At 44.4% G+C, this 40,860-nt stretch carries 34 protein-coding genes, 1 tRNA gene and 1 pseudogene; 16 read left to right on the top strand and 20 right to left on the bottom strand.

The window, feature by feature from the left end; genetic code table 11:
• The 5 genes from F6K57_RS07565 to ileS all read left to right on the top strand — a co-directional run.
• A partial coding sequence (locus tag F6K57_RS07565) for a hypothetical protein (protein WP_293066238.1) occupies positions 1 to 266 on the top strand: 266 nt, incomplete at its 5' end.
• A gap of 566 nt (positions 267 to 832) precedes the next feature.
• Positions 833 to 2,137 (top strand): MFS transporter, encoded by a 1,305-nt coding sequence (locus tag F6K57_RS07560; RefSeq protein ID WP_293066236.1) that lies wholly within the window; start codon positions 833 to 835, stop codon positions 2,135 to 2,137.
• Between the two features lie 88 nt (positions 2,138 to 2,225).
• Positions 2,226 to 3,110: an oxidoreductase gene (locus tag F6K57_RS07555; RefSeq protein ID WP_293066234.1), complete on the top strand. Its 885-nt coding sequence runs from the start codon at positions 2,226 to 2,228 to the stop codon at positions 3,108 to 3,110.
• The gene (locus F6K57_RS07550; RefSeq protein WP_364301765.1) at positions 2,998 to 3,573 is read left to right on the top strand and encodes a hypothetical protein; all 576 of its coding nucleotides are present in this window, start codon (positions 2,998 to 3,000) and stop codon (positions 3,571 to 3,573) included. The genes F6K57_RS07555 and F6K57_RS07550 overlap by 113 nt, the downstream gene beginning before the upstream one ends.
• A gap of 323 nt (positions 3,574 to 3,896) precedes the next feature.
• On the top strand, positions 3,897 to 6,776 hold the full coding sequence (gene ileS, locus F6K57_RS07545) for an isoleucine--tRNA ligase (protein WP_293066228.1): 2,880 nt from the start codon (positions 3,897 to 3,899) through the stop codon (positions 6,774 to 6,776).
• A 107-nt stretch (positions 6,777 to 6,883) separates the two neighbouring features.
• Here the strand turns inward: ileS and F6K57_RS07540 are convergent, their stop codons facing one another.
• The 8 genes and pseudogenes from F6K57_RS07540 to F6K57_RS07505 all read right to left on the bottom strand — a co-directional run bounded on the left by F6K57_RS07540 (position 6,884) and on the right by F6K57_RS07505 (position 17,225).
• Positions 6,884 to 7,801 (bottom strand): ParA family protein, encoded by a 918-nt coding sequence (locus F6K57_RS07540; protein WP_293019158.1) that lies wholly within the window; start codon positions 7,799 to 7,801, stop codon positions 6,884 to 6,886.
• A gap of 408 nt (positions 7,802 to 8,209) precedes the next feature.
• On the bottom strand, positions 8,210 to 9,931 hold the full coding sequence (locus tag F6K57_RS07535; protein WP_293019157.1) for a vanadium-dependent haloperoxidase: 1,722 nt from the start codon (positions 9,929 to 9,931) through the stop codon (positions 8,210 to 8,212).
• Between the two features lie 1,146 nt (positions 9,932 to 11,077).
• A complete protein-coding gene (locus F6K57_RS07530) occupies positions 11,078 to 12,592 on the bottom strand; it encodes a 2Fe-2S iron-sulfur cluster-binding protein (protein WP_293019156.1) in 1,515 nt (504 codons plus the stop codon).
• Positions 12,593 to 12,699: 107 nt separating this feature from the next.
• A pseudogene (locus F6K57_RS07525) lies at positions 12,700 to 13,387 on the bottom strand (RNA-guided endonuclease TnpB family protein); the annotation flags it as partial.
• A gap of 34 nt (positions 13,388 to 13,421) precedes the next feature.
• On the bottom strand, positions 13,422 to 14,009 hold the full coding sequence (locus F6K57_RS07520; RefSeq protein ID WP_293066223.1) for an IS607 family transposase: 588 nt from the start codon (positions 14,007 to 14,009) through the stop codon (positions 13,422 to 13,424).
• A 236-nt stretch (positions 14,010 to 14,245) separates the two neighbouring features.
• Positions 14,246 to 16,030, bottom strand: coding sequence for a 4Fe-4S binding protein (locus F6K57_RS07515; protein WP_293019153.1), 1,785 nt, complete (start codon positions 16,028 to 16,030; stop codon positions 14,246 to 14,248).
• 361 nt (positions 16,031 to 16,391) lie between these two features.
• Positions 16,392 to 16,520, bottom strand: a complete 129-nt coding sequence (locus F6K57_RS07510; RefSeq protein ID WP_293019151.1) for a hypothetical protein — start codon at positions 16,518 to 16,520, stop codon at positions 16,392 to 16,394.
• Positions 16,521 to 17,024: 504 nt separating this feature from the next.
• Positions 17,025 to 17,225, bottom strand: coding sequence for a hypothetical protein (locus F6K57_RS07505; protein WP_293019149.1), 201 nt, complete (start codon positions 17,223 to 17,225; stop codon positions 17,025 to 17,027).
• Positions 17,226 to 17,266: 41 nt separating this feature from the next.
• Here F6K57_RS07505 and F6K57_RS07500 point away from each other — a divergent pair, with 41 nt between their 5' ends.
• Positions 17,267 to 17,392 carry a hypothetical protein gene (locus F6K57_RS07500; RefSeq protein ID WP_293019147.1) on the top strand — a complete coding sequence of 42 codons (126 nt, stop codon included), beginning with the start codon at positions 17,267 to 17,269 and terminating at the stop codon, positions 17,390 to 17,392.
• A gap of 15 nt (positions 17,393 to 17,407) precedes the next feature.
• Here the strand turns inward: F6K57_RS07500 and petJ are convergent, their stop codons facing one another.
• Positions 17,408 to 17,884 carry a cytochrome c6 PetJ gene (petJ, locus tag F6K57_RS07495; protein WP_364301753.1) on the bottom strand — a complete coding sequence of 159 codons (477 nt, stop codon included), beginning with the start codon at positions 17,882 to 17,884 and terminating at the stop codon, positions 17,408 to 17,410.
• A gap of 236 nt (positions 17,885 to 18,120) precedes the next feature.
• Here petJ and F6K57_RS07490 point away from each other — a divergent pair, with 236 nt between their 5' ends.
• The 6 genes from F6K57_RS07490 to F6K57_RS07465 all read left to right on the top strand — a co-directional run bounded on the left by F6K57_RS07490 (position 18,121) and on the right by F6K57_RS07465 (position 22,908).
• Positions 18,121 to 18,543 (top strand): BlaI/MecI/CopY family transcriptional regulator, encoded by a 423-nt coding sequence (locus tag F6K57_RS07490; protein ID WP_293019145.1) that lies wholly within the window; start codon positions 18,121 to 18,123, stop codon positions 18,541 to 18,543.
• A complete protein-coding gene (locus F6K57_RS07485) occupies positions 18,543 to 19,481 on the top strand; it encodes a M56 family metallopeptidase (protein WP_293019143.1) in 939 nt (312 codons plus the stop codon). The genes F6K57_RS07490 and F6K57_RS07485 overlap by 1 nt, the downstream gene beginning before the upstream one ends.
• A gap of 320 nt (positions 19,482 to 19,801) precedes the next feature.
• Positions 19,802 to 20,245 carry a hypothetical protein gene (locus F6K57_RS07480; RefSeq protein ID WP_293019141.1) on the top strand — a complete coding sequence of 148 codons (444 nt, stop codon included), beginning with the start codon at positions 19,802 to 19,804 and terminating at the stop codon, positions 20,243 to 20,245.
• A 319-nt stretch (positions 20,246 to 20,564) separates the two neighbouring features.
• Entirely contained in the window at positions 20,565 to 21,215 is a 651-nt protein-coding gene (locus tag F6K57_RS07475; RefSeq protein WP_293019139.1) for a hypothetical protein, read from the top strand.
• 274 nt (positions 21,216 to 21,489) lie between these two features.
• Positions 21,490 to 21,858, top strand: a complete 369-nt coding sequence (locus F6K57_RS07470; protein ID WP_293019137.1) for a hypothetical protein — start codon at positions 21,490 to 21,492, stop codon at positions 21,856 to 21,858.
• A gap of 822 nt (positions 21,859 to 22,680) precedes the next feature.
• On the top strand, positions 22,681 to 22,908 hold the full coding sequence (locus F6K57_RS07465; RefSeq protein WP_293019135.1) for a hypothetical protein: 228 nt from the start codon (positions 22,681 to 22,683) through the stop codon (positions 22,906 to 22,908).
• Between the two features lie 205 nt (positions 22,909 to 23,113).
• Here F6K57_RS07465 and F6K57_RS07460 read toward each other — a convergent pair whose 3' ends face one another.
• A complete protein-coding gene (locus F6K57_RS07460; protein ID WP_293019133.1) occupies positions 23,114 to 23,320 on the bottom strand; it encodes a hypothetical protein in 207 nt (68 codons plus the stop codon).
• Between the two features lie 170 nt (positions 23,321 to 23,490).
• Between F6K57_RS07460 and F6K57_RS07455 the strand changes: the two genes are divergently transcribed.
• Both F6K57_RS07455 and F6K57_RS07450 read left to right on the top strand, forming a co-directional pair.
• The gene (locus tag F6K57_RS07455; RefSeq protein ID WP_293019131.1) at positions 23,491 to 24,093 is read left to right on the top strand and encodes a DUF1517 domain-containing protein; all 603 of its coding nucleotides are present in this window, start codon (positions 23,491 to 23,493) and stop codon (positions 24,091 to 24,093) included.
• A gap of 219 nt (positions 24,094 to 24,312) precedes the next feature.
• Positions 24,313 to 25,197, top strand: coding sequence for a hypothetical protein (locus tag F6K57_RS07450; protein WP_293019129.1), 885 nt, complete (start codon positions 24,313 to 24,315; stop codon positions 25,195 to 25,197).
• Between the two features lie 123 nt (positions 25,198 to 25,320).
• Here the strand turns inward: F6K57_RS07450 and F6K57_RS07445 are convergent.
• From F6K57_RS07445 to F6K57_RS07415, 7 genes are all read right to left on the bottom strand, one after another.
• Positions 25,321 to 25,392 (bottom strand) — tRNA-Gln (locus F6K57_RS07445).
• Positions 25,393 to 25,582: 190 nt separating this feature from the next.
• The gene (locus F6K57_RS07440; RefSeq protein ID WP_293019128.1) at positions 25,583 to 27,526 is read right to left on the bottom strand and encodes a R3H domain-containing nucleic acid-binding protein; all 1,944 of its coding nucleotides are present in this window, start codon (positions 27,524 to 27,526) and stop codon (positions 25,583 to 25,585) included.
• A 166-nt stretch (positions 27,527 to 27,692) separates the two neighbouring features.
• Positions 27,693 to 28,898: a circadian clock protein LdpA gene (ldpA, locus tag F6K57_RS07435; protein WP_293066213.1), complete on the bottom strand. Its 1,206-nt coding sequence runs from the start codon at positions 28,896 to 28,898 to the stop codon at positions 27,693 to 27,695.
• 325 nt (positions 28,899 to 29,223) lie between these two features.
• Positions 29,224 to 29,844, bottom strand: coding sequence for a VWA domain-containing protein (locus F6K57_RS07430; protein WP_293019126.1), 621 nt, complete (start codon positions 29,842 to 29,844; stop codon positions 29,224 to 29,226).
• Between the two features lie 333 nt (positions 29,845 to 30,177).
• Positions 30,178 to 30,630, bottom strand: a complete 453-nt coding sequence (locus tag F6K57_RS07425; protein WP_293019125.1) for a hypothetical protein — start codon at positions 30,628 to 30,630, stop codon at positions 30,178 to 30,180.
• 119 nt (positions 30,631 to 30,749) lie between these two features.
• Positions 30,750 to 31,355: a VWA domain-containing protein gene (locus F6K57_RS07420; protein WP_293066209.1), complete on the bottom strand. Its 606-nt coding sequence runs from the start codon at positions 31,353 to 31,355 to the stop codon at positions 30,750 to 30,752.
• A 257-nt stretch (positions 31,356 to 31,612) separates the two neighbouring features.
• Positions 31,613 to 32,107 carry an NAD(P)H-quinone oxidoreductase subunit N gene (locus F6K57_RS07415; RefSeq protein WP_075904547.1) on the bottom strand — a complete coding sequence of 165 codons (495 nt, stop codon included), beginning with the start codon at positions 32,105 to 32,107 and terminating at the stop codon, positions 31,613 to 31,615.
• A 373-nt stretch (positions 32,108 to 32,480) separates the two neighbouring features.
• On the opposite strand from F6K57_RS07415, the gene F6K57_RS07410 reads away from it, so the two are divergent.
• Positions 32,481 to 33,836: a hypothetical protein gene (locus F6K57_RS07410; protein WP_293066206.1), complete on the top strand. Its 1,356-nt coding sequence runs from the start codon at positions 32,481 to 32,483 to the stop codon at positions 33,834 to 33,836.
• 125 nt (positions 33,837 to 33,961) lie between these two features.
• Here the strand turns inward: F6K57_RS07410 and F6K57_RS07405 are convergent, their stop codons facing one another.
• The 3 genes from F6K57_RS07405 to F6K57_RS07395 form a co-directional block, all read right to left on the bottom strand.
• Positions 33,962 to 35,182 carry an endonuclease/exonuclease/phosphatase family protein gene (locus F6K57_RS07405; protein ID WP_293066203.1) on the bottom strand — a complete coding sequence of 407 codons (1,221 nt, stop codon included), beginning with the start codon at positions 35,180 to 35,182 and terminating at the stop codon, positions 33,962 to 33,964.
• 409 nt (positions 35,183 to 35,591) lie between these two features.
• Positions 35,592 to 36,707 (bottom strand): SpoIID/LytB domain-containing protein, encoded by a 1,116-nt coding sequence (locus tag F6K57_RS07400; RefSeq protein ID WP_293066200.1) that lies wholly within the window; start codon positions 36,705 to 36,707, stop codon positions 35,592 to 35,594.
• 273 nt (positions 36,708 to 36,980) lie between these two features.
• The gene (locus F6K57_RS07395; RefSeq protein WP_293066197.1) at positions 36,981 to 37,955 is read right to left on the bottom strand and encodes a phosphorylase; all 975 of its coding nucleotides are present in this window, start codon (positions 37,953 to 37,955) and stop codon (positions 36,981 to 36,983) included.
• Between the two features lie 60 nt (positions 37,956 to 38,015).
• On the opposite strand from F6K57_RS07395, the gene F6K57_RS07390 reads away from it, so the two are divergent.
• Complete coding sequence (locus tag F6K57_RS07390) at positions 38,016 to 40,760, top strand: tetratricopeptide repeat protein (protein WP_293066194.1); 2,745 nt, start codon at positions 38,016 to 38,018, stop codon at positions 40,758 to 40,760.
• Positions 40,761 to 40,860 lie beyond the last annotated feature (100 nt).

Here is a 40,860-nt window from a genome sequence, read left to right as displayed (position 1 = left end):
CGAAGATGTCGCGGTTAAAAGTATCAGACACTCCGATGTCTCTGCTGCTGCACTTTGATTGTCAGGATTCTTCTCTGGCCGGTGGTATTGTTGTTGACTTGGCTCGTTTTATGACCGTCTCTCTAGCCCGTAAAGAAAGCGGCTTGCAGCCTCAGTATGGACTATTTTTTAAGTCTCCGCAGCTTCCCAATGGTGAACCTGATCATGATCTCTTCAACCAAGCTGCTTATTTTGAAGCTTGGGTCTGTCAAGATGCAAACCAATAAACCTCTCCGGAAATTATCCCTCTTCTGTCAGACTCCGAAAAATGGGGGTCAAACCCTAATTCTCTCGTTAGGTGTCGTTGGCTGTAATGACGCAATTTCGTCAGAATTTCGGAAAGTGACAGAAGACGGATAAGTTTTCACCTAGACATGATATAGCAATCCTAAATAGATTTTAACTCACATCTTGCACCATCTAAATAGAATTGCTATAAAGGTTTAAGATTCTTTTTCATAGCGCTTTTCATTTGGATGGACACAATTATTCAGTCTGATAGGAGTGTAAGCGAAACAGATTAGAGCTACCCATTTGAAAACCGCTATCAGAGAGGTCTAATAATCTTGGCTCTTCCGTACTTGTTATGCTAAATCAACACTTTGGCAAAGGGAGCTGAGGCCGTGGGCCACGCTACGCGAACGGAGCAGGGGGAAGAGGCAGTATTCAGAAAACTTTATTATTTAAATAGCCTCATAACCCTTACACAGTAAGCTGTCTGAGTTTTGTTAACTGGAAATTTAGCATAGCAGGTACTGAAGAACCATAATCTTTAAAGGAACAAATTTCCATTATGGCTGTTCAAGAACCATCTCAAGTTTCAGGAGATAATCAAATTAGTCAAAGTAACACTCTAAATATTGATTCATACCCTGGTACTTCAAGTCAGAGTATACTTGAACATAACGATCCGAAATCTCGCATCAAAATCAGTCTTTTACTTCTAGGATTTCTGCTGATTGGTCTATATGAGTCTAGTATCAGTGTCTTAATTCTAAATCTACAAATTTATTATCAGGTTGACAAAGCAACCGTCGCCTTCCTCCTTCTAGGAGGAACACTCGGTCATTTCATTGCGGCATTAACTATTGGCTTCATTGAAAATTGGCTTGGACGCTTATCACTTTTACTTATTGGTATCAATTCATTTGTTATTGCCACATTAGCTTGTAGCTTATGCCCACCATTTAAAATTTTTATTCTATTACCTATTCTCATTGGTTTTGGTTTGGCAATTATAGAAACTTGGTTTAATGCTTACCTGGTCATGCAGCCAAACAGTAAGATTTGGCTTAATTATTTACATGCACTCTGGGGAGTTGGAGCCTTGTTAGGTCCAATAATTGCCGCTAGCATCATTGCCAGCAATCAGGGTTGGTATAATATTTATCGATTATGGGCATTACTGGGGTTTCTGTTGGCGATCGCATTATATTTGGCATTTTCAGATCAAGCTGATACAACGTTAAACTATGATGACTCGCAAGGGTCACAACCCAGTGTTTTGCAGGCTGCTCTAACGTCCCCTATTATCTGGTTCACCAGTGGATTTGTTATTTTCTGTGTTGGAACAGAACATAGCTTAGGGGATTGGGCTTACAGTTTTCTGTGTAGTATTCAGCATGAATCTCACTTCATGGCTAGCTTAAGCATCAGTACTTATTGGTTAGGCATGACTCTTGCCCGTTTAGGCATTAGTATTTTATTTCGCTGGTTTGAGATTAATCAATTACTCTATCTTTGCATGTTCAGCATCTTGATTAATATGATGCTGATCTGGTTTTGGCCATCGGTCATCATGTCTACAGTCGGCCTAGGGATTGCTGGTCTAAGCTTGGGACCGTTGTATCCCACAATACTTGCTGTTGTAGCTAAACAAATACAACCAAGGCTTGTTATAAGTGCGATCGCAATCATAAGTGGGCTTGGTAAGTTAGGAACTTCAATTGTGCCGTGGCTAATGGGACTGATTGCCCAAAAATTCAGTCTATGGTCGCTATTCCCTTACATCATGCTGTTAGCAATGATTATGGTTATACTTTGGACAGCGATGAATTTTCTGTATTATCGGCCTGAACAAATTTCGATTAATGGCTAAGGTTGTAGTACCAGAAGTAAAGACTAATCAGTGCACTAATTGCGACTAAAACCCCATTCCATCACCTCCGTTGTTTAGGGATAACACTATGCACATCAGCCCAGAACTCATAGACCTAAAGCAAATTAAGCCAACCTTTGGATGTTTGAAAGACAAAGTCGTAGTCGTTACCGGGTCAACCCAGGGTTTAGGTGCTGCGATCGCCCGTCAAGTGGCTTGTTCGGGTGCAGCAGGAGTAGTTATTTGTGGCCGCCAACAGGATTGCGGCAAAGCAGTTGCTGATGATATTCAAAACGAATTTAATGTGAAAACCTGTTTCCAGCGAACGGATTTAAGGCAAGTTGAGGACTGTCAAAACTTAGTTGCTACCTCCTGCAAAACCTTTGGACGCATTGATGCCTTAGTCAATGCTGCGGGGCTGAGTACACGTGGTTCTATTGAAAACACTAGTCCTGAGCTATTTGATGAGTTAATTTCAGTTAATTTACGCGCACCATTCTTCACAATTCAAGCTGCTGTACTTGCAATGCAAAAGCAAAACTCAGCTGGGAGTATTGTTAATATCATTTCAATTTCTAGTTATGGCGGACAATCATATTTAGCTCCCTATGTTGCAGCAAAAGCAGGACTTATAGCATTAACTCGCAACGTCGCTTATAGTCAGCGTTGGCGACAAATTCGATGCAATGCTCTCAATATAGGATGGACAGAAACTCCTAATGAGCATAAAGTGCAACTAGCCATGGGAAAGTCCGAAAATTGGCTTGAACAGGTACAGCAATCCTTGCCAGCTAAAAGCTTACTCCAGCCGCACCAAATTGTTATGGATTTGTGCTGGACGCATTACTGGCGGCGTCTTAATCGGTCAAATAGCGGGTGTATCGTTGGTAGGCTGGTTGGGTTGGCAAACCTTGACCTTGCGACGAGCCTTGATACCGACCGACCAACAAACCCCTATCCCAAGTCAAGCTGAATTTATCACCAAGATTCAAGAAATACTGCCACTTGAGTCATTAAAAGGGCTACTAGCTAAAATAACTGGCTTTTTTGGCAATCTTTTGGGCAAACGCCAAGACTCAGGCCGAACTCCTGCTGTACCGGCAGATACCACCATGGCGTCGCCCACCCAGGAAACTAATCCTAAAACTGCCCAACCAAGCCCTGCAGCGGATCAAGCAACTACGGTACCATCCACTACCCAAGAAGCGGTTTTAGAAACAGATGACACTAAAACCTCAGATTCCGCTGAAACGACTCCCCCTAAGACAGAAACCCCCCAACCAGTAGCAGTGGCTAAGGAAGACTCACCCCCCCCACAGCCAGAGTCAAGTCAGGAGCCAGACCAGAAACCAGAAGCGATCGCACCAGAAGCAAAAGCACCAGAAGCGATCGCACCAGAAGCAAAAGCACCACCACCTCCTAATCCCAAGGTATAAAAAAAGTCGAGCGCAACACAAAAGCCGTCACCAGCCCCAACTCCGAAAAAACCGATTGCTAAAAAATCCAACAATCCTTCCAAGGAAAGTTGAAGGTTGGGGAGATTGTTGCTCATAATAATAAGAGATATATATAGACATATATCCTTTGTTGACATCCTTTGTTAACATCCTTTGTTGACCGTTGATTGTTTAATATTGCTGTAAGGTTGAATCTAACTACTCAGCAATACACAGTCAGCGGTCAGCAGGTTAAAGTGGGTTAGATGGCTCTAATCAACTCTTAATAAACGGCTCTACTAGTATAATTTCGCCTTGAAACTGTGACAGCATCCAAAAGCTATAAAGATACGGTCAATCTGCCCAAAACCGAGTTTAATATGCGGGCAAACGCTATCAAGCGAGAACCAGAACTCCAACAGTTTTGGGCAGAGCAAACTATTTACGAGCGCCTGTCACAAACTAATCCTGGCGAGATTTTCGTGTTGCATGATGGCCCCCCCTACGCCAACGGCTCTCTGCACATGGGTCACGCCCTTAATAAAGTTCTCAAGGACATCATTAATAAGTACCAACTGCTGCAAGGTCGCAAAGTTCGTTATGTACCTGGTTGGGATTGTCATGGCTTGCCGATTGAGCTGAAAGTCTTGCAAGCCATGAAGCTAGAGGAGCGTCAACAGCTCACTCCGATCAAACTGCGCCGGAAAGCGAAGAAATTTGCCCTGAAAACAGTAGAGCAACAAAGCAAAGGTTTCCAGCGGTATGGAGTATGGGGCGACTGGGAACATCCTTACCTGACTCTAAACCCAGAGTACGAAGCGGCTCAAATTGGGGTCTTTGGTCAGATGGTATTGAAGGGCTACATCTACAGGGGACTGAAGCCAGTTCACTGGAGTCCCAGTTCTAAAACAGCCCTAGCGGAAGCGGAGTTAGAATATCCGGAAGGTCATACCTCCCCAAGTATCTATGCTGCTTTCCCAATGACTAAGGCAGCGCCAGGGATAAAGGAGATCTTAGACCCATTTTTGCCAAATCTGGGTGTTGCGATCTGGACGACGACTCCGTGGACAATCCCTGGAAATTTGGCAGTAGCGGTTAATCCAGAACTGACCTATGCGGTAGTGGAAGGTGGTTGCGAGACTAACCAATCCCAATTCTTATTAGTAGCAGCGGATTTGGTAGAAAGACTATCAGCTACTCTGGAAACTCCACTTACGGTCAAAACGACTGTTAAGGGTGAGGCGTTGGAAAATTGTACTTACCAGCATCCCCTATTTGAGCGGGAAAGCAACATTGTGATTGGTGGGGATTACATCACCACTGAATCGGGTACAGGTTTAGTCCACACGGCTCCTGGTCATGGTCAAGAAGACTATGGTGTGGGTCAGCGTTATGGCTTACCTATCCTTTCCCCAGTAGATGCGGATGGTAAGTTTACGGCAGAGGCGGGACAGTTTGCTGGGTTGAATGTGCTCAAGGATGCCAATCCAGCCATCATTGAGGCACTGAACACAGCTGGGTCATTGCTCAAAGAGGTACCCTATGTTCATAAATATCCTTACGATTGGCGTACTAAAAAACCAACTATCTTTAGAGCCACAGAACAATGGTTTGCTTCAGTAGAGGGATTCCGGGATGAAGCAATAAATGCGATCGCATCCGTAAAATGGATCCCTGCCCAAGGACAAAACCGGATTACCCCGATGGTGGCGGATCGTTCCGATTGGTGCATTTCCCGCCAACGGAGCTGGGGTGTACCAATTCCGGTATTCTACGACGAAGAAACTAACGAACCCTTGCTCAATGAAGAAACCATTGCTTATGTCCAAGGCATTATTGCTGAGAAAGGTTCCGATGCCTGGTGGGAACTATCCGTAGAGGAATTGTTACCAGAATCCTATCGTAGTAATGGTAAGACCTACCGCAAGGGTAACGATACCATGGATGTCTGGTTTGACTCCGGGTCCTCTTGGGCAGCTGTGGCCGAGCAACGGGAAGAATTACGCTATCCCGTGGATATTTACTTGGAAGGCTCAGACCAACACCGGGGTTGGTTCCAGTCCAGCTTACTCACCAGTGTAGCCAGCAATGGCTATGCCCCCTACAAAACTGTTTTAACCCACGGCTTTGTTCTAGATGACCAAGGGCGCAAGATGAGTAAGTCTTTGGGGAATATCTTGGAACCAGCTATAATCATCGAGGGTGGAAAAAACCAGAAAAAAGAACCACCCTACGGCGCTGATGTGCTGCGATTGTGGGTATCTTCTGTAGACTATTCCTCAGATGTTCCAATATCTCAGAGTATTCTTAAGCAGCTAGCCGATGTCTATCGCAAAATTCGCAATACAGCCCGTTTCCTACTAGGCAACCTTCATGACTTTGACCCAGCTAAGCATAGGGTGCCTGTTCAGGAATTACCGGAATTAGACCGCTACATGCTACACCGGATCACAGAGGTATTTGAAGATGTAACTGATGCCTTTGAGAGTTATCAATTCTTCCGCTTCTTCCAGAGCGTACAGAACTTCTGTGTAGTAGACCTGTCTAACTTTTATCTGGATATTGCTAAGGATCGACTCTATATCAGTGCTCGCAACTCACCACGGCGGCGCAGTTGTCAGACAGTGCTACAAATAGCACTAGAAAATTTAGCTAAAGCGATCGCACCTGTACTCTGTCACATGGCAGAAGATATCTGGCAATACCTGCCTTACCAGAAATCCCATGAATCCGTGTTTGAGTCAGGTTGGGTCAAATTAGACGAACAATGGAAAAACCCTGAACTAGCAGCGTCCTGGTCAACCTTGCGCACCATCCGCACAGAAGTCAATAAAGTACTTGAACAAGCCAGAGCGGAAAAGATGATTGGCTCATCTCTAGATGCTAAGGTCTTGCTTTATGTTAAAGATCAACAATTAAAGCAGCGCCTGGAAGCCATGAATCCTTCCGATAGCCTGAGTGGAAATCAAGTGGATGAATTGCGCTATCTGCTCTTAGCCTCTCAAGTAGAATTAGTAGATTCCCTAGAAGCTATACAAACAGCAGCCTATAGGGCTGAATCAGAAACTATAGCGCTAGGGGTAGTCAATGCAGAAGGCTTAAAATGCGATCGCTGTTGGAACTACGGATCTAAAGTTGGTACAATTGCTGAGCATCCTACCATCTGCGAACGGTGTAATGCTGCCTTAGCTGGTAACTTCTGAGGTGGGTTGTGAACTAACTTGTAAGTTATTGGTGATTTAAAGATTGCTAAGGACGGTTAGCACTATTAGCCAGATCAGGGATTGGAGATTCAACACTAATCCCTGATTTATACATCCCTGATTTTTTCGGTAGTTTTAATCCCCTCAAGCTTAAGTAAAAATTCTTCTGTCAACTTGAAGAACGCTTTAGAGCCAGCAGAATTAGGATGAGCGATAACGACAGGACTAAAACTATCTACGGCTTTAGCAACATTAACATCCATGGGAATGCGAATTTTAAAAATTTGGTTGCTATCGAAATCGTTATCAACTCGCCTCATCACTTGCTTATAGTACCTACCCATTAGTCCACCGCCTGACAAAATAAAGATAATCCCCAACAGCTGCAAGTTAAGAGGACTATCCTGCTGATGACTTTCTTTGAGCCTGGCAATCCGTCTTTCTAGGAGTTGAATCCCTACAATAGATAAAGGTTCTGGTCTAGCTGGTAGCAGATAGAAATCACTAGCCACAATGCCACTGCGAGTCAAAAGATTGTAGCCAGGAGCGCAATCTAAAATAATAAAGTCATAGTTAGGGATAATCGGCTCTAATATCCCTTTGATTAATAGACTTTCAAAGCGGCTCCAAACCTTACTAAATTCCACCTCCCCTTCCTGAACAGATTGCTTATGGAGTAGATCAGAAACTACATATTCATCATAAAGCTCAATATCTCCTGGCAATAAATCCAATCCTTTGATATCACAATTATCAGTTTGAATAATATCCTCAATTGTTAAGCGACTGCGATAGCTAGGTTTAGTGACTTTGTCGATTAATCGACTTAATGTCCGCCTTCCTTTTCTAGCTTTAGCAAATGCTTGGGGCTGCATTAAGCTCAAGGTTCCACTAATTTGGCTATCTAAATCGACCACCAAAACCCGCTTATTATGATTTTTGGCTAAGCAAGTGGCCAAGTTGACGGTGAGGGTGGTCTTGCCCACACCACCTTTCATATTGACTGTACTAATGACTAATCCCATTTATGAACGTGATCTTGCCATGACACTATTTATCATCATTCAGTATTATTGGTTACTAGGCAAGAATTCTGATGGATTACGATAATTTACCCTTGGGCAGTCCGCAATCATCGGGTAAGTTGTCGAGAGTTATACTGGAATCCTCGGTTGAATCCTCAACTGATGTCATCGTTGTGTATCGTGGTGATTGTATTAGAGAATTCAGTTGCCAGAGCCAGATTTGTTTTGTATCCTAACTAAATACCCCCCAAAATTGGGGGGATTTCAGCTAGGGAAAAGGTATTTGGCGAAACCTGAACTGTTATGAAACCTTTTCCCTTTTCTTTTTTTAGGTTAATCGGAAACCAAGGGTTTCTAAACTTCCCTTGGGAAGATTTTTAGATAATGTTAGTGAGATTGATGGTGAGATTAATTTCCCCGTTTTCCTTTGAGCATGGAAGCAGCACCAAACGCACCAAATACTAACATACCCAATACAGAAGTAGGCTCGGGAACTTTCACACCACCATTGATGAAGAATAAGGTCCGGTCATAGACCTTGCCACCAACGTCTCGGCCTAACTGTCTGCCGAGTAAATCTCCATCATCGAAGTGAATGCCACCGTAGATGCGAGAAATACCAGCTTCATCAGAAGCATCGGAAAATGTCTCCCAAAATAGGGTGACTTCATCCGTAGGAGTCAAACCAGGTTCAAAACGAGAGGCACCAGGGGCAAAGGTTACTGAATTGCCGAACTCATCACTACCGGTAAATAGCTTGAAAATTTCAGCCGCAGAAGCACTGAAAGCACTATGTCCTGAGGTGAATTCCGCAAAGGGAGGGGATGGATCGGCACCAGGAGTTTGGTAGGTAATGAAATCACTGGCTAATAGCCTGATCGTTCCTACTCCTGGTCCACCATAGGATTCGATGGCAAAGCCTCCCAAATCCTCATCGAATTCACCAATTAAGCCCAGCTCACCGAGTTCGCGAATGGCTCGGACGGGACGAGTATAGTCGTAGAAAACTTTTGCTTCCCAAGTAGCAATACCCGCATCCAAAACCGCATTCCCCAGACCAAAGTAAAGTTGGATATCTTCATCTAGGGTTTGGTCATCCCGTTCCGAGATGAATGAACCAAAACCCATCCAAGTTCCAGGAGGGTAGGGAGTGCCAGAGGGGTCTTCCCAAAACTCAGCTACTAGTTTTTGCTCATCGGTGAGATTAGCGCTAACCTCAATGAGCCGTTCAGCTTGCTCGATAAATCCAGGGTTAACAACGTCAGTATTAACCTCCCCGTCTTCGTTAACCAGACTAACCTCTGTGCCATCCTCAAGAGTGACAGTACGTTCCTCCCGATTCAGAGTACCCTCTACAAGCAGAAAAGGTTCTGGTGCTGGTGGTCTAAATTCAGACCCAGAGCTCAAGGCAAAGGGAGTAACGTTGCCCCACTGGGGAGTAAGAAACCGTTGCAGTCTGGCATCCGGGCTGTCAATTGGTACCCGCTCTGGTGTCCAGCGAGTGATATCAACGACATTATCGGAACTGTTCAAGGGCTGATAGCCAGTGGTGTCGGAGTAAGGAACACCAAGTGTACCCCTCGGGTCATCCCCTAACTGGTTAGAACCATCCTGACGTCGGAACTGTAATAAACTGTTGGCTACTGTGTTACCAACGTTGGTAGCAGTAGAGATAGAAGCAGAGTCGCTAGCAAGCGATCGCAGATCAGTCAGAAGGGCATCAAAGGAAGCAACTTCAGAAGGGAAAAGGTCTGAGAGGACGCTATGAGCCGCATAGCTAATGGCTAGGGACTTATTTTCCAGGGTGTTCTCAATATCAGGACGTTGCAGAGTATCCCCAAGAGTGGTGCTAATCGGCGTTCCTTCATAAGCTGACCAGGCATCGTACATGGCAGTACCCAAGATGCCATAAGCCCGGGAGGCTCCTGTCGGACCCAATTGCGGGTTATTTTCTACTGCCCTCAAGGCTTGATCCACCCACAGATTAGCGCTGTTGTCTAGTGTCAGGTCTATGGCTTGTGCTGGTAAGCCCAGGGATAGACCTGCGGTTGTTACTCCAATGGTTAGGAGTGACGAGAGATGCTGTCGTTTTTTCCGCTGTTGATGGTGAGCCGAAAATAAATTTTTCATATTTACACCCGTGACTGGTTGTTCTTCAAAAGACCTTTTGCAAAAGTCAATGTCTACAAGGCAACTACAGTAGTTATCACCCTGTTGTTGGCTTTTTATGCAAGAGCTCTAAAGATTGGACGTTAGATTGGACGGTAAATTGGAAGGTAGCAAAACGTTCCGATCGGATTGATTACCTGGGAAAAAGCAATGATGATATCAGGTCGTCTCACCAATTTAGGAGAAAATTTAGGATAAATAGTCTCCCGAGAACACTACAGGTAAAAACACGGACGTCTTGCCGTTGAATCAAGTACCAAAACAGACTAGGGACTCTGGCCATAAACTCCTTAGATCTGTTTGATTAATTAGAGTCTCTGGGAGTTATCCGTACTTGATCCATAGGTCAAAATCTGTGCCTGGAGTAAAATCCCTCATTTATCATCCGTCTATTCACTTACAATGTCAATCGTCATCCGTAAAATTATTGATAACTTTAAAAAAGTTTCACAAAAGATATCCGTATTTTCACAAGTTAGTTAACTTAAAATAATTATGATTATCAAAAAAAGCTAAAATATGGTAAACGGGGGCAGAATGCCGACCATGATTAGCTCAATTACCCAGATGCTATAACCATTGATAGATAAGGTTTACAGCCTTAAGTTGGTAGCAATTATTAATCACGTTTTTCTGATTGATTAGATTTGGGCAACCTCATGGTCATGATCTTCACAAATTAGTCTAGTATTTTCACAAGAAAAATACCTGGTCATAATCAGAGCTACTGATGACTCCCAGTAGTCTTCACAAATTCTTAGGTTTAATTTACAGAACTTTTACAATCTTTATATATTAGCTATATTAATAACTCCCCCATTTTGATCCGGCTGGCGAAGCATTTCTTAACAGGATTAAAGCCTTGATATTCGGTATCATGGTCGCAAACTATTTTATAGTTGTGTAACGTAATCAACGGCAGAATCAGTGTTTTGGATGTTAACTTATATTTAGCCAACAGGATCAATTTTGGGATAATTTCAGCTAGGGAAAAGGTATTTGGCGAAATCTGAACTGTTATGAAACCTTTTCCCTTTTCTCTTTTAGCTTTATTAAGCTTAATCAGTAACAAGCTACATTGATCATTGAACCCTTGACAAGACATGTTTAGGCGCTAACCACTACTCGTCCTACAGGACGAGCCACACAAGTCAAAATCATCCCTTGCTGCCGTTCCTCGTCTTCCAGAGCGTCAGGCTGTTCATCATACTCTACCTTCCCTTCTATAAGCTTTCGCTTACAAGCACCACAGGCTCCCATGCGGCAACCGCTTGGTAATGGCACCCCTTCTTGTTCAGCCACATCTAGGATGACATCCTCCGCATCACAGGTAACCTCTTTTCCAGACTCAGCAAAAACCACAGTGGGTTCATTAGAGGTTGATGGTGATTCTACTAGGTGTAGTCTAGGACGATCTTCCCCTTTGACTGGTTCAGGATTTGTTGCTGCTGCTTTCTGTTTATTCTGTTTTGAGGGCTTTTTGCCGCCAAAGCTCTCTTCATGGTAGTTTTCCATCGGGAAGTCTAGACCGGCTAGCATCCCTTTCACCCCTGCCATAAAGGGATTCGGACCACAGACATAAACAATGCGATCGCGAAAATCTGGAGCCATCTGTTGCAGCATGGCTTGATTGAGTCTTCCGGTATAACCCGACCAACCTTGATCGAGTTCTGGGCGAGTCGTGGTAATCGCCAGCTTAAAATTAGGGTGCCAAGCCGCCATCAACTCTAATTTCTGACGGAAGATGATGTCTTGTGGGCTACGAGCACTGTGGACAAATACAACATCGACATCAGCACCGGTATCACAAAGCCATTTGGACATGGACATCATCGGGGTAATGCCACTACCTGCTGAGATCAACAGCAGTTTATCAGCCCTATGGTCAGCACAGGTAAATTTCCCCATTGGACCATTTAATCTCACCTCGGATCCGACTTTAATGTTGTCGTGCAACCAGTTAGACACCAAACCCGCTGGCCGATCAGGAGCGTCTGGTGGTGCTGGAACTCTCTTGACAGTAATTTCCAAGGTATGAGGACGTGAGGGGGCCGAAGAGATGGAGTAGGAACGCTTTACTGCTTTGCCATCAATCTCCAAATCCAGAGTGACAAACTGACCTGGCTTGTAGCTGAACAGTATTGGTGGTTCGGCCACGAAGCGGAATGTTTTCACATCATCGGTCTCATCAATGACCTGTACACAGCGGACAGTAATCTCACCCTTAGTCCACTGCTTTATGCCAGTGCTATTACCATCTACAACTAGGTTTGGTTCCTGGTTAGAGCCATAGAGCTGTAGGTCTTTGACCAACAAAACAAATTCACCGATGCGGATGATGTCATCTTCCTTCAGGAGCCAGTTTTGGTTAACATCTACCTCCTCATTATTGATCCGAGAGCCATCTGTGCTACCGAGGTCAGTAAAGAAACACTGTCCCCCAAGGCATATGATTCTGCCGTGTACACGACTTACGACAGGACTATCCAAGACTAGGTCACAACTTGGATGGCGGCCAATCAGATACTCACCTTGAATTGCAGTTTCCGGTTTCAGGGTTTTTTCCTGTAACTCGTTGGTTTGGTAGTTGATGATTGTAGTCGTCAGCATGTTTTGTGTCACTCCAGATTACCGAACTAATGGGTCAATTGCTTCAATTGCTGAAATTTATGAAGGGATTCTCTATTTTGAGTTCACAATTCATCTCAACTTGTCTTCATCGGTAGTACCGCTTTGTGATGTAGTTCATTTACCAGATTCTGAATTCTGATAACCATTCTTCTAGCCGCTTTTATCATGGGGCGTTTCTGTCTTCCCTTAGCTTTACTGATTATTAGATATCAGATTATAATGGTGCTGACACAGCCGCTGAATTCGAGAAAATTCACCTTCTCCGATTTTGCCTACAGAATTCTCACTAAAAAAAGTCAGGAAAGTTCTAACACCAGGATCTAAGGCAACTACTCTACCTTGGTTTTCGGTTTGGTTTTTTGTTGTCTTATAGGGGACTACCAAATAGTAATCCCCATTGGTGCTAGTCAACCTACAATCGCATATCTTGTCGGGAAGAGCTTCAGTAAAAGTCAATTACCCTAGTTTGGTGTGATAGATTCCTTTGTTTGAAACAGCCGATTTTGGGATATAACAAGACTGAACAGGATGCTGGCGATATCTGAACCTGACCCGATTAATTTGTCCAGTCAAGTTGTATTTCTTTTTGGCTTCCCTGACAGCGGTGCAAGCATCCTTAATCGCTATAGATTTGATTTGATCAGGCACTGTCTTGCACCACTCGGGTAAGTCATTTAATATCGCAGTTTTAATAGCTTTCCAGTTAGCTTTAGTTTCTCCATCTTCAAGGATTTTGACGGTCTTGTTAAATACATAACGGGACACTCCAAACCATTGACGAACCATTGTTCGCGTAGCGTGGCCTACGGCCAATCGTTGTTCAGGGCTTAGGAACACTCGAATCTTCTTTGATTTTCTTCCCGTATTTTCGGAGTCCGTGGACGCGGCAAGAGAAGACGTGAATGATGGAGAGAAGATCTGCGGTAAGTTCTGATTCTGGACAGCTTTCAGGGTTGTCGAGAACCAGGATTTTTCCACCGTTGAGACCGACCAAGTACTCAATGATTTCAAACCCAAACCGGGTAAGTCTGTCTCGACAGGCAACAACAATTGTGAGCTGATCTCCTCGCACGATTCGTTCCAGTATGGCTCGAAGCCCCTTCCTTTTGTAGTTGAGCCCTGAGCCGATGTCTTTAATGATTTCCGCTTCCGGAAAGAGGGAGTGCAGATAGGCGACTTGCCTGACGAGGTCGTCTTTTTGCTTGCTGCTACTGACTCGACAGTAGCAGATAGTTGCTGGCTGCCTTGATTCCCTTTTTCCGAGGCTGAGCAGGCTTTCTGTATCAAAGAGCCGGTAACCACTTGGGGTTCGCTCGCATTTAATCGTGCCATTGTCTGCATACTTCCGAAGAGTGTTCCTAGAGAGTCCCGTAAGTTCGACCGCCTTACGAAGTGGTATTAGTGTCATAGATATAGTCTAACAATTAATTTGATATTTTGGTAGACTATGTGACCCTTTTATTCACTGGCTACTAACCCTTACCCTCGGCCTGAGCCACAAGTAAGTAAGTGTTTTATAAGTGTTTTACCAGTGGCCATATAGTTATCAGCCTTTTTTTTTCTTTTTATGAAAAATGCTCTCTTTTTTCCGGTATTTCATCCTCGTCTCACCCTGTTGAATGTACTATTTGGGAAAACCAAGGACTAGTCCTGATCACCTAGTTGATTGTTGTTATCTTTGCGGTCTTTTAGCAGCTTGGTGCGCTTATCAGAACGATTCTGCTTGCGGGATTCCCTAAGTATCGTGCGTTGGTTAGAAGTACTAGTCTTCTGGCGCTCTTTGATGGTGCTCAGTACTTTATAAGGGTCCGGTCCATAGTGGGGATACAAGATTGGTAAGTTTTCTTGCTCCTTACCAAGTTCTTCTAAAACCTGATAATGTTGCTGATCGTTTATACCCAGTTCATCCCGGATCTGCTGGAGAACCTCGAGACTACTAGAGGAATTCACATGTCCAGCTTGGATCGCTTCTCTTAGCACCCCTTTGTATACCCCCAAACGGTATTGTTGGTTAGCACCCGGTAGGGTTTTAGCCAGGATGTGTAATTCCTCAGGTTTGAGATCATCCACGGAACGACCTTCGAGAAATTCCGAGAAGTCCAGGGGTAGCTTCTTCAGTTGACGGCGCAACTTGTCTGCCAAACTCTCCTGGGTATATTGGTGAAAACTACGACCCCAAGTTTGATAAAGCCATAAGCTGCTCACCAGAATTACTACACTCTGAAACAGGAATTGCACTAGGACAGGGAACCGATTAATTTCGGGACGACCCCCGTAGATGAAGAAGAAGTTAAAGGCAATAAAGGTACAAATCGAAAAGACTCGGTGCAATACTTGCTCCTGAGTGATAGATTGGTTTTTTCGCCACAGAGCAGCTTTGTATAGTTTCTCTAGCTTGGTACAAATTATACAACTGAGCGCCACGAAGACAACGAAGGTAAGAGGAGTTGCCACCAGTTTAGGAATCGCAATTGCGTGATTCATGATGTAAAACCCTGGCTTGAAAAGCGCACCTAACTGATTCTCTTCATGGGTCCAAGCCCCAGACAGGTAATAATCGAAGTTTCCTGCATACAACCAGTAGTAGAGGAAATAACCAATCACCAGGCCTAAATAACCGTATTGGACTAATTTCCGACCAGGCTTAGTCAGTTGTTGCCAGTAGGCTTTTTCGGAATCGATATCCATACAAGGGGACTTACAACTGATACAGGAACTTTTTTCTTGACCTGTGGTCTTGTCTACGGTGCGGCACATGGACTGGGTAATGGTTTTTGGCGGTGCGTTGTGAGCTTCAGTGCCAAGCAATCCCCGTGGTCCAGTAAATACCATCTGAACCATGCCAAATGGACAGACATAATGACACCAACTTCTGCCACCATAGAGGAATACCATCATCATGGCGGATAAGATAGTCAGGCTCAGAAACAAACCCAGAACCAAGCGGTCAGAGTTAACAAATAGAATCCGGCAGTTCAACCCGATAAAGAAAATGGCAAACTGCACATATAAATGGTTACGAACCAGCCACGGATTTTTGCTGATATCCCCCTGTGGCTGTAACCCCAAAGCTCTGGGAATTTGGGACAGAAAGTAAAGTGGGCAAATGCGTCGCCAAGTCTCATGACCGAACACCAAAACAATCATGATGGCGCTAGGCACAATCATGCCCCAGAACAATCGCGCTCCCAGGGCATAGGGTTTTTCATCCAGGCACACTCCCTGGACTTGAACACATGGGTCTTGAGTGAGCGTGGGATCCCGAAATAGGCTTAATAGATTATCAGGATCAGTTAAATTATGTGAAATCGGGTCATAAAACAACGATAAAATTAATATTAGCCAACTAATCACTAGCACCAAACGCACTCGGTGCCAACTTTGTTCTGGTACCTTTGACAGCATAGCTTTAACCCCCTTTTGATCCATTGTGGGAAACAAGTTCAGGCATTGGCAGTACCCGTTTGGGTACTTCGTAACAGCTAGCACTGAAACCAATCCTGAGGATGAGCATTAGTCTTTGGGCATAATCTGCTCTATAACACCAGCAAGAGTTAGGTAAACCCTCTTGAGCTTGGGTTTGTTGGTAACCTAACTAGCACCATTGATTTTGAGTCACCAGTTACTTATCTGGTTGAGTCCACACCTTTTATGCCGCAGTTTCCGAGTTGTTAACATAACTTTACAAAAACCACCCAGATAGTTCTAATCTGATGGTTATAATACAACATTTAGCTAGACATAGCTCGACTTGCTGTCATCAATAGGATTGCAGAATTGCTTGGAATTGTTAAAACCTACTCTTAGCTCTACCTGATGTGGTTGCGGAAGTTAGGGTTTTACCTGTTGTGAATAGGCTTTGGCTTGGTGATAAGATAGCGATCGCATCTTCATACTCCTGAAGTGCAAAAATCGCCAATCCCCGGTTTTAGTAGCCCCGGAAATGCGAATCGCGAGTAATTAACGAAAAGTGTTAGTTATCCCAATTGATTGTAGCTTTTCATACAAATTATTTCTAACTTAGTATCTAGGAATACTAAGTTTTGATCTCTTCAAGCCATTTTGAAGTGTTTTTTGAAGTATTTCTTGAAAAGAATAGCATTTTAAAATAGATCCAGAAACCCAATGGTGATTGGGTGCATCTCAAAGTTTTAACAAAACTCGCTATCCATCCCCACCCTCTTCCAGGGTGGGGATGGATAGCGAGACGACAACTTGTAATGACAAATCATCACGATTCATGTTAGAATAAAGATGGTCGCTGACCCGCCTGACTGACTAAAAGGCTACCTTGCAAATGGTTTAAAATCCTATCAGTTTTTAGACCATTAGGTGTACAAAGTACTAGCAGAGCTCAGGGAAGAGACTTGCCCCGGCTGGTTGACCACAGAGTCGTAATTCCAAGGTGAGTCTGTCGAGTAAACTATATGTCTGCGGAAGGCGGATATCTGCCTGTGGACGCTGAGTAAGACCGTATTGCAGCTTGCTGTTTGAGGCATCGGCGGATGAAGCGGGAAGCCCGAAAGACGAATAAAACCGTCCCTGAGTTGACCTGAGAATTGGAAGCCCCAACCTCAGCGTTCGCGTAGCGTGACCAAAGGTCAAGCAGGTTGGGGTACTTCACATCTATAACTCAGCTATGCAGGGCATTCATGAGGGGAGCCAGTGCGATCATGGGGTAAACCCCCTCATCAAGGCGCTACCTTGTTGCATCGCTACTCCCTACTGCCTACTCCCATTAACCTAAGACGAAAGTCCCTGACGCAATTGAGAACTGCTATAGTAACTTAGATTACATTAGGGGAATCAAAAGAATGAGCGCCAGAATGAGCGCTTTTTGGGTTTAAGGGTATCGGTCTTGTCCTGATTAACTGGCTTCTCAGAAGCCTCTACACCTAATTCTGGAGATTTGGACTTCGGGGATTTTTGAATAGGAATGTCTTTACCCAACTGCCAGTCATTGTCAGCCTGCGATAAAACATAGATAGCCACATTTTCAATCTCCTGCTCAGTCAGCTTCTTATTGAAGGAGGGCATAGCGTTTTTGCCATTAGTTACCTGGGTTTTAATTTTTTCCAGGTCATACATCTTATATCGTTTTAGGACAGGTTTCTTCAAGGTTTTATTGGCCATAATCACGTTATTGCCACCGATATGACAAGCAGCACAATTTTGACTAAAAACCTGAGCTCCCTGAACGGCATCACCAGCGAGGGCTGGACGAAATAGAGCAAATGTAAACCATACCGTAGCAGTCAACAGGATTGATAGCAGCTTCTTCAAGGGTATTCTCCTTCTGATCAAACAAACAGCAGGCTACAGAGTGGCCTATAATTATTCCCTAGAATGACTGTAAACCTTAGAAGAACTGCTGTCAAACCTAAGCAAGACTATAAATAAAGGAAGCAGACAGACTAAATATGAATCGGGATAGCCTGGCGGCTCTTCACTTCATACACTATTAATCAGTTTTAGCACCAAAATTACCTGAAAATTAACCTAAAATTAACCACTAATCTATGAGTCCTCTGCCCCATCATCGCCCTAAACAACTCTCCCTAGGTCCATTGGAACGAGAAATCTTGGAGATCATCTGGGTATTAGGTTGCGCTACTGTTAAAGATGTCCATGAACAGATTTTGGCTGACCCCGATCGGGAATTAGCGTATGCTTCAGTGACCACAGTGCTACGCCGCTTGACCCAGAAAGGTTGGCTGAGTTGTGATAAACGACAGCGTACCTTTTTATGGAGACCCTTAGTGTCTCGCCAAGAAGCCCAGGTACTCGCAGCCCATGACCAGCTCAATCGCTTTTTAGCTGTAGGCAATCCAGATGTAGTTGCTGCCTTTGCCGATAGCTTAGATGCAGCGAGTGTGGAACAAATTTCTGCGATCGCACAACGACTGCAAGCAGCACGTCAAAGGCGGAAGGAGGAAAAATAATGCATGTGGTCATGATTATAGCAGCATTAGGGCTGGCTTGCTGGCACAGGCACACAAGCTACCAACTCCCAGGGAGTTGGCCCAGGCGCTGGCAACAGGTACTAGTGCAATTTCTGGCTCCACCCCTACTCCTCCTAACCACTGCTTTAGCTGTCCTATCCATGGGGCCAAAGGGACAAATGATCGGGTTACGTACCGACTGGCTCAGCTACTGTCTAGCGCTAGGATTTCTGGGTTGGGCAGTAGTGTTGTGGCTAAAGTTAGCAAGGCTTGGTTGGCAGTCTTTGCAACAATTTCGTTCCTTACCCCAAATTTGCTTAATAAATGGGAAATGGCAAAATGGGCAATGGGAAAGGGTTGAAAACTGTCCTGGCTTAACTCCAACCCCTGAATCCCTAGCTAGTCAGGGTCAATTGGCTCGTCTTTTAGACACTCCCATACCCTTTATTGCTCAGATTGGCTTTTGGCAACCGGAACTTGTGGTCAGTCAGGGACTCTTAGAAACTCTCTCATCCGAACATCTAGAGGCTGTTATTACCCATGAGCAAGCTCACCACCATTACCGAGATACCTTCTGGTTTTTCTGGCTAGGCTGGATTCATCGAATCACCGCTTGGTTACCAAATACAGAGTCATTGTGGCAAGAACTATTGAGTCTACGAGAAATCCGTGCTGACCATTGGGCCGCTAAACAGGTCGATGCCCTATTGTTGGCAGAATCACTGTTGACTATGGTTAGTAGTCCGATGATCACTAAGGAAAATTTCTGTGCTCCCTTTAGTAGACCTGTGCCTCCCAGTCGCTTCCAAGAGAGAATCGATGCACTCTTGACAGAGCCAGAGTCTGCCACTGCTACTAACTCCTGGAATTACTCCTGGAATTGGAGTTGGTTGCTATACGTATTGTTACCCCTATTGGTTGTACCGTTTCATCAATAGACTTAAGGGCAACAGGCATTACCACAGGCATTAGGCCACAGGTAAAGGGGAAAAAAATATTTTTTTGGGTATTGACGTCGCGACATAGTGATGTAATCATATAAATATATCGCGACAAAAGGAAAGAACACACAAAACACTATAGTAAAACACTTAAATAAACCCCCTAAGTGTAGTAACTACCTAAGTGTATTAACCTGTGTATTAGCCATTTGTCATGATATCACGATATACCAATAGAAGTATATCGTGACAAAATGTGCCAAACTTATAAGAGGACAATCAGATGTTGCTCTCTCTGGAGCTAGAGGACAAGGACATTGGTTCACAAAAAGACAGATCCCCGGTATGCATTACTGCGAGGACATATTCCCAAACATCTACTAAAGCGCTTCCGCAACTACTGTGTCGAACACGAACTTGACTACAGTGAAGGACTAGAAGATGCGCTGACTAAATTTTTTAACTACCTAGACAGCAGCCAACTATCAGCAGTTCCAGCACAAACTCCTACCATTGCTGATCTGATTCATGGCTGGAACTTGGAAGAACTATCACGATTAAGTGAAGTTAGCGTTGAAAACCTGCAAGCCATCATGGAAGGAAACCGACCCACAGATGATGATCTGATTGGTTTGGGTGTAGTGCTATGCAAGAACAATGGTGAACCTTGGACAACCGATGAGTTAGTCGAGATTCGCGATCGCTGTTTTTACGGTGTTCCAAAATTGTCGAGCAACAGCGAGTCGCCAAGGATTCAATAACCGTGATCGGACTAACAGCTGCCAATGGTGATTGCTATCAGAGGGGATTTGTTAGAGAAATTATCGGTTTTTGAATCGATTTTTGGCTAAAATCAATCCTGCCAGTTACTGTACTATGGAAGCCGTCGGTTACTTAGATCAACAACCATAAATCAACAACGATAGATCAACAACCATAGTTAGCCATAGTAGTTAGCCATAGTAGTTAGCCATAGTAGTTAGCCATAGTAGTTAGCCATAGTCTCCGTTGGTCCGGTTTAACTTGCTTAAGAGCAACACTCACTACTCAGCGTGTCATTTTAGGTTTCAGTCTTCAACAATGGACAATTTCTTTTTCTCAGGGTGCCATCTATCAGTTACCACCGAGAGTTTCAATATTGAAGCTCCATCACGCTTAGCGGCTTATGCTCTAAGGCGACATGCTAGTGAGCTGGCTGTATCTGCTCAAAAACTCAGGCTTCAACGGGCTATTGTATCTTGGCCCGGATGCGAGCGACCTTACCAAATTCCCACCTCCATACTCAGGAGCCAGACAACTATGACCGGACCAATACCCCAAAGCGGAACCTATTTGCTAGGAGCCAACTACCTTCGTGTTAATGATTTTATCAAAGAAAAGCGTGAAGAAGGTCTAATTGTAGTAATTACGTCAATGTGGAATGATGTTTGCTTACATACCAATGACCTACTTGCACCGGAGCGGGGTATTCTCCAACCCCATCAGTGGACTGGCTTTAATTATCGCTACTTGTGGCGTGATAGTCGGGATGACTATAACGAACTAATTGATCGATTGACTCGGGAGCGTTACATTCCCAAATTCCAGTACACCCTCAGGCGTCCCGATGGCACATTAGGCCGCTATGAGACAGATTATTACCTGGTAGAGGATTATCTGAACGTACCAGTGCGCATTGGTGTCAGCAATGTCAATGCTTGGGAACTAATATCAGAACCCTTAGCAAGTTAGTTTCCATTTTCCATCAGCCATCACTCACCACCAAGACTCAAAATCTTTGATCCTGTTACCTAGGTAAGCGGCTTGCCGCTTAAGGATTGACCTTGGCCTAATGGCCACGCTACGCGAATGGTCACCCTACGCCAACGATAACGTGTTACCTGACTTACTTGACCGGTCAATTAAGTACACTCATTCAATAACTCATCGCTGAATCTTTAGGTCTACTTGAGCTAGGTAGCCAACAGCGATTTATTTCCCTAAAACTGTTTGCCAACAAATAACTATGCACAACCAATCAATTAATTCGGTGCCTTCTGGCAATCAGAACTGTGAAGCAAGCACGAGTAGTTTGGTGAATTATCCAACTCGAAATCATAATGACAAACAGGCGATAGTAAGGGGAGGGTATATTTTTGCTCTGATTGTGGCGATGATTTTGGGATTCCAGTCACTGGAAGCCTCCTATGAACGGGTAAATGGTGAGGAAAATATTTCTTTTGCGACCAAGTCGCCTCCTTCTAGTCTCTTAGTGAGTGGGTTAACCTTGATTGGCTTGGGGCTAGGTATTGAAATTAATAAATCTACAATCTTCTCAAAAGGCAAAGGAATAATTCAACTGCTAGTAAATTCCTCTATGGATGAAGAGGAGTAATATCATGTCTAGTACCATCACTTAACGTACTGATTAGTCAAGACTTATGGTTTAGTTAGTTGTCTAGTTAGTCACCGGTTGAGTTCTAATTTCATAAGGAAGACTATATCAGCTATCTATTATCTATCTCAGCTGTATATCTCAGCTATCTATCTCAGCTATCTATCTCAGCTATCTATTATCTATCTCAGCTATCTATCTCAGCTATCTATCTCAACTATCTATCTCAACTATCTATCTCAACTAGAAGACGCTGCTGACTAGTTTGCAATTAGTCAATAGCATTTATTCAGGGTTGCCAACACCTTTAAAAAGGGTGTTAAATCTACTACTACTTCTAAAATTAATTGTATAACTGTCCTAGATTATTATAGTAAACTTGACTCTAGAAAGCAATGGCTACACATCACTAAACAATGGATCCAAGGGATTATAGGAAGAAAAATAGAACAGTACTATACGCCTCTAGTGATGCGACAGCTGCCAGGAAAAGGCTGTAAGTTGTTGCTTCTGGAAAGAAACACACCGGGAGCTGTCAGCACATGGCGATTTAACTGTGAGCTGCTCCAAAGACAATACTTACTAATTACTCTAGATAACCTAGCGGATTTAGATAGATATTTCCAGAGAAGCAATCGCCAAAGAAAACCAGGTAACACCAAAAGATAAATTGTTAATTTACCGATTAGTAACGTCTCTCATCGTATCGGTATTAGCCTAATTGACCCCTTCAAAAACCAAGAGTGGATTGGGGTATGGGATTTAAACCTAATCGACGATTGGTCAACTTATCACGCAGAAGATTATAAGGCAGAGCAACTAGTGTTATACCTCGGTCGTCGCCTGATTAGTTCCTATGAGTTTATGCCCGACTTTTTTGAGCAACAGATTACAGAAAAGCAATGGTGGCAACAGCGTATTATGACTTTGTGTAAACCAGATTTTACCAAAGATCACGATATTAATATTACAGCACTGTCAGAAACAAAACCACTGTCAGTAACAAAACACAGGTCAAACTTAATTGAGTTCAGAAGAAAAGTAGGATGAGTTGATGCCAGTTAACTAGGTTAACCTAGTTAACTGGCAAGGCACTAAGCAACTGGTTGATTGCTGACGTTTAACGGTTAACGGTTAACAGTTGACAGTCAACCCTCAACCGTCACAAAGATGGTGAGATCCCCTTCAAGTCAAGCCAGTTCGATACAGATGGCTCAAACCTCTTGTCGTTTTGTTAGATAATTGGTATAAACCGCTACAGATTCCAAAAACGGGGTGTGTTCAGGAGTGATTGCTCAGTCAGCTGCGGTTGACTGGTGCAGAAGCGATTGCTCCTGTTTTTTTTTCTGATCAAACGGACACAGTTGACTTGGTTTTCCCTACCTAATATCTTGTCAGGATAATTACCCTTAATAAAAATCTCCCGTTTCTCCCGTTTCTCCCCATCTCCCCATCTCCCCATCTCCCCACACCTCCCACCCTCCCCTTAATAGCAGACTTGATATAACTCCCCTTGCTCTGCCTTACCAATGCGGGTGTTCGGTGATCCAGTATGGGTAGTGAGCAATGCGCTAGAGTAGGATAGATAGGATAATTGAGATTAATTAACGGCGTAAGTTAGCCGACAGAAGGATGAGTTCTTGGCGCGATCGCTTAAATAAATTTGGTGGCAAAACTAGATTTGTAGTTTTTCGTTTGTTTGTACACTTAGCTGGTTCAGAAGTAACACCCTTGTTGGGGGTACTCAATCGTGCGGCACGGGAGGCCGTTGAATCAGACGGGGATTTGAAGGTGTTAGGGGAAGAACTGGTAGCAATTTGTCAAAACCTGCTACAGCTGCAGATCTACTGGCAATCGGCAGCGAATGAAGGAGATGTCTTTTGGAAGGAAGGAGAAGCTGGGGACTACGTTAATGAACTGTTTACTGACTCAGCTGGGCGCTACCTGTCTGAACCAGATTTCACTACACCCTTACCTGACAATGAACCTTTATCCATACCTGTGACCCAAAACGTAATTGTTATGATCACAGTAGCCTACGAAGGGGAAGTTCCTGAACTAGAAACTAACCTAGCTAGTGTTGAGTACCTCGAAGCAGGTCTAAAGGCATTGATTAATCTCCACTATCAGGAAAGTTTGCAAGCTATCCAGGTTCACTTCTCTCCAGCACAGTTGGGTGACGAACTGACTGATGAGCAAATTTTACTCAATTTCCCGGAACTGGTTCCCCTCTAATCATAAGTAAATTAAATAAATATAGATAGTGTTATAGTTATCACTATCAGTAGAAACAGTGATGGGGTGATGGGGTGATGGGCAAGACGAACGAAAAATCTTCCCCAAATTTTTGTTTGACAAATTAACTAGCCCATAGCCAAGCGCGATTAGACAAGCGCGATTAGACAATAGTGATTTAACAGAACGATAGTGATTTAAGAAAACTTTTTTAACTATATGTTACGTACAGTTGCGATTTTTGTTCTATCTCTAACCTTATGTTGGACCACAGTAGGGTGTGGTTCTCCTAACTCAAGCCAAGTGTCGCTGAATCGGGGTGGGAGTACATCCTTTACTCCAACTCGGTTGAGTGATGGGAAATATCCCGTACAACAGGCAACCTACGATGATGTTAATGGGGTATATACCCTAATGGTACTCAATACTCCTGCGGGTAGTCCGCCAGTTTTTCGGAGCAGGGATTTGCAGATGGCACGTCTGACTGATGAGCAGGTTGCTGCTGGGGAAAATACGTATCTGAGTATTGATGACAATCAGCCGGTGATGTACCTAACTGAAGACTTCCGGATTGAATATGTCCACAATGTCACTGAGACTAGATCTAATCCTCAAACTGGTCAACAAGAAACAGTAATCGTGCGTCAGCAATCCAGTTTCTGGGCTCCTTTTGCTGGTGCTTTGGCTGGTCAAGCTATAGGTAGTATGCTATTTCGACCTCAATACTATGTTCCACCGGTTTATCAACCGGGAGGGGTTCTGAATGGTTATGGTGGGTATGGTAACAGCTATAGTCAAGCAGTGAAGCGATATGAAACACGGTACAAAGCACCGCCACCCGTGGTTAAAAATACTCGCTCTTTCCGCACGACTGGTAGCTTAAGAAAATCTCCTGCAGCTAATCAAGCCACTACTCGTAAAGCCTCACCCAACGCTAATCGCTCCACAGGAAGTGGTTTCGGCTCAAGTCAGTTACGCACCTCTAGTCCATCTAGTACTAAGAAAGCCAAACCAAGAAGCAGTGGTTTTGGCAGCACGAAGCGATCGCCTTCTGGCTTTGGTAGTAGTCGTGGTGGTAGTCGTTCCTTCAGACGCCGCCGCTAGTTTTAAGGCCCCTTAAAATACCCTTAAAATACATTAAGAAGCTTCTAAAGTCTTTAGAAGCTTCTTATTTTGCTGCATTATCAGGTTAGTTTTTGATTTACTACCATAACCTAAATACTGTAACTGGGGTGCTAGGATTCGAACCTAGGAATGGCGGGACCAAAACCCGCTGCCTTACCGCTTGGCTACACCCCATTCATTCCACTTCTTTGATGATAACAGATTTGACTGGGAATATGTCAAGTATTTTTTTTGATTATTTTTTCTTTGTTTGGGCGAAAGGGTAATGGAGTAATGGAGGAATGGTCACCGGAAGGAAGAGAAAGAGAGATTGATTGTCTGACCTCCGCATGTTTTTTCCCCCCTCTTCCTTTTCAACCTATATTCACGCCGGATAAATCCGTAAACGTCGGTTGGGTTCATCGCCAAAGCTAGAAGACTTGAGGCGATAGTGTTCAACTAACTCGTGTTGCATTTTCCGCACTTTAGGCGATCGCGGCAACAATTCTACGGGTTGGCCTTTGGGAATCACAATTTGCTCAACTGCTAAACGGGCTTCTTCTAGAGCCTCGATTTCATCCTCGCTAACGCTTTGGGCAAATAACTCCAAATCAGCAGCATCGGGAATTGTGGGGTCATCCATGTGCAACAGACGCCTTAATGCCCGAGTAATCTGGGGGATGGAGCTAGCTTTGATAGCGTGAATCGGGATCTGACGAGATTTAGCAATGGACTTGAGCTTGGAGTGGTTTTTGACATGCGATCGCAATCCTAAAACCACATCAGCAGTATCCATGTTTTTTGTCAAGACCACAGGCAAATTGAGGATTTGGATCACTTGCTCGATTTGATGACGACTAATGCCGTAAGGATACACCTGTAGTGGCAAATCCTCACCATTAGGTCCTAACATCTCCATCCCTTGACCCAAGAGCTCTTGCTGTGACCAAGATTCAGCCAGCAGCTGTTCAAAGGTGCTATTTTCCCGAGCTGGCTTTGGTTCTTGAAGGGATAGGGGATTCATCTGCCCAGATGAACGCCAACCTTTTGGTTGGCTAGGAGTCGTTAGGGTAAGGTGACCCTTGCTCCGACCATTTAGGGGAGTGGTAACTGGAGCGCTAGGTAATTCTCGGGTAATGGTTACCTTACCATTTTCATCTTCTGTCCTGACTGGAGGATTTGGTTGACGTCCCCTGAGTAAATTATCAACCGTGTCCGCAACACTTTCATGTACTACCCAACGCTTACGCTCTAGCATTTCTACAGCGATTTCAAAGGTTGGGGGGGCTTTTCGCTCCAAAACGGTTTTCTGGGAGCCTCGCCGTCTGGCTTCGTCATCCCCTAGGGTTACAGCCTGGATACCGCCTACTAAATCCGAAAGAGTGGGATTTTTAATCAAGTTTTCAATCCGATTGCCGTGAGCAGTTCCCACCAGCATCACCCCCCGTTCCGCAATGGTACGAGCGGCCTGAGCTTCCAGTTCTGTGCCAATTTCATCGATAACGATCACTTCTGGCATATGGTTTTCCACCGCCTCAATCATCACCTGATGCTGATGTTCTGGGCTAGCGACCTGCATCCGTCGGGCTCGACCAATAGCTGGGTGGGGAATATCGCCATCTCCAGCAATTTCGTTAGAGGTGTCGATAATCACGACCCGTTTGTCTAATTCGTCTGCCAGAACTCGGGCAATTTCCCGTAAAGCAGTAGTTTTGCCTACACCAGGACGCCCAAGCATCAAAATTGACTTACCAGTTTCGACTAAGTCACGAATCATGCCGATGGTACCAAAGACCGCTCGACCCACACGACAGGTTAAGCCAATAATTTCCCCTGGACGGTTCCGAATCGCACTAATGCGGTGCAAGGTACCCTCAATTCCGGCTCGGTTATCACCGCTAAAGGATCCGACTCGCTCAACACAGTGATTGATTTGTTCGATAGTAACTGGTGTATCAGAAAGGTACTCTGCCCGATCACGAAAGCGCACTTCTGGGAAGCGACCGAGATCCATAATCACTTCGATCAAACTGTCCCTTTCAGGATGTTGCTCCAATGATGACCGAATTTCGGCGGGCAATATGTCTAGTAATTTTGGTAGGTCATCTGTAATTTTTTCACAGTTTGAAATCCCCTGAGTTTTGTCCACTGTTTCTTGGTGTTCCTTGGTAGGTATAGTGGCAAAATCTAGTTGAAGATTGTCACTTACCTCTGAGGAGTGACCACTAACGGTCATCGCCTCAACCAAGTTATTTTCATAAACCACTGGTGATTCTTGATTGAATGACAGTTGTTGCTCTGAAAGCTTGTTTAGTGGAAAATTCACCATTTGTTTTGACCAAATAAAGCGATTTCTGCTGTTAACTTTTGCCCTGTTTAACTTTCGGTTGTTAGTCAGGTTTTGGATTTAGGTCATGTCTAATTTTACTCCCTAATAATTGAAGGTTTTTATGCTAATTTAATCCAACAGTATTCCTCGATTAAAGTCAAGAACATTAAATACTCTGAGGAATTTTTTTGACTGATTTGAGTTGAGCCACCAGGGCATGGGCAGTTGCCACAGCCTGCCAGAGCAGATCTGGTACATCTTCAAGGTTTCTATAAGAGGGATTAGGAACGAATCCCTGGTGGTGATCAACGTTTTGGTCATAGTCTTGTTCTAACTTTTCTAGAATCGGTGAGAGTAGAACTCGGGCGTAGCTACCGTAAGCCACACCGGCAACGTAGGGTAGGTTATTTGGTTGTTCGCCTAGGGTGGCCTTTTGGTCAAGGTTGTTGTAAGAACGTTCAACCGGCAACCTATCAACTTGGGCTAGCTTCAAAAGCCTAGCTGCTCTTAGTTTGCTGACGGTGTGGTTATTGGTACCACCAGCTAACTGTACGTATCCTGGTAAGCCAGCAGCGATGACTTTCTGAGCGAGTTTGACAGCAGCATGAGTTGTACCCATGCCTATATCCCCACTCATAGGACGTCCATCGGTTTGCCAGATTAGAGGACAGGGTAAAGGCTGGATGAGTTGGTAGATTTCCTTTAGGTAGTCAATCAAATCTTTACCATCTGGGCAGCTAATGGCTAGGAGTTTGAGTTGAGCGCACCAGGGTGCGATCGCATTCCAGAGTCTTTTAAAATCTGGTAAATTCCCGACTTTGGTGTGAATTTCTATAGCATCAACGTCATTGCTTAGAATCAGGGGTGCGATCGCAAAAGGAGCTGATACGTATGACCGAGTAGTGATCAGCTGATGGGGGCAAACTGGCAGACAACGACCACAGCCATAGCAGCGTTGGTCGAGCACACCAGAGTAAGCTTCACTGCCATTCTGGAAAGTAATTGCTTGTGCTGGGCAAATCTTTTCACAGGGACGGGGGCAGTCCCCTGGACACAAATCTGAGTCAAATTCGGCTTTTCGGAAATGGGGGTCTTCCCCATCATTCAAGCTCACCATCAGCCATGGTCTGCCACAGAATCCAAACCCTCGCTGTTTGGCTTCATTTCCCATGGTGCTGGCGACTTGTAAGGCATCTTTCGCCGCCGAAATGACCGCCGGGTCAGCTGCCACATCAATACAATCGGCACCGGCGAGGGTGTAAGCCAAGGTTAGGCTTCTAACAGCAGGGAGGTGTTGAAAACTGGCTCCGCAAATGAGCTTGAACCAATCACCCTCCCTTAAGGAATGTAAGGGATAGTAAAGTTCATTCACTCCTATATGCTAAATCTTTAACGCGAAAATGGGGAGACTAATTTTAGAATTTGAGTAATTAAAAAGGCGTTTTTTGAGGCGCTTACAATCCTTTCCGGGGGGGGAAATCCCTCAATTGTTTTCCAAAAATGCAGATTTAGGGTAGCTGGTTTTATTCTTACACCAAATGTAGGGGTTGAATTTCTACAGCTGATCTCACTAAAATAATGGTGTCAATTAATTCAAAATTCTTTTTAATTCAAAACTCTTTTTATTAAAACCCATCCCACGTGATAGTTAGTCGTGGGATGGAGTTTAAGCATTGGGAATCTTGGCGCTTATTCGGTTAATCAATAATCGCGTTAAGCAGGACCTCGGCTAAGGTCATATTCTCCATGTCTTCCAGAGTCACTGTGTCCACGATGTCAAATTGAGCCCCAGCTCCTTCAAGGTCATCATCAAGTGCTTTGAGAAACCGAGTTGCCATGGCATCATTACCCACTTGGATCAGTGAAATGCCTAGTTCTTCATCCCGGTCTATGTGCCGAGATGCTTCAATGATCACTCGCATTACGGCTTTGCGGTCATCTGGCTCACCATCGGTTATCACCAAGAAGGTTTCCCCATTGGGTTTGGTTTGCCCAGCCGCTTTGCGCTTAAAGTAGTCATCGGTGGCATCCTTTAGCACACCAGCGAGATCGGTGCGACCCATGGGATCATTTTCTTGGAAAATTTGTTCTACTTTATCTGAGGTAACATTGTCGTACCGTCTAAAGCGACTAGAAAACAGGTAAACCGTAATCCCATCTGGATCGAGCTGTTCACATTTTCTGGCCACTGCTAAGGTAGACTCTTGGGCAATCTGCCATCGACTTTTGCTCCTATCTTGGGAGTCTGGGCTAGACATACTGCCGCTTTTGTCGATGATTAACGTATAGTCACGGTCTTCCACGAGTGAACCTCCCACGAAAAAATTTCCTCCTTACCTTTACTGCCACGATTTCTTAATCTAGCTTAGCTAATACTCCCACAGCTCATCTGGATGTTTTAGCCTTAGGACCCTTAGCAGAAGTTGATTATGCCAACATTATGAAACCATTATTAAAAGCATCTTTCAACGGCAGCACCTTAGACTTGCTTATCAGGGTAGGTAATGGTGGATTTATTTGATTGACTGTTGTCTCTATTTACTATTATAAATTAAAATAATAATCTTAGAGATTAATCGTCAAATCTTGACAGTTTGCTTAGGAGCTGTGTTACCTGCTCACCATCAGATGATACTTAACGAGTCTGGCAATCAAGACCGAGTTTCTTTCAAGGCTTGCAAATAATCAATTGCTGCCTCTAGTTTGGAGGGATAGGAGTCAGAAAATTCTTCAAACCACAACCCTTCTGCTGAGTTTGGAGTTAAGCCTTTTAGCCACTCAGTGGCTTGCTGATTAAGGGCTTCTCGTTCTCTTTGCTTTTGCTGCTGAACTCGTTTTTGTTCAGCTTCGAGTTCCTGCTGTTGTTTGAGAACCTCTTCTTGGTCTTTTTTATCAAACTCTGTTCTCATCTCAGCCAGCTCCCGATCCTGAGCAGTAGATACCCAATCAGGTATTTTGGATGGTGATGCACTAGTTGCTGGATCAGTTAGTGGCAAATCAACTAGTTTTTCCTGAAACAGAGGTTTTTCTTGCGGTTGAACACCAGCATCTTTTTGTTCATATTCAGCTTTGAGTTGAGCTAACAAGTCATCCATTGATTCCATGACTTTGGTCTCCTCTTAAATTGTTAACTGTTGAGGGATGTTTTTTAAACAGTTAACTTACAGCACTGTCACAAGCCTCGAACCCTGACGGGATAAATCCCACTAACTTCTCCTATGCTTTAGTCAATAATAGCATTGATCAAAACTTCAGTGAGAGTCATATCCTCCATCTGATCAATAGTTACCGTATCTACGATGTCAAACTTAGCCCCAGCATTTTGCAGCTCATCATCTAATATTTTTAAGAATTTAGTTGCCTGGAGATCATTCCCGATTTGGATGAAGGAAATTCCTAGTTCTTCATCGACATCAATACGCCGTGATGCTTCTATGATCACCTTCATCACAGCTTTGCGTTCATCAGGCTCCCCATCAGTGACGACTAAGATGGTTTCTCCATTTTCTTTGGTTTGGCCACTAGCCTTACGTTTAAAATAGTCGTTGGTGGCATCGAGTAAAACACCAGCTAAATCCGTGCGTCCCGATGGTTCATTTTCCTGGAATATCTGTAGCACTTTATCTGCGGTTACATTGTCGTAGCGTTTAAAGCGACCAGAAAATACATAAACCGTGATGCCATCTGGATCCAATTCTTCACATTTACTTGCTAAAGCAAGGGTAGACTCCTGCATCATTTGCCAACGGCTTTTTCCAGCAAGTTGATCCCTAATCGACATGCTGCCACTTTTATCGATGATTAAGGTGTAGTCACGTTGTTCGAGCATTGCTAGTCTTACCCACTATCATCCTACACCTCTAGGGTATCAAAATTATCATTTGTGACTAGTAACAGGGTTGGGTATCGATAAATATCAGCTATCAGCTATCAGCTATCAGCTATCAGCTATCAGCTATCAGCTATCAGCTATCAGTATTTAGCTTATGCCTTAGGTCACAGGCTAGAAGCCTGTGCCACGCTTTTGAATAAAATAAGCTGACCGCTGACCGCTGACCGCTGAATGCTTACAGAGCTATACCGAGACTATAAATTGGCTACAGAAACGAGTCCCGGCAAAGTCTCTTTGAGGGGTTGCCAACGGAAAGCACGATCTCCTCCCATCTCTAGGATTACTTTTACTCGTGGTTCTTGCTGGGGCAATGTGGTTAGATAGTCAACTTCTTGACTAGATAGAATAATTCCTTCAATAATCCACAGCACCAACCCTTTAGATTTGGGAGATAGGGCTGACAGTTGGTAGGTGACCAAGGGTGGCAGGTAGTAAACATCACCGACTGCAGATGATTTACCCATATTTTTCTTGCCCAGATGAGGAGGGCGAACACCGTGAATTCCAGTTAGATAAGCGGCTGGATCTCCTAGTCCTTTGGCAGTAATGGAAACGGTGGTATAGCCAGCAGCTCGCAAACGCCGCTGATAACGACCTTCAAACCCACCTTCTAATGGTGCATAAACTGCCAATGCACCAGACTTTTCTAGTGCCCGGATGAATGACTTGCCGGTGGTGATCAGTGCCATTGCTACCTCTGCTTCTGGTTTAAGTTTTGTGAACTCCTGTCAGCCTCCTATTATAAAGGACTGTTGGCAACTTCCCTCGAAGGTGCTGGAAACAGAGCACGATATCGCGGCTTGGCACAACAGCAGCACAAATATGACCGGTTATCAACAATCAATAAGGATTTCAGTATAAAAAAACCTGATCAGAATGGCCAAACTGAAAAAAATTATACTTGAGATAGGAGGCAAATTTACATAGATCTAGCACATGGCATTCATCGTATCCCATGGATACATAGTATGTTTTCCGGTCCTGTGATGTCCGACATATCCGACCTTTCTGTTTTATAAAGCTATTATCTTTGAGCGCAACTAAGTATTAGAAAACATAATTATGGCTCCCAATCCCACCATCATGAAAGCTGTTGAGCAGCTAGACTACCGCGTCACTGTTGGGGATGTTGCTGCCCAAGTGGGTTTAAACATCCATCAAGCCGAGCAAGGTTTACTTGTCCTGGCCTCGGAAGTAGGTGGACATTTACAAGTGGCCGAGTCAGGGGATATTGCTTATCTGTTTCCCAAAAACTTTCGCGCTATTCTCCGCAACAAGTCCTTAAAGCTACAGTTGCAAGCATGGTGGGAAAAGGTTTGGGCTGTTTTATTCTACCTGATTCGGATTTCCTTCGGGATTTTCCTTCTGCTTTCCATTGTGTTGATGATTGTTGCGATCGCATTTATTGTTCTAAGCCTCAAAGCTGGCAGTGACAATGATTCTGACGGAGGAGGCGGAGGAGGAAGTCGTTCTGGTGGTGGCGGCGGAATCCTGTTTTTGCCCCGTTTATGGATTGGACCGGATCTGTTTTGGTGGTTCAACCCATCATACTCCCACAGTAATGCTCGCTCGAGACGGCGAAAATCCCGTTCGGACCGAGGAGACAGTGAGATGAATTTTTTAGAGGCTGTCTTCTCCTTTCTGTTTGGTGATGGCAATCCCAATAGTGATTTAGAAGAACGTCGCTGGAAAACCATTGGTGCTGTAATTCGTAATTCCGGAGGGGCTGTGGCAGCTCAACAGATTGCTCCCTATCTTGATGACCTTGGGGAAAGCTATCAGCGGGAGTCGGAAGACTATATGTTACCCGTGCTAATCCGATTCGACGGACGCCCGGAAGTTAGCCCATCAGGGGATATTGTCTATCACTTCCCTAAATTGCAGACAACTGCTGCCAAACAGAATCAACAACCGGTGCCAGCTTATCTTCGTGCCAAGTTGTGGCAGTTTTCTCAGGCCAGCAGTAACCAGATTATGCTGGCGATTGGGTTAGGGAGTGTAAACTTTGTTTTAGCATTAGTCCTGGGTTCCCTGTTGCAGGGGGGTGAGATTGCTGAACAGCTAGGAGGATTTGTACTATTTGTGGAGCTAATTTACCCTCTGTTATTGGTTTATGGCGTAGGATTCTTGACTATACCGTTGCTTCGATATTTCTGGGTTCAGCGGAAAAAGAAGCACATTGAAGCTCAGAATCAAGCACGGCAGGAAAATGCGATCGCACTTAATCAGCCGGATGAAGCTTTACAGAACAAGATTGCCTATGCGCAACAGTTTGCCGATCAAAATGTGATTGGGGAAGACAATTTGGTTTATAGCAGTGAGAAGGATTTATTGGATCAGGATATAGAACGGAAAGATCAAATTGATGCCGAGTGGGAACAGCGCTTAGAGTTGGGATCTACTCACAATCTTGATTAACTAATTAGTAAGCATTTAGCCGTCAGCTGTCAGCTGTCAGTGGTCAGCGGTCAGCTATCAGCTTTGTGGAACAGCCTTCGACGCTTTCACTTGACTCAGATTCAACAAATGGTTACCTGTTTGATTCAAAATCTGACTTCTGACTTCTGACTTCTGACTTCTGACTTCTGACTTCTGACTTCTGACTTCTGACTTGCGCGTAGCGCTATATCAGTAATGACCGGGAGATGATATGAACCAAGATCAGGGCCAGTTCTCATCTTGATCACCTTAACATCTCGACTGACTAAACAGTGGTCTACAGGAATAGCTAACCAAGGATTGGCTGGTGAAAATTGTGATAGGGTTGGTAAAATCCCAAACCCAGCACGAGCGTCACGCAATCCCGAACTTTCAATTAGACGTTTATAATAGGGTGACCACATCGTAACGTTTAAATCACCAATTAGCACAACTGGTTTTTCAATTTGTTTTATATAATTCCCAATCTCCTCTTCTAAATCTTGATTGCGCCACTGCCAACGTTGCTTTTCCAAATCCTCTTGCTGGCGTTGCTGAATTGAAGTATGAATGCGCGATTGTTTGGTTTTGGTCAAGCCCCCTAAATCCCCCAACTTTGGGGGACTTTGATAGTTTTGTTCCCCCCAAAATTGGGGGGCTAGGGGGGCAAAATCATACCCATAATCAGCAACGCCAAAATCCCCTGGCTTCCCAAAATAAAATTGTGGATAGGAGTGAGTAACAATGACTGAAGCGTCGGCACCAGCAATCTTTAAATCTAATTTGACCAGACCACGATATTTTCCGTATTCCAGAATTTCTGATTCTTGTAATGGTAAACGACTGTATACTTCAATCTGAAGTTCTGGAATACTGATAGTATAGGGTAAAAACTCTCTTAACTCTTCTAATTCTTCAGGCCAAGGGTCTTTGGTTTCTAAAAAAGCGGCAATCGTCGGGTTTTCTTCTTTCACCAAGGCAATAGCATCAGCACGCTTATTGGAAAACGAGACATTGAACAGAAACAGACGCATGGGTTCACCGGAAGCCCCAAAGCTGATTTTAGGGATATACCAAGGAAGGATTTCTGTCAAGTTAATCATTAAGCAAAATAACGTGACTATCACCCAAAATTTGCGGCGAGTTAGGGCAAAATAAATTAATGGTAATACCCCTAATACCAGATATTGATGTTTAAAATTAGTTGTGAATTCTAAGTATACGTTATCTCTAAAAAAATAGCTAGTTACAGAGAGTAATGTGACAAGACTAGTTAAGATAATGAATAACGATAAAATCCAGTTGTTTAATACCTTAACTAATGGATTAGAAGTCGAGTTAGTCATCAACTTTGCCTCTACCGTACTTGTTATGCTAAATAAACAGTCTGTAAGAGGGAACAGGGAACAGGGAACAGGGAACAGTTGCTAGTGGTGCTTCAGGGGGGGCTCGCCGTTATTTTCCGCCTCGTAGCCAGGGTTGGTAAAGCCCGCCCCGTTCCACCCACGGGCAAGATGCCCGTTCCACCCACCGGGTCAAACAGCAAACATGAGATGCACCCGATAGGGAGCAGGGTTTTCAGATTTTTTACTAATTTGGAAATAGGCAATTTAAAGCTACAACAACTTACTTCAAACTAGCCCTACTCCCTACTCCCTACTCCCTACTCCCTACTCCCTACTCCCTACTCCCTACTCCCTACTCCCTGTTCCCTGTTCCCTATTCCCTGTTCCCTGTTCCCTTTGCTATTTGATATCAATCAATCTGAGCTAGTTGAGCACTAGAGTAATAGTGACTCAAAATTTGTAGGTAATTCAATCCCCGACGGGATAAGTTGTAGGCTCCCCACTGACTTAACCCCAATCCGTGACCATAACCACGACCGTTGAATTGGAAACCATTTTCGGTTTTAGACACGGTAAACAGCCTACTTTTCAGACCTAGGATTTTGCGTAATTCCTTGCCTTTAATAGTCTTTGTATTGCTACTGCCTTCTACTTTAAGAGTGATCACCCTGCCTCGGGGTGTCCTTTCCACTGGGGTCATGGCGATAATATTACCAACACCAGGAATCTTCTGGCTCAGTTGACTAGCAGAAAAGCTTTTTGTCCACTGGTAGACTGGTGTGCCCTGATCGTAATCAGGTACACCCTGTAGATAAGGAATGGGTTCACTCCACCAAATATCTTCTACATTTTCTGTATGTCCTCCAGACGCAGCATGGAAAACAGCGAGAATCACTTTATTACCATACGTCATGATCTGTCCCGCTGTGGCATTAACCGCTTGATGAGTGCTGGCTGTTTCGCTATTTAGACCTTTGTAAACTTGCCAACGCTGGGTATCCCCTATATCATAGATATCGCTCTTGGATTTGTTCCGTTGATGGAGCACATAGGAACGAGCTGCTACTGCTTGGGCTTTCAAGGCTTCTATCGGCCAACTGGGACTCATTTCTGCGCCAATCACGCTATAGAGATAGTGTTCTAAATCAACATGGTTGACCGCTGTTAACTTATTGTCAGAACTAACCAGTCGAGTGCGTCCCCGATACCAGCGATCGCCTATCCAAACATAACCATTGTCTTTCGGTTCAATCCAGAGGGATTTCCCTTGCCACTGACCTAACTTAATTCCACTACCGTTAGTTTCCGCAGTCATACCTGCCATGGCTTTTAAGTCTCCCACGGCTTGACCTGTCCCATCTCGGACAATGGCTGTGGTGGAACTCCCCAAGGTTACCTGTTTAACACCTTGCTCAACCGCTATCCGCAGTTCTACCGCTGCCTGAACTGGTGCAATGAGAACCATCCACAATAAAAAAGAGAGCCACCAATGACGCCCTCCTAGAACAATTATTGACTTGAGCATAGTTACAATAAAGATGGGAAAGCCTTTTGATGCCATATTTACTAGTTACTGATTACTTATACGAAGAGGAATCTTTTTGTCCTGATTAACAGCGATTCGATCTTACTCTGAGTTGTTCCAATTAGCGGCCAATTGTAACGGGCAAGATGCCCGTTCCACCCACCGGCAAGATGCTAGTAACACACCACGGGCAAGATGCTAGTAACACACCACGGGCAAGATGCCCGTTCCACACCGCACCACCGGGTCAAACAACTAATCGTTGATTTCATTTTATTCACCAAAAAGTCTAATACTTAGTTGCTGTAATACTTTCAACCCTTGTAGGGAACCTCGAATTAGTCTGGTAGCTGCTATTGGTTGCTTTAGCATACCCATGGCTAAGGGCAAGGGTTTCAGTGATCCATCAGCACTAATCGCTGGGGTAAGGTCTGGGATATTGTAGTAGCTATCATCACTAATCACTCTTACCATTGCTACAGCAAATCCCTTGGGATTAAGTACCGATAGGGTAGCAAATCCTTCCATATCGACTACATCAGCTTGGTAGCTCTGACCGAGTTGACGCTTTTCTACGCTAGAGGAAATTATGCGATCGCTACTCAATCCCCTCACTAAATTAGCTTGGCGTTGCTGAGTTGAAGTATGAATGCGCGTAGGTTTGGTTTTGCTCAAGCCCCCTAAATCCCCCAATTCTGGGGGACTTTGAGAGTTTTGTTCCCCCATTGAAGTATGAATGCGCGTAGGTTTGGTTTTTCTCAAGCCCCCTAAATCCCCCAACTTTGGGGGACTTTTAGAGTTTTGTTCCCCCCAGAATTGGGGGGCTAGGGGGGCACAATCATACCCAGAATCAGCAACGCTATTAGTCTTTTCAGCCAGTTTCTCGTGAACTAAGCTAGTCAGTTGGCTGCAGCACTGTTGCACCAGTGGTTGAGGTCTATTTTGGTTTGGGTCAATAGCAACACAATCGTTATACACAACAATATCACCAACGGAATAGTTAGGAGATAAGCTGCCACACAATCCCATCAGCAGTACTTTAGGTTGGGAGTGCTCGGGCAAATTTGTTGTAGTTTGTAACCATGTTTCTAGATACTGAGTTACAGGCTCTGCTCCCATCGGAATAGATAGAATCAGAGGTAATGGACGACCAGTAATCTGCTTGATTCCTCGACAAATTGCTTGATATTCTGCTCCTTGAGGAACAAGAATGATCGTGATCGGAATAGTTAGTTGGGAAAGGTTCATACTTTAGGAAAGGGAATAGGGAAAAGGGAACAGGTAATTAATTTCTGTGTAGGTGCTTCTATGAATTTAAATAAACCAAAACGGCCAACAATTTGGGTAACAGCTCTAGTTAGTTTGCTCTCAGTAGGACTAGTTACGCCCCAGCCCACAGTGGGACAAACTACCATTGCCCAACAACAGGAATCAGCACAAGCACAACTAACCAAAGCTAAGCAACTGACTCAGCAAGTTATTGATCTTAATGAGCAAGGGAAATACTCGGAAGCGATTCCCCTTGCCCAGGAAGCTTTGAGAATTCGACAGCAAGTGCTCGGGGAAGAACACGCAGATGTGGCAACCAGCCTCAATCATCTGGCGGCACTCTATCGTGAAATGGGAAGGTACCAACAGGCGGAACCCTTGTTAACCGAAGCCTTGGAGATGAGGAGACGGTTGCTGGGAGATCAACACCCTGATGTGGCAACCAGCCTGAATAATCTGGCGGCACTCTACTATTCCATGGGAAGGTACCAACAGGCTGAACCCTTGTATACCCAAGCCTTGCAGATGGACAGAAAGTTGCTGGGAGAGGAACACCCATCTGTGGCAACCAGCCTGAATAATCTGGCTTTGCTCTACTCTTCCATGGGAAGGTACCAACAGGCTGAACCCTTGTATACCCAAGCCTTGGCCATGACGAGACGGTTGCTGGGGGAGGAACACCCTAATGTGGCATTAAGCCTCAATAATCTGGCTTTGCTCTACTCTTCCATGGGAAGGTACCAACAGGCTGAACCCTTGTATACCCAAGCCTTGGCCATGACGAGACGGTTGCTGGGACCCGACCACCCATCTGTGGCATTAAGCCTCAATAATCTGGCTTTACTCTACCAATCCATGGGAAGGTACCAACAGGCGGAACCCTTGTATACCCAAGCCTTGGAGATGAACAGACGGTTGCTGAGGAACCAACACCCATCTGTGGCATTAAGCCTCAATAATCTAGCTTTACTCTACCACTTAATGGGAAGATACCAACAGGCGGAACCCTTGTATACCCAATCCTTGGAGATGTTGAGACGGTTGCTGGGGGAGGAACACCCATTAGTGGCAAGCAGCCTCAATAATCTCGCTGGTTTACATCACAGTCAAGGAAACATTCAGCAAGCCCTAGAGTTTCTCGAAGCGGGATTAGACATCCAAGAACTTAATCTAGAACGTAATCTCGTCGCTGGTGCTGAAAAGCAAAAACGAGAGTACATGAAAACTATCTCTGGCACAAGAGATAGAGCCATTTCTCTACACCTAAACTCAGATCCCGATAATGAAAGAGCAGCTGGTCTAGCGTTAACAACTATCCTGCGTCGCAAAGGTCGCTTACTCGATTTCTTGACCCATAGTCAGCAACTGTTGCGTAAACGCTTAGATTTCCAAAGCCAAAAATTACTAGACCGACTCAACAATACTCGCACCCAACTTGCTAACCTTACCTACAACCGACCAGAGAATCTTCCCCTTGAAGAATATCGTAATCAACTCAATAAACTAAGGAATCAGGAACAGGAACTAGTCGTAAAAATTAGTAGGCGCAGTCGTGAATTTGCCCAAATCAATCAACCAGTCACCATCGAAACTATTCAACAACTGATTCCTGAAGATACGGCACTGGTAGAATTTGTAGAGTACAAACCCTTAAATCCCCAAAAGGGTAGTTTTGGTAATCCCCGTTATGCCGCCTATGTACTCCCTTCTAAAGGCGCACCCCAAGGCATTGATTTAGGGGAAGTAGATGCTTTTAAACCTCTGTGGGAGATACTTGAATTATCCCTTCAAACTGTATATCTTCCCATCCCTAAGGTAAAAGAAGCAGCCCGTAAAATGGATGAGAAACTGATGGCGAAAGTTCGTCCTTTGTTGGGAAATAGCCGCAGGATTTTATTGTCTCCAGACAGCTTCCTCAACCTCATCCCCTTTGAAGCTTTAGTAGATGAAGACAACCGGTATTTAGTAGAAAGCTATGGTTTTACCTACCTCACCTCCGGTAGGGATTTACTGAGATTATCCAATCCTAATCCCAAGCTTACCCAACCAGTACTTTTGGGAGCACCAGACTTTGATAATTCCGCTCAAACTACTGCCCTTGGGGAAGAAAACCAGATAGTAGCAACCCGCAGCTTACGTGACTTTAATCCTTCCGAGTGGGGCTTATCGCCTTTACCTGGTGCTCTTGAGGAAGTAAATGCGATCGCAAAGATGCTGGGTGTAGAGCCCTTGTTGGGTGCTCACGCTAATGAAGCAGCATTGAAACAGGTTACTCGTCCCAGAATACTACATATCGCTACCCATGGTTTCTTCCAAGAAAGACCTGAAAAGGAAGAGTTTACTAATGGGGATAATGCTTTACTTCAGTCATGGTTAGCATTAGCAGGAATTAAGGACAACAAGCGAGAAAATGATCATGAAGATGGCATCTTTACAGCCTTAGAAGCAACCGGATTAAATTTATCAGGTACAAAGCTAGTGGTGTTATCAGCATGTAATACAGGTTTAGGCAATATCAGTGCTGGAGAAGGAATATATGGATTGCGTCGAGCTTTAGTGATTGCTGGGTCAGAAAGCCAAGTCATTAGTTTGTGGAACGTGAATGATGAGGCTACGAAGTATCTAATGGTGTCTTATTATCAAGGATTGAAGGATAACCAAGGGCGTTCTGAGGCTTTGCGGAGGGTTCAGTTGCAAATGCTAGGAAGTCCACAGTATCAGCATCCCATTTATTGGGCGAGTTTTATTCCTTCTGGTAATTGGCGCTCTATGGCTATTGACTAAATTAGCCTTGTTGCCCAGTTGCACCAGTGGTTTAGATCTATCTTGGTTTCGGTCAATAGCAACACAATCGTTATACACAACAATATCACCAACGGAATAG

Origin of the sequence: Moorena sp. SIO4A5 (genome assembly GCF_010672005.1) — a bacterium.
Lineage (GTDB): Bacteria > Cyanobacteriota > Cyanobacteriia > Cyanobacteriales > Coleofasciculaceae > Moorena.
Note: the sequence above shows the minus strand (reverse complement) of the source record. Positions and strands in the feature narration are given on the sequence as shown.

Excerpts from the sequence above, each read along its gene's own strand:
- F6K57_RS07560 (WP_293066236.1), top strand. The coding sequence starts at position 833 with ATGGCTGTTCAAGAACCATCTCAAGTTTCAGGAGATAATCAAATTAGT.
- F6K57_RS07555 (WP_293066234.1), top strand. The coding sequence starts at position 2,226 with ATGCACATCAGCCCAGAACTCATAGACCTAAAGCAAATTAAGCCAACC.
- F6K57_RS07540 (WP_293019158.1), bottom strand. The coding sequence starts at position 7,801 with ATGGGATTAGTCATTAGTACAGTCAATATGAAAGGTGGTGTGGGCAAG.
- F6K57_RS07535 (WP_293019157.1), bottom strand. The coding sequence starts at position 9,931 with ATGAAAAATTTATTTTCGGCTCACCATCAACAGCGGAAAAAACGACAG.
- F6K57_RS07520 (WP_293066223.1), bottom strand. The coding sequence starts at position 14,009 with ATGACACTAATACCACTTCGTAAGGCGGTCGAACTTACGGGACTCTCT.
- F6K57_RS07515 (WP_293019153.1), bottom strand. The coding sequence starts at position 16,030 with ATGGATCAAAAGGGGGTTAAAGCTATGCTGTCAAAGGTACCAGAACAA.
- F6K57_RS07490 (WP_293019145.1), top strand. The coding sequence starts at position 18,121 with ATGAGTCCTCTGCCCCATCATCGCCCTAAACAACTCTCCCTAGGTCCA.
- F6K57_RS07485 (WP_293019143.1), top strand. The coding sequence starts at position 18,543 with ATGCATGTGGTCATGATTATAGCAGCATTAGGGCTGGCTTGCTGGCAC.
- F6K57_RS07475 (WP_293019139.1), top strand. The coding sequence starts at position 20,565 with ATGGACAATTTCTTTTTCTCAGGGTGCCATCTATCAGTTACCACCGAG.
- F6K57_RS07470 (WP_293019137.1), top strand. The coding sequence starts at position 21,490 with ATGCACAACCAATCAATTAATTCGGTGCCTTCTGGCAATCAGAACTGT.
- F6K57_RS07460 (WP_293019133.1), bottom strand. The coding sequence starts at position 23,320 with ATGGGGAGATGGGGAGATGGGGAGAAACGGGAGAAACGGGAGATTTTT.
- F6K57_RS07455 (WP_293019131.1), top strand. The coding sequence starts at position 23,491 with ATGAGTTCTTGGCGCGATCGCTTAAATAAATTTGGTGGCAAAACTAGA.
- F6K57_RS07450 (WP_293019129.1), top strand. The coding sequence starts at position 24,313 with ATGTTACGTACAGTTGCGATTTTTGTTCTATCTCTAACCTTATGTTGG.
- F6K57_RS07440 (WP_293019128.1), bottom strand. The coding sequence starts at position 27,526 with ATGGTGAATTTTCCACTAAACAAGCTTTCAGAGCAACAACTGTCATTC.
- F6K57_RS07425 (WP_293019125.1), bottom strand. The coding sequence starts at position 30,630 with ATGGAATCAATGGATGACTTGTTAGCTCAACTCAAAGCTGAATATGAA.
- F6K57_RS07420 (WP_293066209.1), bottom strand. The coding sequence starts at position 31,355 with ATGCTCGAACAACGTGACTACACCTTAATCATCGATAAAAGTGGCAGC.
- F6K57_RS07415 (WP_075904547.1), bottom strand. The coding sequence starts at position 32,107 with ATGGCACTGATCACCACCGGCAAGTCATTCATCCGGGCACTAGAAAAG.
- F6K57_RS07410 (WP_293066206.1), top strand. The coding sequence starts at position 32,481 with ATGGCTCCCAATCCCACCATCATGAAAGCTGTTGAGCAGCTAGACTAC.
- F6K57_RS07405 (WP_293066203.1), bottom strand. The coding sequence starts at position 35,182 with ATGACTAACTCGACTTCTAATCCATTAGTTAAGGTATTAAACAACTGG.
- F6K57_RS07400 (WP_293066200.1), bottom strand. The coding sequence starts at position 36,707 with ATGCTCAAGTCAATAATTGTTCTAGGAGGGCGTCATTGGTGGCTCTCT.
- F6K57_RS07395 (WP_293066197.1), bottom strand. The coding sequence starts at position 37,955 with ATGAACCTTTCCCAACTAACTATTCCGATCACGATCATTCTTGTTCCT.
- F6K57_RS07390 (WP_293066194.1), top strand. The coding sequence starts at position 38,016 with ATGAATTTAAATAAACCAAAACGGCCAACAATTTGGGTAACAGCTCTA.